This is a genomic window from Lentzea sp. NEAU-D7, from assembly GCF_026242055.1.
Lineage (GTDB): Bacteria > Actinomycetota > Actinomycetes > Mycobacteriales > Pseudonocardiaceae > Lentzea.
Window position 1 is genome coordinate 57,256 of record NZ_JAPJDL010000011.1, and the last position, 56,316, is coordinate 113,571.

The following is a 56,316-nucleotide window of genomic DNA, read 5'->3' on the forward strand; positions in this document are numbered from 1 at the left end:
GGAGGCGGCAGGCCTCCGGACGAGCTGGAACCGCGATCCCGGCCGGTCCATCAGCGTCACGCCTCTGGACTGGCGACGGCGTCTGGTGGGGTAGCGAAGCGGGTGGTCAGCTCGGCCGAGATCTCGTAGTGGCGCACCAGGAACGTGCGCTCGTCGAGCTTCTTGCGCCGCAGCCAGCCCGTCACCTCGGCGTTGCACTTGCTGGCGTTGCACGATCCGCACGCGGGCACGACGTTGCCCAGCGTGTAGCGGCCGCCGCGCGAGATGGCCTGCACGCAGTCCTTCTGCAGCGACCCGGCCGGAGCCGCGCAGTACGCGCAGCCGCCCCACGACGTCTTGAGGGCGTCCCACTGCGCGTCGGTGAGGTCGTGGACGACGCGAGCCATGCGCTTCTTGCGCTTGCGCGCGGCGCGAACCTGTTTGCTACCGCCGGTCGGCACGGTGGGTGAGAGTACGCGTCGCGATGGTCAACAGGTCGGAGGCGGGCCCCCGGGGTGTCCGGCCGGACGGCCAGACCGCCCGCAACGCGCGGTGCAGGTCCACCTCGCCGACCTCGACGCGGACGAGCGTGCGGGCGGCGATGTCCGCTGCCACGGTGTGGAGGCTGAGCACGGCCGGGCCGATGCCGCCGATCGCGGCCGCCTTGATCGCGGTGGTCGACGACATCTCCAGCAACGGGACCGCGGACTCGGTGATGCCCGCGACCCGCAGCGCGTGCTCCCAGGCCTGCCGGGTGCCCGAACCGGACTCCCTGCTGACCATCGGCGTCGCGGCGGCCTTCGCGGCGGCGACCCGGCGGCGCCTGGCCCAGGGATGGGCGGGCGCGACGACGAGGACGAGCTCGTCCGTGGCGACGACGCGGCTGGCGAGACCCGCCGGCACGTCGGTGCTCTCGACGAACCCCAGGTCGGCCTTCCCTGCCAGCACCTGCTCGGCGACGTGCACCGAGTTGCCCGCCGACAGCACGGTCGCGGTGTCCGGGCTGACGGACCGCAGCGCGATCAGCCACGCGGGCAGCAGGTATTCGGCCACGGTGAGGCTCGCGGCGATCCTGAGGTGGCTCTGCCGGTCCGCGCGCAGGCTGGTGATGCCGGCGTCGAGGTCCGCCGCGCGGACGATCACCTGCGCCGCCCAGCCGGCCACCAGCTGACCCGCCGTGGTGAGCCGCGCACCGCGCGGGGTGCGTTCCAGCAACGCGACGCCGACGCGGGCCTCGAGGGTCCGCAGCCGCTCGCTGGCGCTGGGCTGCGACATGCCGTGCGCCTTGGCCGCCCGGCCGATGCTGCCCAGCTCGGCGACGCTCAGCAGGAGGTCGAAGCTGGTCAGGTCGGTGACCCTGGACGGAAGAGGCATAGGGCCAGCCTATGTCCACATCGGCGATCGGTGTCTACCGAGGCGGGCCCCGCCCGAGGATTGTCATGTCGTGACCGCTCTCGCACCTCGACCACACCGTGCCCCAGAGGTGCGACGAGCGGCGCCCTTCGGCCCGAACCTCTTCGCGTCCGTGATGGGGACGGGGATCGTCGCCACGGCCGGTGCCTCGATGCCCGGCCTGCACACCGCCGCCACGTACGTGTGGGCGCTGGACGCCGCCCTGCTGGCCTTCCTCGTGGCCGCCGCCCTGCGCCGCTGGACGTGGGCGACGGTGCGCGCTCAGCTCGCCGACCCCGTGATGGCCCAGTTCTGGGGCGCGCCGCCGATGGCGTTGATGACCGTCGGCACCGGGGCGTTGCTGCTCGGGAAGGACTGGATCGGGCTGCCCGCCGCGCTGGCCGTCGACTGGACGCTGTGGGTCGCCGGCACGGTGCTCGGGCTCGCGACGTCGGTGCTGGTGCCGCTGCGGATGATAGGCAGCGGCGAACGCGCGTTTGCCGGGTGGCTGATGCCCGTGGTGCCGCCGATGGTGTCCGCCGCCTCCGGTGCCCTGCTGGCGCAGCACCTGCCCGAAGGCTCGTCGCGGCAGGCGATGGTGCTCGGCTGCTACGCGCTGTTCGGCGTCAGCCTGTTCGCGACGATGGTCGCTCTCGCGGCGGCCGTCACCGTGCGGACCGCGCGGCGCGGGCTGCCGTTCGCGTTGACGTGGTGGAGTTTCGTGTTCCCGCTCGGCACGTTGGTGACCGGCACGAGCGCGCTCGCGGTCCGGGTGCCGTCGGTGTTGTTCTCCGCGGTGGCCGTGGTGTTGTACGGCGCGCTGGTGGCCGCGTGGACCACGGTGGCCGTTCGCACGCTCCTGCAGCGGTAGAGTGTCCCCGCTATGGGGGACCACCACGCGAGCGAAGCAGGCCCGGACATCCGCTACGTCGTCATCCACGTTGAGGGGCAACGGCTTCCGTTCGCCGTCGTGCGGCTGACGGGTGCCGTCGAGGAAGCCTTCACGCACGACCTGCGCTGGGAGCCGTCGGACCTGCTGAGCCGCGTTCCGTCCGAACCGGACTGGCGGGCCCGTGACGCGGACGTCCGCCACGCCAACGGGTTGCTGGTCGAGATGACCAAGGCGATCCGCGCGCGGAGGCACGAGTCGGAGCTGACCGACTACACCTACTACGCCTCGTTCAAGCAGGCCCTCGGTGTGCTCGATCTGACCACTGTGGACCGGTTGATCCGCCGGCCGGAGGGCCGGGTCGAGGAGGAGTACGCCGGGCACGAGACGTGGGAACCCAGCGACAAGCTCCGCCGCATCGACCTCGGCCACGACGCGAACGAGGAGTACGTCGCGCTGAGCCTCACCGAGGCCGCGCACGTCAAGCGGCTGGTGGACGCGCAGTGGGACCGCGGCTGCTCCCACCACGTCGTCCTCGTGGACGGCCTGCCGGTGGCTGCGGTCACCAGGGTGGTGGACAACCCGGACGGCGAGCTCGCCGAGCTGGCCTTCACCGGCGAGCCGGAGCCGCAGCCGTCGAGACTGCTCGCCCAGGCCACCCGCGAACCGCGCATGACCGCCGTCCAGACGTCCATGGCGCGCGTCGTCGAGACGATGGCGCGCCTCACCGTGCGCTGGCGGACCGCGGCACGGGCGCAGGACACCGCCGGGTACGCGGTCTTCCACCGGCTGACCGACGTCCTCGACCTCGACTCGGCGTACGACGTCGTGCCGAAGCTCCAGCGCCGGCACGAGTTCTCCGTTCCGCTCGACAGCTCCGAGCGGGACGACCTCGCCGCGCGCCTGCGCGTCCGCGCCGCCCGCCGGGCCGCCCGGCCTGTCGGCGGCCACTTCTACTTCGCCGCCTTCCGGCGGCTGCGCGAGGTCGCGAACCTCGACAACGCGTACTCGCTCGTCCGCGTCCCCGCTGACGGCTCCGAGCGGTGGGAGATGTTCCTGCGCGAAGGCCAGTGGCTGCCCACGGGCAAGCCGCGCACGCTGATCACCCTGCCGCTCACCGGCTCCGGCCTGAAGCGCGTCACGCGCAGGATCGCCTCGACGGAGCCCCGCTTCCTCGAGATCCACGACGAGCAGGGCCGGGTCGCGCCGGAGGCGTCGAGGAGACCTCGCAGGGCTCCGGCTGGGTGCCGTCCGAGTCGCTGGACCGGTGGCGGGACGAACCCGAATGGGTGATCTCCGACGCGGCGGAGGCGGACGCGGTCATGGCTCTGCACTGAGCCGTCCCCTCGTCAGGGCGAGCGTGCGCGCCGTGCGCGCGAATCCCGCCTCACCGTACGAACGTTCTGAGAAGCGTTTGGCCTACACCCCGCGTGGGTATTCGACCTGCGCAGCACTGGGTGTGTACGGCTGACGGAGGCACGGCTCGCATGGACCGCGACATGACGATCGACTTCGGCTTCGACTTTCCCTTCGACATCGACTTCGACGACTCGGCGGCGCTCGAGGTCCAGCGCTACGTCCGCGACGTCGTCTCCAAGCTCGGACTGAGCGGCGACAGCTCGTGCGTCGAGATGACGCCGCGGGTGAACGCGTACGTGGCGCTGGACGGGCGCCTGACCAACTTCCCCGAGCACTACGTGGCGCTGGTGTGGCACGAGCAGAGCGGCTGGTCGGTCGCGGTCGAGGACCGGCTGGGCGAGCTGGTGGAGGTGGCCCGGCTCGACGGTGACCCGCGCCCGGCGCCGGCCGTGGTGGCCGCGTGGGTCGAGCGGGTGCTGCACGAGGAGCAGGTGCGGGAGCAGGTCAACCGCGACTTCGCCGCGTTCGTGCCCGCGCAGCGCGCCAACGTCCTGTCGTAGGCGCGGAGAAAAATTCAAGTTCGGTGGTTTGGCCGCCGGACGGCGCGGGTAGCCGGTGGCGCGTCAAGCAGTCGGCGCGCCCCGATCCCGACTGTCTGCAAGGCGGAGCACATGAACACCAACGCGTTCGACCGGGCTATCTGCGACGCGCTCGTCCACCTGCGCACCACGGCCGGAGCGGATCTCGCCGAGCAGGCGGAGCAGGCGCGCAAGTGCCTGGCGCAAGCCGTGATGGACGCACCGGACGTGCCCGCGAGGGCGTTGGAGCACGTCGCCGCGGCCGACGAGCACCTGGAGTACGGGGAGCTCATGGAGGCCCGGATGCTGCTGACCGCGGCGCGCGGGTTCCTGCCCGGCAGGCGGGCCGTCGTGCCGGCCCGCGCGTGACGCCGCTACTGGTCCATTCCGCCCTCGTCGTGGGGCTCTGACTCGTCGCGTCCCCGGTGCGGGCCACCGGGGTTCTCGTCGGCGTAGGTCGGCCTGGTGTGCTCGCCGCCGATGTCGGCGTCCTCCAGCTCGCTCTCCGCTGTCGCGCGGTCGGGTTCCGGCGTGCTCATCGCCATTCCTCCTGCCAGTCGTGGTGGGTGTCGTAGGCCTCGGCGAGCAGTCGCAGCAACGCCTCGTCGTCGCCGCGTTCGACCTCGGTGCGGAGCTGGGTGAGCTTCTCGGGGAACGGCACGGGGTGGCGTTCCTCCGCGGCCTGGATCGGACCGGGCAGCAGGAGCAGGCCGGCGCCGTCGTCGGAACGCGTGATGCGCAGCCTGCCCCGGCCCTCGGCCTCGTCGAGCAGCGGCAACTCTCCTCGCGCCAGGCGCTGTTCGTCCTCGGTCAGCCGATCGAGGACGAAGCGCCGGAGTTCCTCGGTGTCCATGGTGCGGGGGTATCCACTGGACGGCCGGCCATGCTCAGTCCGGCGGCTCGCTCTCGTCCTCGGTCGTCTCCTGCGTGACTTCGGGTTCCTCGACGTCCAGGTCGTCGAGGCTCGGCGTGCCCGGCGAGTGCGGTGCTTCAGGGTTGACGGGATCGGTCATGTCCAGCGGTTACCCACGCCGCCTGGCCTCAAGCGCCGGAACGGGAAGACCGGTGTCTGCGGACACCGGTCTTCCGCTCAACCTACGCGGGCACCGTCCACCGCTGGTTGGCCCCGCCGGTGCAGGACCAGATCTGCAGCTTCGCACCGTCCGCGGTGTTGCCGCCGATGACGTCCAGGCACTTGTTGCTGCCCACGTTCACCAGCGTGCCGCCGGACGCCGTCCACCTCTGGTTGGGCCCGCCGAAGCAGTCCCAGAGCTGGACCGCCGCACCGTCCGCCGTGCCGTTCGCGGTCACGTCGAGGCACTTGCCCAGGCCGCGCACCGTGCCGTCCGACTGCAGGGTCCACGTCTGGTTCGGGCCGCCGAAGCAGGTCCACAGCTGCGGCAGGGTGCCGTTCGCGGTCGAGCCGTCGGTGACGTCGAGGCACTTGCCGCCCAGGCCCGTGATGGCACCCGTGCGCCCGCCGGGCTGGCCTGGGTCGAGCGTGCCGGGCCAGGTGAACGTCGCCATCGCCCCCGCCGGGAGGGTGTAGCCGAACGTCTGGCCGCTGTAGGAGACGCGGAAGTCCTGCTGACCGCCGGTGTTCAGGGCGACGAGCACGATCTGGCCGTTCGGGTTGCGGAACGCGACGTTCTGCACGCCACCCTCGCCGAAGCCGGTCGAGTCGATGCGGACCGCGCCGGGCTGCACGAACTTGGACAGGTGGCCGAGGACGTAGTACTCGGCGTTGTAGGTGACGTTGCCGCCGTTGGTCGTGACGACACCCGTGCAGTTGGTGCAGCTGCCGATCACCGGACCGTTGTTCTGGTCCAGCGCCATGTTCCAGATGGCGACGGTCCGCGCGTGGTTGCGCGTGGCGCCGATCGCCAGGTTCATGCCCTGCCAGCGCAACGTGTCGCGGAACGTCGCGGCGTCGTCGGCCGACCTCGTGCCGGAGCACTCGGTGAAGAAGACGTCCTTGCCGGGCTGGTTGTTCTTCACGATGGACTGCCGGCTGGGGTCACCGCCGTAGCAGTGCCACGCGGACCCGATCACGTTGCCGCCCGCGCCGTTGTTGACGGTCTGCGCGTAGTCGACGTTGTCCCAGTTGTGGTCGTAGCCCAGCAGGCGGGCCTGCTCACCGGCGGCGCGCAGCTTCGGCACCAGGGTGTTGATGACGTTGACCTGCTGCTGCGGCGACATGTACATGCCGGGGTAGCCCGGCGGCTCGAAGAGCGGCTCGTTCTGCACGCTCAGGTAGTCGATCGGGATGCCCGCGGCCCTGTACGCCTGGGCGAACTTGACCAGGTAGTCGACGTAGACCCCGATGCGGCTGTCGTTGAGCGAGCCCCGGATGAGGTTGTTGTTGTTCTTCATCCACGCCGGCGCGCTCCACGGCGTCGCCATCACGGCGAGCTGCGGGTTGATCTGCTTGGCCTGCTGCAACAGCGGCAGGATGTACGGCCTGTCGTGGTCGATGGAGAACCGCGAGAGCGACGGATCCGCCGCGCCGTCGTTGTAGGTGTAGAAGCTCCTGGAGAAGTCGCTCGCGCCGATCGGTTGGCGGAGGAAGCTCAGGCCGATGCCGGTGTTCTTGTCGAACAGGTTGCTCATGATCTCGTTGCGGCGCGGCGAGTTGAAGATGTTCCACGCCGCCGCGTCCGTGAACGACGCGCCGAAGCCCACCATCGACTGGTAGGTGGAGTTCGGGTTCACCGTGATCGTCGACCCGGTGCCACCCGAGCCGAACGTCACGTCCGCCTTCCTGGTCAGTGCGTTCGACTTGTCAGCGGTGGTCAGCCACACGCTCGCGTTGGTCGCCGCGGTGGCGGCGGGGGACACCAGCGTGCTCCCCGCCGTCACCACGGCCGCCGCGATCGCGATGCCGCGCCAGCGTTGTGTCGTCTTTGACATAAGCGCTCCTTGCAGGGGTTGGGCGCCCGACAGCAGATGTTCAGTCGTACAAACGGAAGTCGGCGATGCTCCACCAGTTGCTCGCGGAACCCGTGGAGGTGATGCGGAGGTACCGCGCGCTCGTCCGGCGGACGTCGATGGTGGTCAGCTGGCCGACACCCGCGCCGGACGCGATCGAGCGCCAGGTCGTGCCGTCGTCGCTGACCGAGAGCTCCCAGGCGCGGGCGTAGTCGCCGAGGTTGCCGCCGGAGTCCACGGCCACGCGGCGGAAGTCCTCGCGACGCCCCAGGTCGACCTGCAGGAACTGACCGGGAGCCTGGGCCGCGCCGTTGGACCAGCGGGTCGACGCGTCGTCGTCGATCGCGAGCGCGCCGTCGGGGATGGCGGTGGCGCCCTTGAGCGACACGGCGTCGAGCTTGTCGCGGAGCCGGCTGGTCCAGGTGAACGTCGCCAGCGCGCCGCCGGGCAGGGTGTACTCGAACGTGCGGTCACCGGCGTTGACGGCGAACGAGCGCGGGTCGTCGTGCTGGTTGTGCACCACCAGGGCCGTGGATCCGTCCGGGTTGCGGAACGCGGCGTCCATGATCTGGCCGTTCCAGCCGGTGGTGCCGAACGACGTGCTGGCGACGCGGCGCGCGCCGGGCTTCACGAACTTCGAGAGGTGGCCGATCGTGTAGTACTCGGCGTCGGTGACAACCGACCCGTCCGGCTGCACGGTGACGAGGCCGGTGCACGTGCCGCAGCCGCCGTTGTGCGGGCCGCCGGTGCTGTCCAGGGCGATGTTCCAGTTCACCGCGCTGCGGGCCCAGTTGCGGGTGGTGCCGAGGACGACGTTGCGGGCGTGCCAGCGCAGGGTGTCGCTGAAGACCTTGGCGGGCGGGTCGGTGGCGCCCTTGGAGCCTGAGCACTCGGTGAACCAGATCCCCTTGTCCGGGAAGGCGTCGCGCAACTCGGTCTGCGCGCTCGGGTCGCCGTAGTAGCAGTGGTACGCGGTGCCGGCCAGCCACTTCGCGGCCTTGCTCTTCAGGATCTGGTACGGGTAGTCGGCTTCCGCCGTGCCGTCGTTGGGGTGCGTGGCCCAGTTGTGGTCGTAGCCCAGGATCTTGGTGCGCGGGCTGGCGAGCCTGAGCTTCGGGCCGAGCGCCTCGACCACCTCGATCTGCGCCGCGACGGGCATGTCCGTGCCGGGGTAGGCGTCGGGCGTGCGGTTCTGCGGCTCGTTCTGCACGGACAGGAAGTCGACCGGCACACCGGCCTTCGCGTACGCCTGCACGAACTTCACGAGGTAGCGCGCGTAGGCGTCGTAGATCTTCGGGTCGTCCTTGAGCCTGCCGCCGACGAGCGAGTCGTTGTCCTTCATCCACGCCGGTGGGCTCCACGGCGTGGCCATGACCTTCAGGCGCGGGTTGAGGCGCTTCGCCTCCCGCAGCAACGGGAGGATCTTCGCCTCGTCGTGGCGGACGCTGAAGTGCCGCAGCGGGAAGTCGGTCTGCCCGGCCGGCACGTCGTCGTAGGTGTAGTGCTCGGCGGCGGCCGTGAAGTCGGACGAGCCGATGGGCTGGCGCAGGAAGCTGACCCCGATGCCGTGCACCGGGTCGAAGAGCTTGCGCATGGTCTCGGCGCGGACGGCCGGGGCGAGACCCGCGAGCAGTTCGGCGGACGAGTCCGTGATGGACGCGCCGAAGCCGTCGATCTCCTGGTACTGGCGGCCGGAGTAGACCACGATCGTCGGATGCGCCGACGTGCCGGTGCCGAAGGTGACGCGCGGCCGTTCGTGCATCAGTTCCGCGCGATCAGGCGTGGTCACCCACACCCGCACCTCAGGCGCGCCGGACGCCTCCGCCGCCGGTGCAGCGGTGAGCCCGAGCACCAGGGCCACGATCGCGGTTCGTCTCATGTAACACCCAATCGTCACTGTGAAACATCAGCTTCCAGGATGAAACACCCGGTCGTGGCAAGGGTCAATGGTCTGGAGGAGTTCCGGTACATTGACCTGGTGGAACGCAAGATCGAGCACGTGAAACAGCGCGCTAGTCTCCGTGACATCGCGGCGGAGACGGGTGTGTCGGTCGCGACCGTGTCCCGCGTGCTGAACGATCACGTCAACGTGGCGCCGCGCACCCGTGACCTGGTGCTCCAGGCCGTGGAACGGCGCCGGCAGGAGACGCCCGCGAGGCTGCGGACCGTCTACGTCCGGTGCCCGTACGTGCTCACCGACTACTTCGGCCTGATCGTCTCCTCGATCGCCGAGACGCTGAAGCTGCACGGCCTGCGCGTGCTGCTGGACGCGGGGGAGTCGGGTCAGCGCAGCGACGCGCTCAAGGCGCTGCCGCGCGAGGCCGGTGTCGACGCCGCGATCCTCATCCTGCCTCCGGAGGAGGGGGACGAGCTGGTCGCCCTGTCCGAGTCGGGATTCCCGTTCGTCGTGGTCGACCCCCGCACCCCGCCACCGCCGGACATCGCCGCGGTCTCGGCCGCCCACTCGTCCGGCGCGCGGGCCGTCGCGGACCACCTGATCGGCCTCGGCCACCGCGACATCGCCGTGATCGCCGGACCGGAGGAGTGGCTCGCGGGGGACGCTCGACTGGCGGGCCACCGCGCGGCGCTGGCCAAGGCGGGGGTGCTGCTGACGCCGGAGCGGCTGCGGCACGTGGAGGCCACGACGGCGCACGGCAAGCGCGCCGCGGCGGAGCTGCTCGACCTGGACCCCCGCCCCACCGCCATCGTCTGCTTCAACGACAAGGTCGCCGTCGGCACGTTGCAGGCCGCACGGGAACGAGGGTTGCGCGTGCCCCAGGACCTGTCGGTGGCCGGGTTCGACGACATCGACCTGGCCGAGGCCACGAGCCCGCGGCTGACGACGGTGCGGCAACCGTTGCAGGAGATGGGAAGGATCGCCGTCACGCAGCTGATGCGGGTGCTGGACGGGCACCGGCCGGAGGCGTTGCACCTGGAGCTGGCGACGACGCTGGTCCTGCGGGAGTCGACGGCGGGCGTCGTGTCGTCCGAGGTGCGGGGTCAGGGCACCACGAGAACCGGCCAGTGACCTGACCTGATCAGCCGCGTCGCCACCGACCCGGCGAACCGGTGCCCGGCCTGCTGCGACGCCCCGACGACGACCATGTCGGCCTGGCACTGGTCGGCCGAGTCGCGCAGCACCGTGTACGGGTCGCCGAACGCCTTCGCGAACGTCACCGGCACGTCGAGCTCCTCGGCGAACTCCCGGACCTGGTCGCACAGCTCGGCGTGCAGCCGTGCCGTCGCCTCGTGCTCGAACACGGAGGCGACGGCAGGGCTCAGCGCCGCCAGGGACGAGTGGCACGCCACGAACGTGACGACCAGACGGGCTCCCTGGCGGCGGGCCAGGCCGAACGCGGCCGCTGCCGCGCGCATGGCGGTGTCGGTGCCGTCCATCCCGACCATGATGGTCCTCGACGACGGCAGGGGAGCGGGACCGAAGCAGTCCACTGTGGACTCGAAGGCGTTGTTCAGGCCGGCGCTCATGGGTGCTCCTCGGTTATCGTGCGACCGCTGAGTCTGCTTCCTTCTTCTCGAGATCGATCGTCGTGCGCAACGTGATCGGCTTGAGCAGCAGTGCCGCGACGATGCCCACGACGCCGACGGCGGCGGAGATCAGGAAGATGTGCGCGGTCGCGTCGCCGTAGACGGTGTGCACGATCGTCTGCACCTGGGGCGGCAGGGCGGAGAGGTTCAGCGCGCTGGTGCTGCCGGTCGACTGACCCGCCGGCACGTGCAGCGCGGCGGAGAGGTCCGCCGTCACGCGGTTGGCGAGGACGGCGCCGAGCACCGACACGCCGATCGTGCCGCCCAGCGAGCGGAAGAACGTGACGGACGCGCTCGCGGCGCCCAGCTCGCTCAGCGGCACGCTGTTCTGCACGGCCAGCACGAGGTTCTGCATCGTCATGCCGACGCCGATGCCCACGACGGCCATCGCGACGCCGACGATCCACAGCGCGGTGGCGTGGTCGACGAAGCCCAGGCCGAGGAAGCCGAGCACCAGGATGATCGTGCCCGCGACGATGTACGGCTTGATCCTGCCGGACCGGCTGATCAGGCGGCCGGAGATCGTGGACGACACCAGCACGCCCGCCATCAGCGGGATGGTCAGCAGGCCGGCCTCGGTCGGGCTGTAGCCACGGCCGATCTGGAAGTACTGGCCGAGGAACACCGCGCCGCCGAACATCGCCATGCCCACCGAGAGGCTCGCGATGATGGCCAGCGCCGGGGTGCGCTGGACGACGATGTGCAGCGGCACGACGGGCTGCTCGACCCGGAGCTCGACGGCGATCGCCGCGCCCAGCAGCACGAGACCGCCGCCGACCATGGCCCCGGTCTGCCACGAGATCCAGTCGAACGAGTTGCCGACGAACGAGACCCAGACCAGCAGCACGCTCACGCCCGCGGCGATCAGGCCGGCACCCAGGTAGTCGATCTTCACGTTCTCCCGGCGCACGGTCTCCAGCTTGAGCGTCGCCTGCAGCACGACGAACGCCAGCGCGGCGATCGGCACGGCGACCCAGAAGCACCAGCGCCAGCCGAGCCACGACACGTCGACGATGAGGCCGCCGAGCAGCGGGCCGCCGACCGTCGCCACGGCCATGACCGCGCCGAGGTAACCGTTGTAGCGGCCGCGTTCGCGCGGCGGGATGATCGCGGCGATCACGACCTGCACCAGTGCCTGCAGACCGCCGACGCCGAGGCCCTGGAACGCGCGGGCGGCGATGAGCTGGCCCGTGTCCTGGGCGAAGCCGGCGAGCAGCGAGCCGATCACGAAGATCACGATCGCGGCCTGGACCAGCGTCTTCTTGTTGAACAGGTCGGCGAGCCTGCCCCAGAGCGGGGTGGTGGCCGTCGCCGTGAGCAGGGTGGCCGTGACCACCCAGGTGTACTGCGTCTGCGTGCCGTTCAGCGAGCCGATGATCCGCGGCAGCGCGGTGGAGACCACCGTGGAGCTGACCATGGCCACGAACAGCGCGAGCAGCAGTCCGGACAGCGACTCCAGCACCTGCCGGTGCCCCATCGCCCGAGTTTCGATCTTCACGTCCCGCCCCTTCGTCACCACAATTCTTGCGCGTTGTGCAAGTTTGCGCAATGAGCAACTTACACCGCTACGCTGGAAGGCATGGAGACCCTCACCACGCGGCGGGAGCACAACAAGGCGGTGACCAGGCGGTCGCTGGCCGCGGCGGCGTTGAGGCTCGCGATGGAGCACGGGCTGGACGGGGTGACCGTCGAGGACATCGCGGACGCGGCGGGTGTCTCGCGCAGGACGTTCTCCAACTACTTCACCAGCAAGGAGGACGCCGTCCTGGACGCCGACCGCGAGCGGCTCAGGGCGCTGGTGGCCATGGTGGAGGCGCGTCCGGCCGGCGAAGGCGCCTGGCAGGCCCTGCGCGCGTCCACCGCCGAGCTCTACCGCGTCCGGCCCCTGCCGGACGTCGAGTGGATGGCCCAGCTCCGGCTGCTGCGCCGACACCCGTCGCTGCTCGCACGTCAAGCAGGGGACCAGGTCGCGCTCGAACGCGACCTGGCCGCCGTTCTCGTCCGCCGCGAACCGGACGAGGAGGCCGCCCGGCTGATGGCGGCGACCTTCCTCACGACGATCCGCACGGGCATCGCGCTGTGGCTGGAGGGAGCCGGCGCGCAGGAGCTGCCCGACCTCGTGGACCGCCTCCTCGGACGGGTCCAGGTTCAGGGCACGTAGACCTGCCCGGTCTGCCGTCCCTCGATCGACCGCACGTAGGCCTGCGCCACGTCGGCCAGCGGCACGGGCTTCATGCCGGGGAAGTAGTCGCCGTAGCGTTCCAGCGCCTCGGTGAAGACGGTGGGGCTGACGGCGTTGACGCGCCGCGGGGCGATCTCGACGGCGGCGGCGCGCACGAACGCCTCGACCGCGCCGTTGACCAGGGACGCGGCGGCACCGGTGACGATCGGCTCGCGCGCCAGCACGCCCGTGATCAGCGTGAACGAGTCCGTCACGTGGGCGAGCCCCTCCCGGACCAGCGCGACCTGGGAGAGCACCTTCCCGGTCACCCCGGCCTGGTAGTCCGCGATCGTCAGCTCACCGAACGGCTTGAACGGCACGTGCCCGGCCGCCGACGCGACGGCGTCGACCTGGCCGACGGTCTGGTAGAGATCGGCCACCTGGGCCGGGTCGGTCACGTCGTACTGCAGGTCGCCTCCAGTGCGTGAGACGGTCACGACGTCGTGCTTGCGTTCGACGAGCACCTCGTGCACCGCGGTGCCCAGCAACCCTGTCGCTCCAACGAGCAGAATCCTCATGCCGCCGACGCTAGGTGCGGTCCCGCGAGGTGGGAAATGCCGTTCGTGCAGCACTTATGATCGGTGGTCATGAATGTCGAGCTGCGTCATCTGAGGGCACTCGCGGCAATCGGCGACCACCGGTCGATCACCGCGGCCGCCCAGGCGCTGCACGTCACGCAGCCCGCGCTCTCCCGCACGCTCGACCAACTGGAACGACGCCTGGGCGTGCGGCTGGTCGAACGCACGACCAGGCACGTCGCCCTGACCGAGCCCGGCCTGCGCCTGTGGGAGCACAGCCACCGCATCCTCACGTCCCTGGACGCGGCCCTGGCCGACGCCGCCCAGCCGCAGCCGATCCGGCTGACCTTCGCCTGGGCCGCGCTCGGCCGGTTCACGATCCCGTTCCTGCGCGAGTGGCGGGCCGAACACCCCGACGTCCTCGTGCGCATCCGCCAGGCCGACGACCCGGAGGCGGCACTGCGCCGAGGTGAGGCGGACGTGGCCGTCCTGCGCACCGAACCCGCCGGGACCGGCCTGGCGCACGTCGCGCTCGTCGAGGAACCCCGGATCGCGGCGGTGGCGGACGACCACCCGCTCGCGACCCGCGACGCCCTCGTGCTCGACGACCTCGTGGGCGAGTGCGTCGCGGTGTGCGAGACGGCGGCGACCACCGGCGCCGACCTCTGGCCGGCCGGAGCGCGCCCGCGCACGGTGGACGTCCCCGGCGTGGTCGAGTGGCTCACGTCGATCGCGACCGGCACGGCGGTCGGGGTGACGGCGGCCGGCACCAGTCACCACCACCCCCATCCCGGCGTGACCTACCTGCCTTTGACCGATGCCGAGCCCATCGTGGTGCACCTGGCGTGGCCGGAGGTGGCGGCGCATCCGTTGACGGAGGTGTTCGTTGAGCTGGCGCAGCGTCATCTCAGCCTCGGGCCGGTCGTGTAGTTCGGGGTCACGGCGGCCTGGAAGGTGAACGTGGTGTGGTCTCCGGAGTTGGTTCGTGTGCGTCACGAGGGCACTCTGGTGCAACGAGCGCCTCGAGAGGACGCAAGGTGGTGCGCTTGGAGGACCGGGAACTCGCTCGCGTCGCCCACGACGCAACTGCAACGCTTTGGACGTGAACGACCAGAGTCCTGAGAAATGCGTCTTCTGCGCCATCGTCGCCGGAGAGGCCGAGGCGAGCGTGGCATATGCAGATGATCGAGTCGTTGCGTTCATGGACCTCGGCGCGGTGACGCCGGGGCACGTCCTCGTAGTGCCACGGCTGCATGCCATCGGGCTGGAAGACCTGGACGAGGAGACGAGCACACACGTCTGGAGGATCGGCCACCGCGTCGCCCGCGCCCTTCGACGCTCAGGCCTGCGCTGCGAGGGCGTCAACGTGTTCCTCGCCGACGGAGAAGCCGCCTTCCAGGAGATCTTCCACTTCCACCTGCACGTCTTTCCACGCTTCCGCGGCGACAGCTTCCGCATCGACGCGGACTGGGCCACCCGTGCTCGCCATTTGCTCGACGAAGAAGCTGGAGCCGTTCGCCAGGGGCTGGACGTCATCAACGCCGACCCATCACCAGCAGCGCCCGCCAACACGGAGAACTAGCGCACTGCGCTTGACTCGATCACCCACATGAGTGCCGCTGACCGACGCCGACCCGATCGTCGTGCACCTGGCATGGCCGCCACCGGCGACGCACCCGTCGACCGAAGCGTTCATCGCGCCGGCGCGGCGCCGCCTGGCCGCCACAGCCGGAGCTGCAGCATCGCCGCGAACCGCGCGTCCGGATCGCTGAGATCGATCTCCCCGACCTCCGACAGCCGCCGCAGCCGATAGCGGAAGGTGTTGGGGTGTACGAAAACGGCGGCGGACGCGGCGGCCACGTCGCCGAAGGCGTCTAGCCACGCGCTGAGCGTCTCGACCAGGCACGCGCTGTGCTTGCGGTCGTACTCGATCAGCCGCGCGACGGGCCCGGTGAGCGTGTCGCCGCGTTCGGCGATCAGGTCCGACAGCTCCAGCAACAAGCCCTCGCTGTGCACATCGGACACCCGCGCGACCGACCGGGACGCGCGCCCGGCCCGCAACACCCGCAGCACCAGGTCGGCACCGGCCCGCGACCGCGACAGCGTGAGGCCGTCGGACACCTCGCCGACGCCCACCAGCACGTGGTTGCCGATGCGGTTGCGGAAGTCCGTGGCGATCCGCAGGGCCCGGTCGTCCGACTCCGCGGGCAGGATCGCGTAGGCGACGTCGCCGATCAACGCGGCGGCGGCGCGGGGGTGCACGGCCGTCAGGTGCATGGCGAGCGCGTCGGCGATCTGCTGGCGTTCGGCCAGCAGCCGGGCGTGCGCGGCCGGGTCGTCGCCGTGCGAGTGGGCGAGCGCCAGCGCCAGCACCACGCACGCCTGGTCGGCCAGACCCAGGCGCCGCACCGCCTCCGCCGCGCCCGCGCCTCCCTCGATCGCGGTCGAGACGAGGTCCGCGCGCAGCCGCCGTTCGACGTCGGCACCCGCGCGCTGGCGCATCATGTGCAACGCCACGAGCTTCGCCGCGTCGCCGAAGGCGGTGGAGTCGTCCGGGGACAGCGGCGCACGGACGGCGGCCCAGATCGAGCCGAGGAACTCGTCGCCCGCGCGCACCGCCACGGCGAGGCGGGGCAGGCACAGCGACCCGTCGTCGGCGGGCAGGCCCTCGATGTAGACGGGCTGGTCGCTGCGGTAGAGCCGCTGGAACACCCCGCGCGCCTCCAGCATCTGCGTGTAGCGCGCGGGCACCTTCCTGCCCAGGATCGTCTCGACGCGCGAGGAGTCGGCCTCGTCCTGGCGCCCCGAGAACGCGAGCACGCGCGAGCTGCGGTCCTCGATCGTCACCGGAGCGCTGATCAGCGACGCCACCGCGTTGGCCAGAGCGAACAGGTCCCCGGCCGGCACGCCGCCGAGGGTTTCCGACGGGTCGACCTCGCCCTCGGCCAGCAGCGACCGCAGCATCGCGGCGAGCTGGGTCCACGACGCGCCCGGCGCCAGGCCGAGCAGGGTCACCCCGGAGCGGTCGACGGCCTCGGAGAGCTCCGCGGTGAGGGCGATCGGCCCGCGCACGACCAGCGCGGCCGCCCCCTCCTCGCCCAGCAGGGCCAGCAGCGGTGCGGGTTCGCGCACGCCGACGCCCAGCACCAGCGCGCACGGCGGCAGCACCTGGTCGTCCTCCGGATCGTGGATCACCACGCCGCCGATGTCGGTGGCACGGCCCGGATCACCACGCACGAGGTCGATCAGCGTGGTGCCCAGGTCGTCCAGCACGCGGGTGAGGCCTGTTCGCGGGCTCATGCCACCACCTTGCCAACCGTCTACACAGGAACTTGTCCAATGATTGAAGCCTACTGGCGCACCAGCATGTTCAGGCTGGTCAGGTGCCCTCCACGTAGGTCTCGTTCGGATCGGGCATGAGGTTGCCGAGGAACACGCCGACCCCGACGATCCGGCGCACCGACGCGGGGATCGGACGCGGGGCACCTCGATCCGGTATGCCTGCCGCGCACTCTTCGGGAGCTTCAGCTGCATGCGATGGCAGGCCGATGATAAGTATGTCTCATTTGAGTCTATGAAATCACCTGAGGCGATCGGTTGGGCTGTACCTAGGGGTAAAGCCCAGTCCAGAAAAGCAACGTAAGGCAGACGGCATGCAGGTGTGATGATAGATCGCTATCAAGTGATACAGTTGCCTCAGATAAGTATGTACACACTCTCACCTCGTCAGGGGGACACCTTGTTGTCCGACACCCATCCGAACGCCGTGTGGCTGGCCGAGATGTACCGAGGCGGCGCGAAGATCACGGCCGATCCGAACCTCAGCGAGGAGGAACGGTTGCGGCGACTGCAGGAGCACACCAACGAAGTGATGGGGCGGATGTCCCCGGACTTGGTGATCCACACCGGGGGCGTGCGCCTGGCGGCGACCGGCGGGATGGACTTCCTGCGCCGCTACACGAAGCGGCGGGCGAGCCTCGCCGACGCCAACGTCGAACCCGTCGAGTTCGACCAGATCCTCGCCGACGACCACTACGGGATCGTCCACGGGACGTTCCGCACGACTCGCGGCGACTGGAAGTGGACCCGCGTGGGCATGGGCGCGTGGCGCTTCAAGGACGGTCTGGCCGTCGAGCACTGGGAGCTCTCCGACGGGCCCACGTGGGACGAGTTCTTCCTCGCCGGCGACCCGGAGTCGTTCACCGGATCCGCGCAGGAGTTCTGGACGCGCGGCGTCTGACCGCGCCGCCTCGCCGGTTTCGCCGCGGAGCGGAGGTCGCGCCTTCAGCCCTGCGGCGGAACCGGCCCCTCGGAACGGCACCTTGTCGACGCCTCGCAGGAAGGCTATGGTGACTAATTGATAGAGACATCTCATTTAGGAATGGACTACCGCCGTGTACATAGTCGCAGCGACCGACAGGGTGTCGCTTGCCCAGGGCTGGCCCAGAACAGCGACGGCGGAGATCCGCCGGCTGGGGGAGGTGCCGGCCGCCAACGTCGGTGATGCGCTGGAGCGGATGACCGTCATGGACGGCGGCATCCGGCTGCTCGCCGGACGGGGGAAGCTGCTGGGCAACGCGCTGACCGTGGACGTGCGGTCGGGTGACAACCTGGCCGTTCACCGCGCGCTCGACGAGGCCCTGCCGGGAGACGTCCTGGTCGTCAACGGGCACGGCGACCTGACGCGCGCGTTGGTCGGCGATCTCATCGGCGAGATCATGGTCAACACCGGCGTCGTGGGTGCCGTGGTCGACGGTGCGGTGCGCGACGTCCAGGCGCTGTCCGAGATGGGACTGGCCGTGTACGCACGGGCTGTCACCCCCGCGGGGCCGTTCAAGGACGGGCCCGGAGGCATCGGTGTGCCGGTGGCGGTCGGCGGTGTGGTGGTGGCGTCGGGCGACGTGCTCGTCGGCGACGCCGACGGCGTCGTGGTCGTGCCGCGGCACCGGGTGCGGGAGGTCGTCGACGCCGTCGACGGGATCGGTGAGAAGGAGGACGCGCTGCGCAAGCGCATCCTCGCAGCGCGTCCCGTCCGTGCGGTGGTGACTCGATGACCGCCGTGCTGCCCGCGCGCCGGGTCGAGGAGCTGCGGCGGTTCTCGCGGCGCCCGGCGCTGACCCCCGCGCCGCCGGGTGCGGTCTCCCTGGCCATGGGCGAGCCGGACTTCCCGACCCCGCGGCCCGTGGTCGAGGCCGCCGTGGCCGCCCTGCGCGCCGGGGACCACCACTACGCCGACCAGCAGGGCCTGCCGGAACTGCGCGCGGCTCTCGCGCAGCGGTTGCCCGTGCACCCCGGCCGTCCGTGGAGCGCTGACGACCTCCTCGTCACCCACGGTGCCACCGGTGCGCTGGCGGCGGCGGTGCTCGCGCTGGTCGGGCCCGGTGACCGCGTGGTCATCCCGGAGCCCGCCTACTCGTTGTACGCCGACCTGGTCGTCCTGGCCGGTGGCACGGTGGACTTCGTCCCGCTCGGCCAGGACCTGCACTGGGACCTCGACGCGCTGGCCGCCGCGCTTCCCGGCGCCGCCGTGGTGATCTTCTCGAACCCGTCGAACCCCACCGGCATCGTGCACCGCGAGCAGGAGCTGAAGGCCCTCGGAGACCTCCTCGACGGCTCGGACACCCTGGTCGTGAGCGATGAGGCGTACCACCGCCTGGTCTACCCGGGGCACGAGGCGATCTCGGCGCTGGCGGTCGAATCGCTGCGGGACCGGACGGTCTACGTGCAGACGTTCTCGAAGACGTACGCGATGACGGGCTGGCGGGTGGGGTACCTGACCGGGCCCCGCGCGGTGGTGGACGCGGCGGCCCAGGTGCACAGGACCCTCAAGGGGTCCGTCAACACGGCGGTCCAGCGCGCCGCCCTCGCCGCCCTCGCTCTGCCGGACGACGTCGTGAGCACCATGGTCGACGCCTACCGGCGGCGTCGTGAGCTGGTGACGGCGCAGCTGTCGGGCGTTCCCGGCCTGCACCTGGTCCCGCCGGAGGGCGCGTTCTACGGGTTCCTCCGCTACGAGGCCCGCCGCTCCTCGCACCAGGTCGTCCGCGAACTCGCGGAGCGGAAGGTGCTGGTCAGGGCAGGTGCGGAGTACGGACCCTCCGGCGAGGGACACATCAGGATCTCGTTCGCGGCGTCCGAGGACGACCTGAGGACCGGACTGGACCGCATCGTCGGCCACCTCGGCGTCCCCGGCCCGTGACCGACCGCAGCGGTGAACGGCGCGATGATCGAACGCGTTACCCTTTGCCGGCACTTCTACGAGGCGGAGGAGACCGTGTCCGATCAGCAGCCCGCCCCGAGTGGGGGGCGCAAGTTGCGCAGCGACACCCGCCGCAACCGCCGGCGTCTCCTCGAAGCCGTCGGTGAGCTCGCCAGGGAGGCACCCGACGAGCTGACCATGCAGGCGGTCGCGTCGCGTGCGGAGATCGGGCCGGCCACGGCCTACCGCTACTTCTCCTCGATGGACGAGGTGCTCGCGGCCTACGTGCTCAGCGTCGTCGAAGAGCTCAGCGACTTCACCGCGGCCTCCACCGCGCAGGGGCGGCCGCTCTTCGAGGCCGTCGTGGACAAGTGGGTGGACCTCCTCCGCGACCACGGCCCGGCGCTGGTCCAGCTGCGGTCCCGCCGCGGGTACCTCGAGCGGCTCCACGACGGCAACGAGATCATCGCGACCATGCGGGACGCCTGGAGCGAACCCGTGCTGGGACTTCTGAGGGACCTGGGCCTCTCCGAGGACCTGATCGAGGACGCCCTGTTCCTCAACAACATGATGTTCGACCCGCGTGAGGTCCAGGACCTGTTGCAGGGCAAGCGCCTGTCGCGCCGGCAGGTCATCACCAGGCTGACCGAGGCGTACTGCGGTGCGCTGCGCGGCTGGGCGCGGGTCGGCTGACCCGCGCGCCGCTCGCGTGACGACGTCCGCCGAGCCGCACCGGTAACCCGCGTTCCAGTCGCCGTCCTCCGCCACTCGGCGGGCCCGGCAGGTTCACCGCGTCCGTTCGCGGTTCACCCGCATGCCGCGGCGACTTCCACTTCAGACGACCTTCGTTCAGCCGTTCCGCAGTGCCCATAATCTGGTAGAGTTCTCTCAAATCATACGATAGTTACACTTCGCGTCGGCGAGGAGCGGTGTTGTCACCAGGACCAGGGAAGCCCGGACTCGAGGAAACGGCCGCTCGGACCGGGGTCGCGACGCGGATGGCGGAGGCGGCCGGTGCCTGGCTCGACTCCCTAGACCCCGGTCAGCGCGAGGTGGCGGTCGGACCGCCACCTGCCGCCGGCGGTGAGTCCGAAGTGGAACGCACCCGGTGGTACTACACGCCCACCGACCACGGCGGCCTGACCTTCCACGAACAGCGCCCGGCCCAGCACCGGTCGGTCATGCGACTGGTCGCGAGTGGACTGTCCGAAGCCGGCTACACCACCGTTGCCACCGTCCTCGGCCTGGAGAACGTCCTCGACCGCGTCGAGGGCTTCTCGGTGAACTGGGGGAGGGAGCGCACCCGCGATCCCGGCGAGTACTACCTGCGCGTCTTCGGTGAGCCCGGTGGACCGCGGCCGTGGGGGTGGCGCTTCGGCGGCCACCACGTCTCCCTCAACTACCTCGTGGTGGACGGGCGGATCGCCGCGTCCACCCCGAACTTCCTGGGTGCCGATCCAGCTGCGGCACCGCTGCTGGGCGGTGCGGCGCTGCGTCCGCTGGGGGTCGCGGAAGACCTGGCAGGGGAACTGGTCCGGTCCCTGCACCCCGAGCTGGCCGCCCGCGCGGTGCTGCTGCCCCGCCCGCCGAACGACGTCGTGGCGGGCAACAGCGCCAGGGTCGAGGACCGCGTGGTGAAGCGCGCCGAGCTGTGGCGTCCCGGGCACCACGTCCCCGACCGCGCCGAGCAGCCGGTCACCGGCCTCGACGGCGCCGACCGGAGTGCGCTGGCCATCACCCCGGCTCCCAGGGGCGTTGCGGGCAGCGAGCTCAACGCCGCGCAGCGGGAGCTGCTCCGCGGCCTGCTGGGCACCTACCTCGACCGTGCTCCCGAGGGGGTGTCCCCGCTGCCCCGTTACGACGATCCGGCGGCGCTGGACGCCGTGCACCTCGCCTGGGCCGGCTCCACCACGGCGGGCGAACCGCACTACTACCGGCTGCAAGGCCCCCGGTTGCTCATCGAGTGGACGAACGTCCACCGCGGTGCCAACCACGCGCACGCCGTGTGGCGGGACCCGGAGACCGACTTCGGCGGCGATGTGCTGGCCGACCACCACGCCGCGCACCACCAAGCCACCACGTACCGCTCTTGAACGGAGTCCGACGTCCATGGCCGGTTCACCACCGCCACCGATCGACGCCCTGCCCCGCACAACGCGTCCCACGCTCCGCGGATCCTTCGGCATGTGCGCGTCGACGCACTGGCTCGCCTCCGCGACCGCCCAGTCCGTCCTGGAGCGCGGTGGCAACGCGTTCGACGCGGCCACGGCGGGCGCCTTCGTGCTGCACGTGGCCGAACCCCACCTGAACGGTCCGGGAGGTGACCTCGTCGCCGTCCTCGCGACCGCGGCGGACCCGTCCCCGCGCGTGCTGGCGGGTCAGGGCCACGCCCCGCGACGGGCCACGATCGACCACTTCCTGGCCGAGGGGCTCGACCACGTCCCCGGCACCGGCGCGCTGGCCGCCGCCGTCCCCGGCGCCGTCGACTCGTGGCTGTGGCTGCTCGCCGAGCTCGGCACCTGGGAGCTCACCGACGTCCTCGCCTACGCGATCGACTACGCGGAGCGCGGCGTTCCGGTCGTGCCCCGGCTGGCGCACGTCCTGTCCACTGTGGAGGACCTCTTCCGCGACCACTGGCCGACGTCGTACGCGTTGTGGATGCCGGAAGGCAGCGTTCCGCAGCCGTACAGCACGCTGGTGAACCCGACCTACGCCCGGACGTTGCGCAGGCTGTGCGCCGCGGCCACCGGCGAGACGAGAACGGGCAGGATCCAGTCCGCCCGCGACACCTGGCGAACCGGGTTCGTGGCGGCGGAGGTGGCCGAGTTCGCGCAGGTGCCGCACCGGCACTCCTCCGGCCGCGACCACGCCGGGGTGATCACCGCGGCCGACTTCGCCGACTTCACCCCGTCGCTCGAACCCGCGGTGACCGCGGAGTTCCGCGGGACCACGGTGGCGAAGCCCGGTCTGTGGTCCCAAGGGCCCGTGCTGCTGCAGGCCCTCACCGTGCTCGACCACTTCGACGACGAGCAGATCGATCCGTCGACCGCCAGGGGGATCCACACGATCACCGAGGTCGTGAAGCTCGCCATGGCGGACCGGGAGGCGTACTACGGACAGCTGGACCCGGTGGACGCGGAGCCCGTGGTGCGCCGGCTGCTGTCCCGCCGCTACAGCGAGGAACGCGCCGCCCTCGTCGGTGAGGTCGCGTCGACCGAGTTCCGGCCCGGCGACATCGGCGTCGCGCCGTACACACCCGCCCTGGTCACCCGGCGACCCGCCGACCTGGCCGACGGCGTCGGGGAACCCACCGTGCAGCAGACCGGGGAAACGCGGGGCGACACCTGCCACATCGACGTCGTCGACCGCTGGGGGAACATCATCTCCGCCACCCCGTCGGGAGGCTGGCTCCAGTCGTCCCCCGCGGTGCCGGGACTCGGTTTCGCACTGGGCACGCGGCTCCAGATGACCTGGCTCGACCCCGCCGCCCCGGCACGCCTGGCGCCGGGACGACGACCTCGCACGACGCTGAGCCCGACCCTGCTGCTGCGCGACGGCAGACCGGTGGCGGCGCTGGGCACCCCGGGAGGTGACCAGCAGGACCAGTGGCAGCTGCCGTACCTGCTGCGCACGCTCGTGTTCGGCCTCGACCCGCAGGAGGCGATCGACGCGCCCACGTTCCACACCACCGCGGTGGTCAGCTCGTTCTGGCCGCGGACCTGGACGCCGGGCGGGCTGGTGGTCGAGGAACGAGCGGGTGAGGCGGTGGTCGCCGAATTGGTCGCCCGCGGCCACGACGTCACCGTCTCCGGACCGTGGAGCCAGGGCCGGTTGTCGGTCGTCACCCGTGATCCGGACACCGGTGTCCTGCGCGCGGCGGCGAACCCGCGTGGCGCCCAGGGTTACGCGGTGGGGCGATGACGGGCTCCGCGACCCGCACCGCGCGCCGGCTCGTGCGGTGGCAGGTGACCCCGGTGCACCTGATGCTCGCGCTCACCTTCACGACCGGTGTCGTCGACGCCGTCGGGTACCTGCGCCTGGACCAGGTGTTCGCGGGCAACATGACGGGCAACGTGGTCATCCTCGGGATGGCGGCGGTGGGAGATACGGGGCTGCCGGTGCTCGGTCCGGCCGTGGCGCTCGTGTCCTTCCTCGCCGGCGCGGCCGCAGCCGGACGGGCGCTGCGGACCGCCGCCCCCGGTTGGAGCCGCCTGCACACCGCGTTGCTGGGCGGCGTCGACCTGCTGCTGGCCGCCACGGCGCTCGGCGTGGCTGTCATCGGGACCGGCGCCGCCGCGACCCGTGCGGTGCTCGCGGCGGCGCTCGCGCTGGCCATGGGAGTGCAGGCGGCGACGGCCCGCCACCTGGCGGTCAAGGACGTGACCACCGTCGTCGTCACCTCCACGCTGACCGGACTCGCGGCGGACTCCCGGCTGGGAGCCGGCCGCCGCCAGGGGGCGAAGCGGCGGGTCGCGGTCGTCGCCCTCCTCGTCGTCGGAGCGGTCGCCGGTGCGGCGTTGTGCCAGGCGCACGCGGGCATCGCGGTGGCGGCAGCGGCGGTGGTCGTACTGGTGGTGAGCGGTCTGGGCCACGCGTCCGTCCGTTCCGCCGACGACAGCACCACGCGCACGGCAGGCGTTTCACACACCAGGAACCGACCAGAAGGACCGTCATGACCGCAGCTGCGTCACCTCCGGTGACCATGGGCAAGCCCGCTCTCGTAGCGCTCAGCGTGCTGGCGCTCGCCACCGGCGCCCTCGAGTCGGTGGTGACGCCGACCCTCCCGCTCCTGCAACGCGAGCTCGGCATGAGCCCCGCCGAAGGGGCGCTGCTCAGCATCGTGCTCCTCATCACCGGCGCGCTCATCACCCCGATCGCCGGCAAGCTCGGTGACCGCTACGGCGGGAAACCGGTCCTGATCAAGCTGATGTCCGTGGTGAGCGTCGGTGGCCTGGTGTCGGCCCTCGCCCCGAACCTGCCCGTGCTGCTGTTCGGCCAGGTGCTGCAGGGCGCGATGGTGGGTGCGCTGCCCCTGTCGTTCATCCTCGTGCGCAAGCACCTGCCCGTCGGCGGTGCGAAGGTCGCCATCGGGTGGGTCAGCGGGCTCTTCGTCGGCGGCGGGATGGTGGGAACGCTGACCGCCGGTCCCGTGGCCGAGCAGCTGTCCCGACACTGGATGTTCGCGCTGCCCACGATCGCAGTGATCGCGTCGACCATGGCGATGAACCGGCTGATGCCGCACGATTCCCCCGGCCGCTCCGAAGGCGCCGGGATCGACTGGCCCGGCTTCGCCCTCCTGAGCGCAACGCTGGTCACGCTCATGGGCGTGCTCGCGGTGGCACCCGACATCGCCTCGAAGCCGCTCGTGCTCGTCGGCCTCGTCGTGCTGCTGGCGGCGTTCGCAACCGGATGGGTGGCCGTCGAACGCCGTGCGGCCGCGCCCATGGTCGACCTGCGCATGCTGGCCCAGCCCGCCGTGTGGAAGTCGTGCCTGCTGACGTTCGTCATCTGCCTCGGCACCGCGGGCGCGGTTTACCTGGTCCCACAGCTCTTCGCCGTCTCGGGCGACGGCTACGGCTTCGGTGCCAATGCCACCCAGATCGGGTTCTACCTCCTGCCGGGAGCCGTGGCCGCGTCACTGGCCGGCCCGCTCGGCGGGATGGGGGCGCGCCGGTTCGGCTCGCGTGCCGTGGTCACCGCCGGCGCCGTCATGATGGCCGTGGCCCTGCTCGCCCTGGCCGCCGTGCACACCGAGGTCTGGCACCTCGTCGTCGCCAAGGCGCTGATCGCGCTCGCCAACGGTCTGTGCGTCACGGCGATGGTCACCAGCACCGCCACGTCCGTCGACCAGGGTGACACCGGCATCGCCACCGGCCTGGTCCTGGTGACGCGTGTGCTCGGCTTCGCGGTGGGTGTGCAGGTCAGCGGCGCCGTCCTCACCGCGGGAATCCCCGCAGGTTCCGAAGTCCCCGCCGAATCGGCCTTCGTCATCGGCCTCGTCATCGCCGGCGCCGTCACCGCGCTGGCCCTGCTGATCACCCGCACCATGCGCAAAGGAGTCACGCAATGACCCGCACCGACCGAGCAGGCCTGTCCACCGCGCCGGGGCGCACGGTCCTGATCTCCGGGGCGAGCGTCGCGGGTCCGGTGCTCGCGTTCTGGCTGCACCGCTACGGGTACGAGGTGACGGTGGTCGAGAAGGCGAGCGCACCGCGCAGCGGTGGCTACCCCATCGACATCCGCGGCACCGCGCTCGAGGTCATCCGGAGGATGGGAGTCCTCCCGCAGTTGCAGGACGCGCACATCGACCTGCGCCGGCTCACCTTCCTCCACGGCGACGGCAGCGAGGTGACCTCGCTGCACCCCCACGCCGTCACCGGCGGCGTGGAGGGACGCGACCTGGAGGTCCGGCGCGGCGACCTGACCGAGGCGCTCTACGCGGCGGTCCGCGACGACGTGGAGTTCCTGTTCGACGACTCGATCCGCACCCTCGACCAGCACGACCACGGGGTCGACGTCCTCTTCCACGGTGGCGGCGCCCGCACGTTCGACCTGGTGCTCGGCGCTGACGGCACCCACTCGCAGACCCGCGAGATGCTCTTCGGCCCTGAGGAGCAGTTTCACCGCTACCTCGGCTACTGCTTCGCCGTGTTCACCATGCCCAACACCTTCGGGCTCTCCCACGAGACCGTCATGTGGAACACCCCTGGCAGGGCCGCGGCGCTGTACGCCGTCGGAGACGAGGACGAGGTGCACGCGTTCCTGAACTTCGCCCAGCCGGAACCGCCGTTCCACGCGTTCGGCGACCCGGCGGCCCAGCGCGACCTGCTCGCCGCGGTCTTCGCCGACGCAGGCTGGGAGGTCCCCGGCATGCTCGCCGCCGCACGCGACACGAGCGACCTGTTCTTCGACGCGGTCAGCCAGATCCGCATGCCCCACTGGTCGAACGGCAGGGTCGCACTGGCGGGCGATGCCGCGTACGCACCCTCGTTCCTCACCGGCCAGGGCACCAGCCTCGCGCTCGTCGGCGCCTACATGCTCGCCGGATCCCTCGCCGGCCGCTCCCACAGCGAGGGCTTCGCCGCCTACGAGGAGAGCACCCGTGAGTTCGTGACCATGAACCAGGACCTGGTCGGCCGGGGCAGCGCCACGCTCTTCCCGGTCACCGCCGAAGCGTTGCAGCAGCGCAACGACAGGCTGCGCAGCCTCACCGCCATGCCGGCCAGGGAGGGACGACCGGCCCACTCGGCACTCACCCTGCCCGAGTTCGCGCTCACGACCTGAGCCCGGCACGTGGTGTGGCTCCGAGAGTGGTGGCGTCGACGAAGATCCCGGCTCCGCCGGCGTTTCCGGCATCGCCCTGCGCGGATCAAGTCCGCGGTTGCCGCCGTGGCGGTGTCGTCACGCCCTGACGGACTCCCGCACGAGGGTGCGCAGCCATCGGTGGGCCGGGTCGGCGTCGAGCCTGGCGTGCCAGAGCGAGGACACCGTCACCTCGGGCGTGGGGAACGGCAGCGCGAAGGAGTGCATGTCCTGGCTCAGGGGCGCGGCGTGGAGTTCGGCGACGGTGGCCACCAGGTCCGACGCCCTCGCAAGCGCCAGGGCTGCGCCGAAGCCGTCCACGACGGTGACGATGTCACGTCGCCGGCCGGTCGGGCGCAGGGCCTCGTCCACCAGGCCCTCCTCGGCGCCGCGCCGGGCGACGTGGACGTGCCGCGCGGAGGCGTAGCGCGCCACGGTGATCTTCCCGGTGGTCAGCGGGTGCCCGGCGCGCACGACTCCGATGAACCGGTCGGTCAGCAGCGGCTCGCTGAGCACGTCCGGTGTCAGCGGCCGGTCGATCACGCCGGTCTCCAGGTCGACGTCGCCGGCGCGCAACGGGCCGGTGTTCTTCGTGGTCCTCCGCAGGAACCGCAGCCGCACGCCAGGCGCCTGCAGGCCGACTGCCGCGACCAAGCCGGGTCCGAACCGCTCGACGAACCCGTCGCCCACGCGCAAGGTGAACGTCCGGTCGAGCGTGGCCGGGTCCAGTTCCCCGACCGGCCGCAGGACTTCCTCCGCTTCCCGCACCAGGCGGTGCACGCGATCGCGCAACTCGATCGCGCGCGGGGTGGGCACGAGTCCGCGACCAGACCGCACCAGCAGCGGGTCGCCCGTGGCGCGGCGCAGGCGGGCGAGTGCGCGGCTCATCGCCGAAGGGCTCAGGGCAAGCCTTTCGCCGGCTCGGGTGACGCTGCCCTCCTCCAGCAGCACGTCGAGCGTCACCAGGAGGTTGAGGTCGCGGGGCATGCGAACAGAGTCCCACGTGACCTGGCGTCGCGTGCACAAATGCCTTTCCAACTTTGCGCCTTCCGCCAGATCAGGCACGAACCTAGCGTCGATGGCACCTCCCCGACTCACGAAGGTGCCATCCCTTGAAATCACTGCAAGAGAAGAAACAACCGGCTCTCACGTGGTCGCTGACCGCCTTGTCGCTGTCAATGTTGTTGCCGTCGCTGAGCACCAGCATCGCCAACGTCGGCCTGCCGAGCATCGCCACTGCGGTCGACGCGCCGTTCGGCGCCGTCCAGTGGGTCGTGATCGCCTACCTGCTGGCCACCACGACGCTGATCGTCGGCGCCGGACGGCTGGGCGACACCATGGGCCGCCGCCGCGTCCTGCTCGGTGGCATCGTCGTGTTCACCGCCGCCACGCTGCTGTGCGGCCTAGCCCCGAACCTGCCGTTGCTGATCGCCGCCCGGGCGGTTCAGGGAGCGGGTGCCGCGTGCATGATGGCGCTGACCATGGCGATGTCGGCCGACGCCATGCCCGAGGGGCGCACCGGCGCGGCAATGGGCCTGCTGGGAACCACGTCCGCGGTCGGAACCGCGTCGGGGCCGGCACTGGGCGGCGTCCTCGTCGAGGCCTTCGGGTGGCGTGCGATCTTCCTCGTCGTCGTGCCGCTGGGTGTCCTCGCCTTCGCTCTCACCCGTCACGCCCTGCCCGGATCCCTGCCGTCGTCCAGCAAGTCCCGCTTCGACGCCACAGGCACCGCACTGCTGGCGATCGCCCTGGGCGCCTACGCGATGGCCGTGACCGTCGGAAACGCTTCTCTCACAGTCGGACTGCTCGTCACCGCGGCGGCCGTTCTCGTGGCGTTCGTGCTCATCGAGCGCCGAGTCGCGGTCCCGTTGGTCGATGTCGCGATGGTCCGTGACCCGCTCCTGGCCGCGAGCCTGATCACCAGTGCGCTCGTGTCGACCATCGTCATGACGACCCTGGTGGTGGGCCCCTTCCACTTGGCGGGCACGCTCGACCTGGCACCGGCCCTCGTCGGCCTGGTGATGTCGGCCGGCCCTGCGGTGTCCGCTCTCACCGGTGTCCCGGCCGGGCGTGCCGCGGACCGCTTCGGCACCGGAGCGGTGGTCGTGGCAGGACTCGGCGGTGTCCTTTGCGGCACGGTGGCGTTGTTCGTGATGCCCGCGGGAGCTGGTGTTCTGGGTTACCTCCTCCCACTGGTCACCACGACCTCCGGCTACGCGTTGTTCCAAGCGGGCAACAACACGGCAGTCATGGGACACGTGCCCGCTCACGAGCGGGGCGTGGTGTCCGGCATGCTGAACCTGTCGCGGAACCTGGGCCTCATCACCGGGGCCTCGGTCATGGGAGCGGTGTTCGCCTTCGCCGCCGGCACAACAGATGTCACCGCGGCGACACCGCTCGAGGTGGCCCGCGCGACGCACTGGACCTTCGGTGTCGCCGCGATGCTCGCCGTCCTGGGGCTCGGAGTGACCCTCGGCGCGCGACGTCACACGCGCTAGGCGTTCATCTGCCGAGACACCCGACACTCCACATCGGACTGCAGTTCGACCGTGCTAGTCGGTGTGCGCGGCATGCTCAGCCCGGGATGTCACGCGGGTCGCGGCTCCGCGGGTAGGTGTTCTTCTCGCCGATCGTGCCGTCCAGGTTGCGGATGACGTGCTCCACGCCGCGGTCGACAGCCATCTCGCGGCCCCTGGCGACTGCTTCGTCCTTGGTGTCGTGGGTACTGGACGCCTGGGAGTTGCCTTCGACCTTGTTCTTCCACGTTCCGTTCTCGTGGTACGTCTCGACGTCACCCTGCATCGCGGTCTCCTCAATCCGTCAGGTTTCTTCAGGGGTGCCCAGATCGACGATCTCCGACACCGGGATCGAACACGACGCAGTCGAGAGGTCGAATATCATGAATTGGAAGCTCATCGAAGGCGAACCCGGCATCACCTCCACCCACAGGGATGACAGTGGACAAATCGTCTGAAGCCGCCGAGGTGTTCCCTGAGCGTGCTCCGAGACGCGATCAAGGAGCTTTCCGGGTGCATCGCCGAAGGTGATCTCGACGAGGCCAGGCATCCGCTCGCGGAGATCGAGTCCGTCGTTTCGGCGATGATGTCCACGTACGAGGACGCGTCTCGGGCACGCGGGTTCAAGCTGCCCTACGCCACCTGATCGCGGTGAGCGATCGGTTGTGATGTGGCGGGGTGGTGCTCATGGTGAGCGCTGCCCTGGTACTTCGGTGCGGTGGCCGCCTTCGTAGCGTCAGTGGCGTGACGGACAACAAGATCTTCTTCCCGAGGTTCGTGCTGTGCAGAGCGAGGATTGCTCCGACACAGCACGGCGACCTCTTACCGCAGCACCAGCAGTTCGACATCCTTGGCCGCCGATGAGCGGCCGAGGAGAACCATCAGCCGCAGAGCCAGACGAAGGTCAGGTACAGCAGTAGTAACGCCACACCTCACGATCATGCCCCTGCACCCTGGTCCACGATCGCCGCAGATCCGCGGGTCAGTGCGGCGTCGACGACAGAGGAACCCACTCCGTCTTCACCGTGACCGCGTCCAGGGCGTCCGGCAACGGCGTCACGCCCAGGCCCGGACCGGTCGGCACGGTCAGGTGCCCGTCCTCCAGCACGAACGGCTCGGTGACGTCCATCTGGTAGTAGCGGTCCGACGCCGAGGTGTCGCCGGGCAGCGTGCAGCCGGGCAACGCCGCCAGCGCCACGTTCGCGGCACGGCCGATGCCGGTCTCCAGCATTCCGCCGCACCACACCGCGATCCCGTGCGCCGCGCAGACGTCGTGGATGCGCCGGGCCTCCAGATAGCCGCCGACCCGGCCGGGCTTGATGTTGACGATCTGGCAGGCGCCGAGCTTGATCGCGTCGGCGGCCGAGGACGCCGAGGTGATCGACTCGTCGAGGCAGATCGGTGTCCGGACGACCTTGGCGAGTTCGGCGTGCGCGAGCAGTTCCTCCTCGTCCAGCGGCTGTTCGATCAGCAGCAGGTCGAACGGGTCGAGCTTCGCGAGGTGCCGGGCGTCGCCGAGCGTGTAGGCGGTGTTCGCGTCGACCTGCAGCAGCACGTCGTCGCCGAAACGCTCGCGCACGGCCCGCACGGGCTCGACGTCCCAGCCCGGTTCGATCTTCAGCTTGATCCGCGCGTAGCCCTCGTCGACGTAGCCGCCGACCGCGTCCAGGAGTTCCGGGACGGAGTTCATGATCCCTACGGACACCCCGCACGGCACGCGGTCGCGGACGGCGCCCAGCTCGCGGCCGAACGATACCCCGCGCGCCCGCAGTTCGGCGTCCAGGACGGCCATCTCCAGCGCTGCCTTGGCCATCCGGTGCCCGCGGAACCTCGCCAGCCGCGGGGCCACCGAGATGCCGTCGATCGGCCCGGTCAGCGCCGGGATCAGGAACCGCCGCAGCACGTCCGCGCAGCCCTCCATGTACTCGTTGGAGTACACCGGGTCGGCCATCGCGACGCATTCGCCCCAGCCCTCGCCCTCGTCCGTGACTGCGCGCAGCAGCAGCAACTGCCGCACGGTCTGCGTGCCGAACGAGGTGCGGAACGGCGACTTCAGCGGCATCTCGATCCAGCGGATCTCCACCCCGGTCAACTTCACGAACTGCTCCTGTCCACGACGTACCAGCCTGACCTGTCGAACCCGGTGACGCGGGCGCCGCTCGCGAGCAGCCCGCCGAGCACCTCCCGCACGGCGTGACGCCACTCGGTGGCCGCGGCCGGGTTCGCGACCCGCAGCGCCTCGATGTCCGGAGGAACGGCGACCAGCGCGGTGGCGCCCGTGCACGTGCCTCGCACCGGCAGCCCGTCGTCGGAGATCCCCAGGGCGACCGCGCCCGTGGCGCTGACGACCTTCGGCTGACCGGCGCAGGCGGCGACGACCTCCGGGGCCTGGACCCGCCAGCTGACCAGCAGCCTGTCGCTCTCGCCGCCGGCGTTGATGTCGTCGTGCATCAGGCCGTAGAAGTCCGGCAGGTACTCGGTCGCGTCCGCGCCGAGCTTGCCGAGGTTGAAGTAGGCGTTGCGGCGCACCAGCGGGTCGAACGTCCAGGTGACCTCGCGCAGCCCTCGTTCCAGCGCCCACGTCCGCTGGTGCAGCTTCAACGCGTACCCCACGTTGCGCCCTCGCGCGCCCGCCGCCACGCCGGCGATGTGGCTGTGCAGGGAGCCCGCGTCCGGCGGCGAGCAGAAGCCGATGCACGCGCCGATCAGATCGTCACCGGCGAACGCGCCCGCGACGTAGCTGCCCGCCTTGGTCATCGCCCGCAGCAGCTCGGCGGTGACCGGGGGAGTGTTGCCGTTCGACCGCCAGATCGACTCGTAGAGCCGTTGGGTGGCAACGAGTTCGGTGAACTCGGTGAGCTGGCGGACGACGACGTTCTGTGCCACCAGCGTCATGTCAGCTCCCTCACGAGGGCCGCGAGCAGCCGGGTGCGCGGGACGAGCTCCGACACCAGCACGTGCTCGTGCTCGGCATGCGCCCCACCGCCGACCGCGCCGAGCCCGTCGAGCGTCGGGACCCCGGCGCCCGCGGTGAAGTTGCCGTCGGACGCACCGCCGACCGCCGCCTGCGTGATCCCCGGGAGGAACCCCGAAGCCAGCTCGAACAGGGCCGAGGACGCGGAGAGCTCCATCGGCGGGCGGTTCGGGCCACCGGCCACCTCGACCTTCGCGCCGTCGAGCACGGGCCGCAGCGCCTTCATGTCCTCGTCGACCCGCAACTGCTCGGCGAGGTTCCGCACGCGCACGTCCACCATGAACTTCCCTTGCGCGGGAACGGTGTTCGTCGTCGTGCCGGAGGACAGCACGGTCGGCACCACGGTGGTGCCGGTCGCCGGGTCGGCCAGCTGCGAGACCGCGAGGATCTGGTGCGCCGCCTCGATCGTGGCGTTCACACCGCGTTCGGGTTCGAGCCCGGCGTGCGAGGCACGGCCGTGCAACGTCACCTCGTACATCGACGTGCCCTTGCGCTCGGTCTTCAGCGCGCCGCCGTCCGCCGAGCCCTCGCAGACCAGTACGGCCGCGTGCTCCACGGCCTCGGTCTCGATCAGGCCGCGCGACGACGGCGAGCCGACCTCCTCGTCGCCGGTCACGAGAACCGTGACGCCGTCGGGAGAACCCAGCGACGCGACCGCGTGGAAGATCATCGCCACGCCGGTCTTCATGTCGAAGCAGCCGGGCCCGCGCAGGACGCCGTCCTGCACGCTGAACGGAATCCGTTCCAGCGTCCCGATCGGCCACACCGTGTCGTGGTGGCCGAGCAGCAACACCCTGCGCGGCCCCGATCCCAGCCGCCACCGCAGATGCGTGCGGCCGTCGAGCACGATCCGCTCCGGTGCCGCGCCGAGCAGTGCGGCGCCCACCTCGGCGGTGACCTCCGCGCTGCGGGCCACCGCCGCCAGGTCGGTGGACGGCGACTCGCAGGACACGAGCCGCCCGATGTCGTCGATCAGGTTCATCAGGACACCTTCGGGGTGGCGCGGACACCCATGTGCACGTACTGCTCCCCGGTGGGCAGCGAGTAGAACACCAGGGAGGACCAGCTCTTGGAGTCCGGCCACAGGTAGAGGAAACGCCCGTCACCGGCGGGGACGAGATCGACCGCGGGCGGTTTGGGGAACATGCCCGCCAGCGGACCGGTGGGTGTCACGTCCAGCTGCAGCCCGCTTTCCCCCTCGACGACGTCGAGCCTCATGGAGGCGCGCTCGTACCTGCCGAGGTAGGGGGAGTTGTCGACGACGGGCGGCTCGGCGGCCGGCACCCTGGGCATCGGCATGTCGAGGTCCGCCAGTTCGGCGAAGATCTCCTCGTACAGTTCCAGGTACACCTCGCGGGCGGTGTCGCCGTTGGTCAGCAACGTGACCGCGAGGTCGTGCTCCGGCAGGATGCGCAGGAACGCGGACTGCCCGATGGTGTTGCCGTCGTGGCCGACCAGCCGCTGCCCGTCCCAGCCGAACCGGATCCAGCCGATGCCCCAGGAGTCGCCCAGTGCCTCCGGGTCGGGGACGTCGGTCTGCTTCTCGGTCATCGCGGCCACCGACGCCTCGGACAGCACCCGCGTGCCGTCCTCGGCCACGCCGCCGTTGAGGTGCATGCGCGCGAACTTCAGCACGTCCTCCGCACAGGCGAAGATCGTCCCGGCGGGGCCGAGCGAGCGCGGCAGCATCCACACCGGCGCCGTTTCGAGCTTCTCGTCCTTGGTGACGTGGCCGACCGCGGCGCGGTGCAGCAGCGCTTCCTCGGGCAACGTGCCCGCGCGGGTGAGTCCGAGAGGGGCGTAGAGCTTCTCGCGCATCGCCACGTCCCACGTCTTGCCGGTGAGCTTCTCGATCACCCGGCCGGCGAGGACGAAACCGGCGTTGCTGTAGGAGAAGGTCGCGCCGAGCGGGTGGTTCTGGGCGGCGTCGGCGAGCAGTTCGGTGTAGCGCTCCAGGCAGTCGTCACCGCGGCCGGTGTCGGTGAAGTTGTCGCCGTCGATGCCGCTGGTGTGCGTGAGCAGGTGCCGCATGGTCACCTTCTGCTCGACCACCGGGTCGGAGAGCTTCAGCTCGGGCAGCACGTCGGTGATCGGCGCGTCGAGGTCGAGCAGACCCTCGTCGACGAGCCGCATGACGACCGTCGTCGTCCACACCTTGCCCATCGAGCCGATCTGGAAGATCGTGTCGTCGGTGACCTCGACGCCGGTCGACAGGTTCAGCACGCCGTGGTGCGCGAGGATCGTCTCGCCCTTGTAGAAGATGCCGAGCGCTGCGCCAGGCAGGTCGTGCTTCTTCGAGAGCGCGGAAAGCCTGCGCTGCCAGTGCTTCTGGTCGAGCGGCTTGCGGTTCTCCGCGTGCTCGCGCACCCAGTCGACCACGCGGCGGTTGAAGTCCTCGCGGTGCGACGGCTTGCCGTTCAGGATGAACAGGTGCGACTCGTCCGGGTAGAGCACCAGTTCGGCCGGCACGCCGTTGCGGCGCAGCGCGGTGAACCACTGCTCGGCCTGGCCCACGGGACACCGGTCGTCGGCGGCGCCGTGGTAGATCAGGGTGGGCGTGCGGACGTCGTCGACGCGGGTCAGCGGGGAGAGTTCCGCGAGGTGCGCGCCCTCGCCGCCCAGTTCGAGCTCGGTCACGTAGTGGCCGCCGTCGGACGTGCCCGCCATGCTGGTCAGGTCGCTGACGACACCGCCCGCGACGGCGGCGGCGAACCGGGTGTCGCGGCTGGTGAGGTAGCAGGTCATGTAGCCGCCGTAGCTGTAGCCGGTGACGGTGAGCCTGGCCGGAGCGGCGAGGCCTTCCGCGACGAGCTGGTCGAGCGGTTCCAGGAAGTCCTTGGCGTCCGCCTTGCCCCACGCGCCGAGGGCCGCCTGGTAGAAGGCCTCGCCGTAGCCGTCGCTGCCGCGCGGGTTGAGCAGCAGCACCGTCCAGCCCTGCTGTGCCAGCACCTGGTGGTAGAGGTGGATCGGGTCGGCCGTGCCGTTCCACGCGTTGTGCGGGCCGCCGTGGATGTCGAGCAGCAGCGGCGACGGGCCCGTGAGCTCGGGGTCGCGGACCAGCCAGCCGTGCACGACCGTGCCGTCCGAGATCGTGAACTCGCGTTCCTCGCGCACGATCGGCGTGATCTCGTTGTGTCCGGTGTGGACGGTGACCTCGCCCGTCTTCAGGTCGACGGTGGCGATCTCGCCGTAGGAGGACGGCGTGCCCAGGACGACGGCGGCGACGTCGCCGGCGACGGAGAGCCCTGACACGACTCGGGAATCGCCGCCCAGCACCAGACGCGGCACCTCACCGTCTTCCAGGCCGACGGCGTAGAGCTGGGTGCAGCCCCGGTCGCGGGCGCAGAACAGCACCGTGTTCCCGTGCTGCACGGGCAGACCGCCGGGATAGCCCGACATGCCGGGCATGAGGTTGCGGTCGAGCGATGCCGACAGGGCGCGCACCTCGCCGTCCAGCGGCAGGTGCAGGAGGTCGAGGTGGCCGGCGCTCGTGGTGGTGCGCCCGACGACGAGCAGACCTGCCCCGGTCCACGTGACCGTCGCGGCCTGCCCTTCGGCCAGTCCGGCGACCCGCGGTTCGGCGTGACCGTCGACCTCGACGACGTGCACCGCCGAGCGGAACGTCAGGTCGGAGTCGTCGTCCCGCGAGGCCGTGAAGGCGAGCTTCGTGCCGTCCGGGGACCACGCGGGCGTGCCCGCGTGCCAGTCGCCGCTGGTCACCTGCCGGACCTCGCGGGTCTCCAGGTCGAGGACGTGCAGGTGGGCGCGGATGCTGCGCAGGTAGCCGGACCCGTCGGCCTTGTGGGACAGGCGGCTCGTGACGATCGGCGCGGAGGCGTCCGCGATGTCGACGGGCGCGGAGAACGCGAGCTTCGTGCCGTCCTCGCTCCACACCGGTGTGCCGGCGCCGAGGGGGAGGGTCGTCAGCTGTTCGGGCTCGCCGTCGAGCAGCCAGATCTGGGCAGGTCCGTCCTGGGCGCGCAGGAACGCGATCCTGCCGTCCGGTGACCAGGCGGGTGCCGTGTCGGACTTGCCCCTGGTGAGCTGCTTCGTCCTGCCGTTCGACACCTTCCAGAGCGCGCGGTCGTCGCGGTCGTTCTCGCGGTCGGTGGTGCGCAGGACGTAGACGACCTCGGTTCCGTCGGGCGAGATCGCGGGCTGTTCCGGCAGCGCGTGGCCGTACAGGTCCTCGATGGTGGTCACGATGCGGATCCCCTCAGTTCGGAACGGAACAGGTCGAGCACGTTCTGGCCCAGGACGCGGACGATGTCGGCCTCGGGCCATCCCCTCTTCTGCAGTGCCTCGGTCACCAGCGGCAGTCCCGCCGGCCCTTCCAACCCTGGCAGGAACCGGTCCGTCGGGACGCCTTCGATGAACTGGGCCTCGCAGCACGGCGGTGTGACGTCCTCGAGGACCTCCTTGACGAAGTCCGGGCCCAGGCCGACGTGGCGCACGCCCATGACGCCCGCGATGTGCTCGATGTGGTCGACCAGGCGGCCGATCGTGAAGTCGGACTCGTGCAGGAACGGCGCGAAGAAGTTCACGCACACCACGCCGCCGTTGTCCGCGATGCCCTTGAGCTGGGCGTCGGTCAGGTTGCGGTGGTGGTCGCGCAACGCCCGCGCCGACGAGTGCGTCGCCATCACCGGACGGGTCGAGAGCTCCAGCACGTGGTCGACGCCCGCCGCGCTCAGGTGGCTGACGTCGAAGATCATGCCGAGGCGTTCCATCTCGGCGTGCGCGGCGACGCCGGCCCTGGTCAGCCTGCTGCCGGTGGCGTCCTCGCCGCTGCCGTCGGCCAGCGCGGTGCGGCCGAAGTGCGCAAGGGACGCGATCCGCACGCCCAGCCGGTACAGGGTCTCCAGCAGCTCGACGTCCTCACCGACGCCCGGCGCGCTCTCCAGCGCGAGCACGAGCGCGATCTGGTCGTTCGCCAGCGCCTGGTCGATGTCGGTGCCGTCGAAGCAGAGCCTGGTCTCCGGGCTCGCCTCGGCGATGCGGTGGGCCGCCTCGACCATCCGCAGCGTCTGCCTGAGGGCGCCCTCCGGCCGGAACACGTCGTCGATGAACACCGGCAGCACCTGCAGGTCGACGCCGCCCGCGTGCAACTGCGGCAGCCAGCGTTCGCGGAAGTGCGGCACCCACCGCTCGACCGGGCGGTGGACGATGGCGTCCAACAGGTCGTTGTGGGTGTCCGCGACGACGCTGCGCCCGTGCAGATCGTCGATCATGAAGCCTCCAGCCTCGTGTGCCGTCTGGGCGCGGCCGCGAGCAGCTCGCGCGTGTACTCGTGCCGCGGGTCTTCGAGCACCCGCGCGGCGGGCCCCTCCTCGACGATCCGGCCCGCCTTCATCACCGCGATGCGGTCGCTCACGTACCGCACGACCGCGAGGTTGTGCGAGATGAACAGCATGGAGAGGCCGAGCTGTCGTTGCAGGTCCCGCACGAGGTTCAGCACGGCGCCCTGCACGGACACGTCGAGCGCGGACGTGATCTCGTCGGCGATGACGACCCTGGGACGTCCGGCCAGCGCCCTGGCGAGCGCGACGCGTTGCCGTTGCCCGCCGGAGAGCCTCGCCGGCAGTGCCGTGGCCCGGCCGGGGTCGAGGTTCACCAGGTCGAGCAGCCGCGCGACCTCCGCCTTCTTGTCGGTGCCTCTCGGCATGGCCTCGGCGATCGAGTTGCCGATGCTCATCCTCGGGTCGAGCGAGGAGTACGGGTCCTGGAAGACCATCTGGACCTTGCCGTCCGCGCTGATGTGGCCCGAGGTGGGCTTGCGCAGACCGACCGCGGTGGCGGCGAGCGTCGACTTGCCCGACCCCGACTCGCCGACGAGGCCCATGACCTGCCCGGCCGGCACGGTGAGGCTGACGTCGTCGACGGCCGTGTGGTGGCCGAAGCGGACGGTGACGTTGGTGAAGACGAGTTCGCTCATCGCACCCCTGCCAGTTCGGTCTCCGACTTCCAGCACGCGACCCGGTGGTCCTGCCGGAGGGTCCTGAGTTCGGGTTCTTCGGTGCGGCACTGGTCGTCGGCGAGCGGGCAGCGGGGCGCGAACGGGCACCCCCGGCCGATCTCGCCGGGCTCCGGTGGCCGTCCGGGGATGACCGCGAGCGGCGCGTCCCGGTCGGTGTCGAGGTCCGGCACCGCCTTCAGCAACGCCGTCGTGTACGGGTGCCGCGCGGCCGTGAAGAGCTCGTCCGTGGGCAGTTCCTCGACGATCCGGCCCGCGTACATCACGAGCACGCGATCGCAGGTCTGCGCCACGACGGTGATGTCGTGGCTGATGAGCAGCACCGCGGCACTGCGGACCTCCCTGATCCTGGCGAGCAGCTTGAGCACCTCGCGCTGCACCGTGACGTCGAGCGCGGTGGTGGGTTCGTCGGCGATCACCAGCTGCGGTTCGCCCATCAGCCCCATCGCGATCATCGCCCGCTGCCGCATCCCGCCGGAGAACTCGTGCGGGTACTGCTTCGCCCGGCGCTCCGGCTCCGGGATCCGCACGGCGTCGAGCCGGTCGACGGCCTTGGCCGCCGCGGCCTTGCGGTCGAACCCCTGGTGCACCTCGGACACCTCGGCGAGTTGGCGGCCGATGCGCTTGGTGGGGTTGAACGACGTCGTCGGATCCTGGAACACCATGGCCAGGCGCGTGCCCAGCTCCCGGTCCGGAGTGCTGTCGAGCGGCTTCCCGTTGAACTCCAACGTGTCCGCGGTGACCGAACCGGGGTGCTCCACGAGCCGCGACACGGCCAGCGCGGTGAGGCTCTTGCCGGAGCCGGACTCGCCGACCACCCCGATCATCTCTCCGTTGTGGACGCTGAACGACACGCCGCGCACCGGCGTGATGCCACCGGGGAAGGTGACGTGCAGGTTCCGCACGGTCAGCAACCCGCCGTCAGCGGGCGAGCCGACGGTCTTCGGCTGCGGGGTGGCGGCGCGGTGCGACCGCTGGCGGTGACCCGCCGCGGCCGCCTCGCCGAACAGGTTGAACGCGAGCCCCGCGAGCACCACCGCCACCGCGGGCCCGAGCGCGGGAGCGGGGGAGATGTAGATGCGGTTGAGGCCCTCGCCGAGCAGCCGGCCCCAGTCGTAGGAGGGCGCCTGCACGCCGATGCCCAGGAACGACAGCCCGGCGAACGCGGTCAGCGCCGACCCCGCCGCGAGCGTGGCGTTGATGACGAGCGGCTCGGCGATGTTGGGCAGGACGTGCCGGGTCAGCAGCCGGAACCGCCCCACCCCGCACACCCGCGCGGCCGCGATGAAGTCACGTCCGCTGACCGAGGCCGTCAGCGTCTGGGTGAGACGGGCGAACGACGGCGTGATCGCGAACGCGATGGCCAGCACCGCCCCGATCGTCCCGGTGCCGAAGATGACGGCGAAGAACAACGCCAGCAACAGCCCGGGGAACGCGACCGCGATGTTCACCGCGGACGTGACGATCCGCCCCGCCCACCTCGGGAGCACCGACGGCACCGAGCCGAGCACCAGGCCCGTGACGACGCCGATCATCGTCGCGAGCAGCGCGAGGCCGATCGTGAGCCGGGTGGCCACGAGGACCCGGAAGAAGATGTCGCGCCCGAGCTGGTCGGTGCCCAGCAGGTGGTCCGCGGACGGGCCCTGCTGGAGCGCGTCGGTGTCGATGGCGGCGGCGCGGTCGCCCCAGAGGATCGGGGCGAAGACGGCCAGGGCGAGCAGGACGGTGAGCAGGACGGCGGAGGCGGCGCCGACGGGAGAGCGGAGGACGGTCAGGCGACGCATGCTGCCTCCCCGGCGGCCGGTGGTGCGGGCTTCGTGTGAGCGGCGGCGCACGCCTGCGTGGTCTTGGGCTGCGGTGGGGCGAGCGGGTGGAGAACGGCGTGCGCCTCCCTGGTCGTGGGCTGCGGTGTGCTGGGGGTGCGAGAGGTGTTGCGCGCCTTCCTGTCGGCCGGCTGCAGCCGGAGCCGAGCAGCGCACGCACTTCCGGCAGCCGGGTGCGGACGGGTGGGCCGGAGCTGAGCGGCGAGCGCCGGGTGCGGGTGGGTGAGGCTGGGAGCGCTGTGCGTCTCTCCCTGCGTGGGCTGGGGCGGGGTGGGCGTGCGAGGGGCGCCGCACGCCTTTCCTTCCGCCGGCTGCGGCCGGAGCCGAGCTGCGAAGGCATTTCCGGCAGCCGGGAGGGGGCGGGGGACGCTGTCCGCCTCTCTGCGCGAGGGCTGCCGCGAGGTGAGCGTGCGAGGAGCGCCGCACGCCTCCCCGTCCGCCGACCGCGGCGGACTGGGCCGGAGCCGAGCGGCGAACGCGTCTCCGACAGCCGTGTGCGAGCGGAAGGCCGGGCCCATCACGCCTCCCTGATCGTCGAACGCGGATCCAGCAGTGCCAGCACCACGTCCACCACCAGGTTGACCAGCAGCACCCCGGCCCCGTACACCAGCACGATGCCCTGCACGGCCGGGTAGTCCTTCTGCTGGATGGAGCCGACGATGGTCGACCCCAGTCCCGGCCACGCGAACACGTTCTCCACCAGCACGGTCCCCGCGACGAGGGCGGCGAGCATCATGCCGCCCAGGGTCAGGGTCGCGGTGACGGCGTTGGGCAGCGCGTGCCGCACGTACACCAGCCGCGCCGGCAGGCGCTTCGCCCGTGCGGTTCGCACGTAGTCGTTGCCCAGCACGGAAAGCAGCTCCACCCGGACGATCCGGGCGAGCACCGCGGCAGGGCCGGTCGCGAGGGCCAGCACCGGCAGCACCCACGAGCCGGCGGCGTCGTTGCCCGCCACGGGGAACAGGCCGAGCTGCACGGCGAAGAGGCTCACGAGTCCCACGGCGAGCAGGAACTCCGGGATCGCGGCCAGCACGACGCTCGTCGACGTGAACGCCAGCTCGCCGCCGCGCCGGCGGCCGCCCTTCGTCAGGACGGCCATCACGACGCCCACCGGCACCGCCACGGCGATGACCACCAGGAAGGCGAGCACCGCCAGCTGCACGGTGGCGGGCAGCCGGTCGCCGATCAGCGACGCGACCGGCGTGCCGCTGATCAGCGACGTGCCGAACTCGCCGCGGAACAGGCCTCCGAGGTAGTGCCAGTACTGCACGAGCAACGGGTCGTCGAGACCCAGGGAGGCGCGGCGGGAGGCGACGAGGTCCGGTGGTGCGGTCATGCCCAGTGACTCGCGGACCGGGTCGCCCGGGATCAGGTGGATCATCAGGAAGGCCGCGGTCACCAGCACCCACAGCGAGGTCAGGAAGCGCAGCGCCCGCCGCCGCGCGAACGGGACCCAGCCAGTGGTCATGAGCTGAGCATCCGGATCGAGGCCGGGTCGACGCTGTCGCTGATGGTGAACTTCGCGCCCTTGACGAACGTCGGCACGACGGCGTCGAAGTACGGCACGAGTCCGGCGTCGCGGACCAGGGCGGCCTCGGCCTTGCCCCAGTGCTCGCACCCCTGCGCGCCGGCCAGTGACGCGGCCTGCTTCGACTCGGCGGCGAACTCCGCGTTGGTGACGTGGGCGAAGTTCACGCCCTGCGGCGGCACCGGGCCGGACGAGAACGGGACGAGCTGGCTCGGCAGCGACAACGTCACCGGCGCCATCGACACGTCCCACGCGCCGGTGCCGAACAACGTCTGGTTGATGCCGGCCGCGTCGACGGGCTGGATCTCCACCCGCACACCGATCGCCTGCCACGCCTGCTGGATCAGCTCGGCGGCCGAGGTCAGCGTCGGGCCGAGGACGGTCGGCTGTAGCAGCTTGACCGACAGCTGTGTGCCGTCCTTCGACCGCACGCCGTCCGATCCGGCACGCCACCCCGCCGAGTCCAGCGCACCGGCGGCGGCCGCCTTGTCGAACTTCGGCAGGTGCGGCGTGACGTTGTCGCCGGTGCAGGGACGCGGTTCCACGGTCACGAGGCTCTTGGACGGCCTGCCCTTGCCGTTGGTCAGCACCTTGCCGACCTGGGCGAGGTCGAGCGACTGGACCAGCGCGCGCCGGACGGCGGGGTCCTGGCCGGGATGGCCTGCCGCCTGGTTGAACCACAGCGTGCCCAGCGGGGTCGCGGTGTCGACGTGGTCGAGCTTCTGGCCGAACAGGCGTTCCTGGTCGGGGCCGGCCACGGTCGCGGCGCTGAGCTGACCGGACAGCAGCAGGTTCACGGCGGTCGTCTCGTTGGCGATCACCCGGACGACGACCTTGTCCGGCAGGCCCTGCTGGTCCTTCTGCCAGTCGCCGGGGCCCCACGCGAAGTCCTTGCGGCGCGTCAGGGTGTAGTGGTCGTTGGGCACGATCTCCGAGATCGTGAACATGCCGGTGCCCTGCTCGCCCTTGGCGAGCAACGCGCGGTCGCTCAGGCCCTTGGCGCACACGATCGGCAGCGTGCCGACGTTGGTCAGCAGGAACGCGTCGGGCGCGCCGCTGGTCACGGTGACGGTGCGCGTCGCCTCGTCCGCCGTGGCCGACGTGCCGGGGGCGACCTGGAGCCCGGCCAGCGGCGAGTTGTTCTTCGGGTCGCCGACGAAGGTGATGTTCGCGGCGACGTCCGCGGCGGTCAGCGGCGCGCCGTCGGCGCACGTGATGCCTTGGCGCAGCGTGAAGGTCGCCGTGGTGACGGTGGCGTCCCACTTCTCGGCGAGACCGGCCACGATCTCGCCGCTGGACGTGCGTTCGACCAGCCTGCCGTAGAGGAACCGCCCAACCTGCCGTGCCACCGACAGGACGGTCAGCGCGGGATCGAGCGAGCCCGGATCCGCACCGACGGACATCGTGAAAGTCCCGCCCTCGGCCAGGTTCTGGCCACCGGAGTTCGCCGAGGTTCCGCACCCGGCCAGGGCAACGGCCGCCAACAGGGCCACCGCACGCTTCATGAGGTCCTCCGGACTTGGTCGACGGCGAGGCGCCCGGCGCGGCCGATCACCGCGTCGGCGCTGGGGTTGCGCAGGTCGAGCGACTGCGAGCGGGTGAACACCGCGACGGCGTAGCTGCGGCCGTCGGGGTAGGTGACGACGCCGGCTTCGTTGCGGACGCTCGGCAGCGTGCCGGTCTTGGCGGCGACGCGGACGTCGGCGGGGAAGCCCGACGCGAGCCGGTGCGGCCAGATCTGCTGGGCCATGATCGCCCGGACTCGTTCGCACGCCTCGGGTGCGGCGGCGCGGTCGGTCCAGATCGCGTCGAGCAACGTCGTGATCTCCCGCGGCGTCGAGGAGGTGGTGCGCTCCGGGTCCACAATGGACAGCTTCGGGACCACGGCGGGGTCCGTCATCGCCTCCTCGACGTCCTCGGTGCCGAGGTCCGCGACCACCGAGGCGAAGAGGTCCTCGCAGCAGCCCAGGATCCGGGTCCGCGGCAGCCCTGCCACCACGGCGTCGACGGCGGCCTGCCCGACGCGGTGGAAGATGACGTCCGTCGCGGCGTTGTCGCTCATGGTCATCATGAACAGCGCCAGGTCGCGCCAGCTCATCTCGGCGTCGTCGCGGCACCCGGCCGTGCCGATCCCGCCGATGCGGTAGCGGGGCGTGACGCGCGTCCGCGCGGTCTCGTCGAGCCGTCCCGCCGCCACCTCGGCCGCGTAGGCCACGGCGACCGGGATCTTGAACACCGACGCCAGCACGACCTGCTCGTCGGCGCCGTGCCCGGCCTCCGGGCCGTTCACCCCGATCTCGCGGGCGTGGACGAAACCCTCCACGCCCGCTTCGGCGAAGGCCTCGGCGATCACCGGACGACCCGGCGGTCCGCGCGGCCGGTGTGCAGGAACAGCGCCCGCCCGTTCCCGTCGTCACCGACGAACGCGTGCGGCATGTGGATGCCCATGACGGGTTCGGCGGCGACGAGCGTGTCGTCGCGCCACGGCACCAGCTCCGTCTTGCCGGCGGACTCCGGGCTCAGCTCGGCCATGATCCCCTTCGGGATGACCTCCATCCAGATCCGGCCGTCCTCGTCCTGGGTGACCACGCGCTCGCCGACCGCCGAGACGTACACGCCGGTGAACCGCTCACCGTCGACCTCCGGGGGTTCCGCGGCGGGCTCGGGCATCGCGGGCAGCTCGACGCCGGTGAGCTCGCGCAGCACGTGCCGGAAGATCGCCTGGTACAGGTCGATCGTCTTGCCGCCGTTGGTCAGCAACGCGACGGCGACGCCGTGCTCGGGAACCAGGCGCAGGAAGGCGTTCTGCCCGATCGTGCCGCCGTCGTGCCCGATGACCGTCGCCTGCGGATAGTGGAACAGCTCCCAGCCCAGACCCCAGGCGTCCCCCATCAACGCGAGGTCGGGCACCTGCACCTGGACCTGCCGCATGGCCGCGACGCTGTCCGGCGACAGCACCCCGGCACCGTCGTTCATGTGCATGCGCGCGAACTTCAGCAGGTCGCGAGGACTCATCGCGAGCATCGACCCGGCCGGGGCGTTCGACCGCACCAGTGCCCAGACCGGCGCCGTCTGCGGCCCGGCGGCCTCGTCGTGGGTGAGGTGCCCGGCGGCGGCGCGGTGCAGGATCGCCTCGTAGGCGTCGGCGGCGGCGTGGGTCAGGCCGAGCGGGGCGAACAGGTGCTCGCGCAGGCAGTCGTCGTAGGACTTGCCGCGCATCACCTCCACGATCCGGCCGAGCACGCAGTAGCCCGCGTTGTTGTAGCTGAACATCTCGCCGGGAGCGAAGAGTTGAGGCGTGTCGTGCAACGTGGCGACGTACTTCTCCACGCAGTCGTCACCGCGGCCGGTGTCGGTGAAGAGGTCGCCTTCGAAGCCGGACGTGTGGTTCATCAGCTGCCGCACCGTGATCCGCGCGGCGGCGTCCTCGTCGGCGATCCGGAACTCCGGCAGGTAGTCGCGGACGGGCGCGTCGAGGTCCAGCAGGTCCTCGTCGACCAGCTGCATCGCGAGCGTCGTCGTCCAGACCTTGGTGATCGACCCGATCTGGAACAGCGAGTCGGTCGTCGTCTCGACCCCGGTGTTCTTGTTGAGCACCCCCGCCGCAGCCTCGGCCACCTCGTCGCCGACGGTGACGGCCACCGCCGCCCCGGGCACCCCGTGCTCGGCCACCAGCCGCGGGAGGTTCTCCTGCAGCCAGTCGTTGATCTCGTTGAGCTTGGACATCCGCGCCCCATCCAGGTCGACGTGACTCCGGTCACGGCCAACGCTAGGTTCGGCGCCCTCACCGCCACCTCGTCGGAGCCGACGAATCTGACCTCCCCGATCTGTCCGCGCCGACGAACCGGTGCGGGGGTGGAGCCTGCTCCACCTCGTTCCCGGCAGCCTGCGTGATCGTTCCGCCCCGCCTCGCAGAACTACGTTCTTGCTCAGAAGTCGTTGAGAGCCAAGGAGAACGTGATGAGTGCAGACGCGCTGTCGCTGCAGGCGGTGCGGAAGGTGTACGGCTCCGGGGGTGGTGCCGTCACCGCGCTGGACGAGGTCACCGTCGGCATCCGGCGGGGCACGTTCACCGCCGTGATGGGACCGTCCGGCTCGGGCAAGAGCACCTTCCTGCACTGCGCGTCGGGCATGGACCGGCCGACGTCCGGGCGTGTGCTGCTCGGTGACACCGACCTCGGCGGCCTGAAGGAGGCCGCGCTGACGAAGGTGCGGCGGGACCGGATCGGGTTCGTCTTCCAGGCCTACAACCTGCTGCCGTCGCTGACCGTCGAGCAGAACGTCACCCTGCCGCTGCGCCTCGCCGGACGCACGGCGGACCGCGGGTGGCTGCGGGAGGTCGTCGGCAGGGTCGGGCTCGACGGACGGCTCGACCGGCTCCCGGCCGAGCTGTCCGGAGGCCAGCAGCAACGTGTCGCGATCGCCCGCGCGCTGGTGGCCCGGCCCGAGGTGGTGCTGGCCGACGAACCGACCGGCGCGCTGGACTCCAGGACCGCGCACCAGGTGCTGACGCTGCTCCGGTCCATTGTGGACGAGATGGGGCAGACGGTCCTGATGGTGACGCACGACCCGGTCGCCGCTTCGGCCGCGCACAGCGTGCTGTTCCTGGCGGACGGACGGCTCGCGGGCGAGCTCGTCGGCCCGACGCCGGAGCGCGTGGCGGAGCGCATGACGCACCTGGGGGAGTGGTGAGCGTGAACCAGTTCGGACAGGTCCTGAGCGTGGAACTGCTGGTCGTCGTGCTGGCGATCGCGTCACGAGTCGTGGGGAGTGATCGGCGGTGCTGAGCCTGGCCTGGCAGACCGTGAAGGCGCGCACGGGCGGGTTCATCGGCGCGTTCGTCGCCATCCTGTGCGGCACCGCGCTCGTCGCGGCCTGCGGGATCCTGATGGAGTCGGGCCTGCGCGGCGGCGTGCCGACCCAGCGTTACGCGGCCGCCGACGTGGTCGTCACCGGTGACCGGATCGTGCGGCCTCCCGGCGGCGACGTCATGGCGTTCGAACACGCCGCCGAGCAGCCTGCCCTTCCCGCGGCGCTGGTCGCCAAGATCGCCGCGGTGCCGGGTGCGCGGGCCGTCGCCGAGCAGACCTTCCCCGCCGTGGTGGTGGGCCAGGACGGGCAGCCGCTCGCGAGCAAGCCGTCGTTCGGCCACAACTGGGACTCCGCCGTGCTGGCGCCGTTCACGCTGAAGGAGGGCACGGCGCCGAAGCGGGGCGAGGTGGTCCTGGACTCGGCACTGGCGGCCGAGGCCGGTGTCGGCGCGGGTGGCGAGGTCAGGATCATGACCCGTTCCGTGCCCGAGACCTACCGCGTGGCCGGGGTCGCCGAGGCGGCGGGACGGGCGCGCCAGGCCTCGGTGTTCTTCAGCGAGACCGAGGCGGCCGCGCTGTTCGGGCGCTCCGGCCAGGTGAGCGCCATCGGCGTGCTGGGCGCCGACGCCCGGCAGGTCGAGAAGGTCCTCGCGAACGACCACGTCACGGTGTCGTCCGGCGCCGACCGCAGCGCCGCCGAGTTCGACGACGTCAGCCGGACCAAGTCGATCCTCACGATCCTGGCCGGCTCGTTCGGCGGGTACGCGATCCTGGTCGCGATCTTCGTCGTGGCCAGCACCCTCGCCCTGACCGTCGAGCAACGCCGCCGCGAGTTCGCCCTGCTGCGGGCCGTCGGCGCGACGCCGCGGCAGGTCCGCAAGCTCATCGGCGTCGAGACGACGGTCGTCTCGGTGATCGCCGGCGTGATCGGCAGCCTGCTCGGCATCGTGGTCAGCCAGGGGCTCCGGGCCGCGTTCGCGCGGATCGGCGTGGTGCCGGACGACTTCGCCCTCTCGATCAGCCCGATCCCGCTGGTGGCGGCGCTGCTGATCGGCGTGGGCGCGGCACGCCTCGCCGCCTGGAGCGCGTCGCGCAGGCCGTCGTCGATCAACCCCGTCGAGGCGCTGGGCGAGGCCGCGGTGCAGAAGCGGGACGTCGGCAGGATCCGGCTGGCCATCGGGTGGGTCCTGACCGTGGCCGGCCTCGGCGCAACGGTCGTGCCGGTCGTCGTCGGCGGGCAGATCGGCGCGGCGATCGCGGTGTCGGCGGCTCTCGTGCTGATCATCGGGCTGGCGCTCACCGGACCGAGGGTGATCGGTGCGGCGGTCCGGGTGATCGCGCCGGTGCTCGCCAGGTCGTCCGGTGTGAGCGGTTACCTGGCCTCGGCGAACGTGCTGAAGAACTCGCGCAGGCTCGCGGCCGCGGTGACGCCGCTGATGCTCGCCATCGGGTTCGCGGTGGTGAACTACTACAGCCAGACGACGCTCACGGCCGCCGTGCACCAGCAGACCGAGCGGTCCATCACCGCCGACCACGTGATCAGCGGTGGCACGGGCGTGCCCGCCGAGGTCGTCCGGCAGATCCCGGGCGGGACGGCCACGTCGCTGGTGCGCACGCAGGTGATCACCGCGAGCAGGACGGGTGACGGCGTCGAGGTGCAGAGCCGTCAGGCCAACGGCCTCGACGCCACCGCGAGCGGCATGGTCGACCTCGGCGTCGTGTCCGGCAGCCTGGACGACCTCCGGACGGGCACGGTCGCGCTGAGCGACGCGCACGCCTCGTGGGAGGACAAGAAGATCGGCGACACCGTGGAGTTCTGGTTCGCGGACGGTCAGCAGGCGAACCTGAAGGTCGTCGCGACCTACGAGCACGACCTCGCGTTCGGCGACTACGTGCTCTCGGCCGCCGACGCCCGCGCCCACACCACGGCCGGCGTGGACAGCGCAGTGCTCGTCAAGGGCGCGGACGTCACCGCTCTCAAGGACCTGACCAGCCGCTACCCGGGCCTGCGGGTGACCGAGCGGGTGGCCGCGCAGGACCGGAGCACCGAGCGGACCCAGTTCCTGCTCAACCTGGTCGCGGTCGGCGTGATCCTCGGCTACGTCGCGATCTCCGTGTCGAACACGCTGGTGATGTCCACGGCCGCACGCCGCCGCGAGTTCGCCCTGCTGCGGCTGGTCGGCACCGGACGCCGTCAGATCGTCCGGATGATGCGCACCGAGGCGCTGCTGACGGTCGGACTGGCCGCCGTGCTGGGGTCGCTGGTGGCGGCGGTGCCGCTGGCCGTGCTCTCCCTCGGCCTCACCGGCAGCCCGGTGCCCGCCGGGTCGGTCCTGGTCTACCTGGGCACGCTCGCCGGTGCCGCGCTGCTCGGCCTGGTGTCGATCGCGGTGTCCACCCGGTTGTCGCTGCGGGCGAAACCCATCGACACGATCGGCATGCGGGAGTGAACGCGAGAAAAGGCCACCCGGTCCGGGTGGCCTTTTCTCGCGTCGTCATCAGCCCACGGGCGGAGCCATGTCGAACCAGTTGAAGCCCTCGACCAGCACCGTGGTGGTCGGCGTGGAGGTCGGCGTGGTGAGCTGCCAGCGGGTCACCGTGCGGTAGGTGCCCGGCGTGAGGCTCTCGTCGGTGTCGGTGTCCGGGTTGTCGGTCACCGGGATGTACTCGTAGACGGACCTCTTCGTCAGCGTCGCGGTGACCGTCGCGTAGGTGGACTGCGTCTTCAGGTAGTCGCCCACGCCGTGGTCGGCCGCCTTGGCCGGGTCCATGTAGCGCACCTGCACGGTGTTGCCGCCGAACGACCCCTCGACCGCCGTCACCGTGACGAGGTGGCCGCCGCCGCGCTGCAGGCTGCTCTGCGGACCGGCCGTGTAGCGGCCGTAGAGCATCTGCAACGGCCCGCGGGCCAGCTTCTTCGCCATGTCCCCGCCGAAGTCCGCGTTCCCGTGCGGGCTGATGCCCTCGGTGGCGGTGCTCCAGCCGGCGTCACGGGCGGGCTTGGTCGCGATGGTCCACGCGGTCCGCAGGTTGCTGAGCTTCGTGCCCTTGCTCGTGTACTGCGCGTCGACGCCGATCCGGCCGACGGAGTTGGTGATGACGTTGTGGTCGGCCGGGTCCTTCGGGTCGAGGTTCTTGACCTTCGTGGTCAGCCACCCGACCGGCGCGTTCCGCTCGTGCGCCCAGTGGTGCAGCACGTTGTAGAGCGAGCTGGGGCCGCAGTAGGAGCCACCGTTGTTCTCCAGGCCCGCGCGGTACTGGTCGACGTCGCTGATCCCGCACTGCTTCACCGAGAAGTCCGCGCCCGCCAGGTCGGCGATCTTCACGCACGGCGCGGGCTGGCCGATGACCGGGTCCGCGGCGGCGACGGCCGGGAGGGCGATGGTCGAGAGGGTGGCGGCGGCGATGATGGCCTGGCGGATCATGGTCTCTACCTTCCGTTCGCGGAATGCGTTGGCAGGTGAAGACTGTTCGAACGCGATCCGGAAGGCATGAGGGATGGCCCCTCAACCCCAACCGGGGAAATGTTGGGTGTATCAGGCCATCCCCCACCCGACTCCGTTAAAGAACCTGCTGGATCGGACTGGGCTGCGCGCCGAGGTGCATGGGCATCGAGTGCAGCCCGTAGACGATCGAGAGCTTGCGGAACGACAGGTCGCCCGGCGCGACCGCGAGGCGCATCTCCGGGAACCGCTTGACGAGCGCCGGGTAGGCGATGCGCAGCTCCATCTTCGCGAGCTCGGCGCCGATGCAGCGGTGCGCGCCGTAGCCGAACGCGAGGTGCTGACCCGCGGCGCGCTCCGGCACGATGACGTCGGGGCTCGGGTACGCGCTCGGGTCGCGGTTCGCCTGCGACAGCGAGCACGCCACGATGTCGCCCGCCTTGATCTTCGTGCCGGCGACCTCGATGTCGTGGCGCGCGATCCGCAGGAACGCCACCGACACGACGCTCAGGTGCCGCAGCAGCTCGTCGACCAGCCCGTTCACGGCCTTCTCGTCGCCGAGCGCCTGTTCGCGCAGGGCGGGGTCGCGCAGCAGCGCGAGGGTGCCGAGCGAGATCATGCTCGCCGTCGTCTCGAACCCGCCGGTGAGCAGGCCGTCCGCGAGACCCGCGAGCTCGTCGTCGTCCAGCTCGTCGCCGTGCTTGCGGACGAGTTCGCCGAGCAGCCCGTCGGTCGGGTCCAGCCGCTGGGCCCGCACGAGCTCCCGGAAGTAGACGATCGACTCGGACACGGCCGACAGCGACGTCGTGGCCGCGCCGCCGAGGTCGAACCGCGAGACGCTGCGGCGCTGGAACTCCTCGCGCTGACTCGCGGGCACGCCCAGCAGCTCGCAGATGGTGAGCGCCGGCACGGTCATCGCGAAGTGCTCGACGAGGTCGACGGGACCGTCCTTCATGGACATGAGGTCGAGCTGGTCGGCCACGATCGCCTCGATCCGCGGCACGAGCCGGGAGAGGCGGCGCATGGTGAACTCCGGCGTCAGCACCTTGCGCAGCCGCGTGTGCTCGGGCGGGTCGCTGAACCCCAGTCCGCCCGGCGCCTCGTCCGAGAACAGGCCGAGCTCGCGCAGGTGCCCGAAGTCGTTGCTGAACGCCTCGGAGTCCACGAGCACCTGCTTGGACGCCTCGTAGCCCGTCACCAGCCACACCGTCACCGGCAGCGGCAGCCGCGTCACCGGACCGTGGGCCTGCATCCGCGCCAGCTCGGGCACGGGGTCCAGGCCGTTGCGCCGCAGCGGGGCGAGCACGCGCGACGGCACGAACCAGGACGACTCGAGGTCGAACCCGGTCTTGCTGAGGTGCGCGAGGAACCGCTTCCCCATCCACTCGGTGACGCGCGACCGGACGTCGGTCGCTGACTGCAGAACTTCCCACATGACGCGGCTGTCCCTCCGGCGGAAAGGGGTTACGGGTTGATGATGACCAACGGAACGGACAATAACGACGTGACCGCCCGCACGCGTCATACCTGGGCCTAACGCGCCGTCATACTTTGGTCCAGACGTCGATCAGAACCAGCGCGGACAAATGCGCAGGGCGTTCGGAACGGAACAGAGCGTCAGCATTGACGACGAATCCGCGTGCCTGGACCTGCCCGACGCGGACGAGCGTACTTGGCGCGATTCTTCCCGGGCGGATCGAGCCCTGGTCCCGGACGTCCGCCAGGCGGTGCGGCCTCGGCAGCACGCCACAGTGGACCGGGCGAAAGCGGCCGGGCGCGCACGCGCTCTCTGGCAGGGTCTGCGCGGTGACGAGTGCAGAGGACTTCGACCGCTGGTACGCCGATCGGGCCGCCTCACCGCTGGCCGACGACCTGGTGCGGCGGACGCTCGGCCTCCCGCCGGGCCTCGAGTCGACCAGCCTGCTGGGCGGCGCGGGCCTCGACGAGGTCGTGCCGGCGCTGCGCCTCGCGGAGGGCCGGGTGCTGCTGGACCTCGCGTGCGGCCGGGGCGGGTACGGACTGGAGATCGCGCGCCGCACCGGGTGCCGGCTGGTCGGCGTGGACTTCTCCGCCGTGGCCGTCGGGCAGGCCAGGCAGCGCAGCGACGGCGGCGACTTCCGGCTCGGCACGCTGACCGCCACCGGCCTGAGTGCGGGCTCCGTGGACGCGGTGCTGGTCGTCGACTCCCTGCAGTTCGCGGAGTCCAAGCCGGACGCGCTGCGCGAGTGCCTGCGCGTCCTGCGGCCAGGCGGACGGCTCGTCGTCACCTGCTGGCAGGCGGCCGAGCCCGGGGACGAGCGCGTCTGGCGCCGCATCCGCGAGATCGACCTCGCCCGCCAGCTCCCCGAGGCCGGGTTCACCGACGTCGAGGTGGCCGACCGGCCGGAGTGGCGGGAGCGGGAGAGGCGGATGTGGGAGGGGGCCCTCGCCACCGACGCACCCGGCGACCCCGCGGTGGAGTCCCTGCGGAAGGAGGCGCGGAGCGTCCTGGAGACCTTCGACCACAAGCGCCGCGTCCTCGCGACCGCGACCCGGCCCCGCTGATCAGTGGCAGTGGCCCTGCCGCCCCAGGGTCCGCACGGGCGTCGCGCCCGGCCGGGTCCACTGCGGCACGGGCCTGCTGTCCTCGCCCCAGCTGGAGTCGCCGTCGGCGTTCGTCCGCCAGAACCACCCCGCCGGACGTGGCTCGGGCCAGCCCTCCGGGTGCTGCTCCCAGACCTCGCCGCGCCCGCGGACGGTCATGTCGAGCAGCGCCAGCGACCCGTTGACCCGCTCGCAGCCGCGCGCGGTCGTGGAGTAGGTGAGGAACGTGCGGTCGCCGTCGCGCAGGTAGCTGGTCAGGTATCCCATGTCGCCACCGGCGGGACCGTCCACTCCGCGCACGGAGTACCACGGCTGGGTGTAGCCCATGAACTCCACGAACGGCGCCACCTCGTCCCACGCGCCGGTGGTCAGCATCGCGAACGACACCCCGCGCGCGTTGAGGTAGGCGGCGTTGTCGAAGTGCCACGGCACGTGGGTGCAGCCCTCGCACTGGCCCTGGTGCGGTGCGCCGTCCCACCACATGTGCTTGTAGACGACGAGCTCGTCGCGTCCCTGGAACAGCTCCACGAACGGCACCGGCCCCTCGGCGCCGACGACCTCGACCTTGCCGTCGAACTCGACCATCGGCAGCTTCCGGCGTTCGGCCGCGATGGCGTCGCCCTCGCGGGTGTGGGCCTTCTCGCGGACCAGCAGCGCGTCGCGGGCCTGCTGCCAGGTGGCGAGGTCGGCGACGGGCGGGCGTCCGGTCATGATCAGTCCTCCGTGGTGTGCGGTGAGTCCTTGCACAACCACGTCGAAGCTAGTTCCGCGGGTTCGACATCACACGCCGCGTGACGTTGTCGTCCAGCCAGAGTTCTCCCGGACGGCACGGCAGCGGGTCGTGGCGGAAGTAGCGCTCCCACTGCCCGCCCGTCCTCGGCAGGTACGGCGGCTTGTCGTTCGCCAGCCAGAGCCACAGCTCGGCCGAGATCGGCACGCGCGTGCCCGGCACGGGCCAGGGCTCGCCGGTCTGCGGATGCCGGGGCACCATCAGAAGATCGGCCTGAGCGCGAAGGCCCGGCCCGGCCAGCGCCAGGGTCCGGGGAGGTGGCCCCGGCGGCCGCCACGCGTCGAGATGGCTCTGGAACAGGTCGTGGACAGGTCCTTCCGCGGCGAGCACGGGCGCGTTCCGCGCCGCGAGGAGCACGCCCGCGAGCGCGGCCCCGGCCGCGATCCCCACCCGTCTGGGCCACCACAGCTCGCCCTCGGTCAGCGGCACGCTGTCCCAGCCGAACGCCTCCCACGGCCGCACCGGATCCGGCTCACCAGTGGCCCGGACCGCGCCGGGTTCGAACCGCACCACCTGCCACCACGAACAGTCGTCGACCCGTGTCGCGACCGGCTGCCCGCACGCGCAGGCGAGGTTCGGGTCAGAGCCGTTCACGCCACAGCACCAGCCCTCGGGGTGTTCGTCCACCCAGAACAGGCCTCGCACGTCCCCAGGCCCGACGAGGAAGTCGCCCTGTGCGGCGTAGGTGCCCGGCGGGAGGAGCGACGGCGTGAATTCGGTGCTGTTCGCCCACGCGTGGTGCTCGTGGTCGGGCCGGTCGACCTGGCTGAGCGGAACGGTCAGCGCCGCACCGCACGCCACGCACTCGAACACCACCATGACAACCCCCGGACCATCATCCGGAGCCTGTCCAGCGAGTTAGGCCGATCTGCGCACCTCGCCAGCGGTGCCGCAGCCACCGGTCGTGGCTCGCGAGCACGATCGCGCCCGGACCCGGCCCCAGCGCGTCCTCCAGCTCGTCGCACAGCGTCGGCGACAGGTGGTTGGTCGGCTCGTCGAGGAGCAGCAGGTGCGGTGGGTCCGCCACGAGCAGCGCCAGCGCGAGGCGCCGCCGCTGGCCCACCGACAACGCGCCGACCGGCTTGCCCAGGTCCCACTTGTGCAGCAGTCCCAACGACTCCAGCGGCACCTGCGCGATGCGTTCGGCACCGAGCGCGCGGCCATAGGTGGCTCGTGCGGTGAGCCGGGGGTTCGCGAACGACGTGTCCTGGTCGAGCAGTCCAGCGCGGACGCCGGCCTGCCGCCGCACGCCCCCGGACGGGAGGCGGCCGGCCAGCACGTGCAGCAACGTCGACTTGCCCGCGCCGTTCGGGCCGGTCACGAGCAGGCGGTCGCCGTCGCGCACGTCGAGGAGGTCGAGCGCGAGGCGGCCGGGCACCCGGACCTTCCGCAACGACACCAGGTCCTCGGCCGGCAGCGCCACCGTGTCCGGCGCGAACCGCAGCGGGCGCGGGGGAGCGGGCACGGCGTGGCGTTCCAGGTCCTCCAGGCGCCGGGTGGCGTTGCGGACGCGGCGGGAGATCTGGCTCTGCACGCGGTTCGCCCGCACGCCGTAGCCCATCTTGTCGCTGTCGCGCATGGCCCGGTTCGGCGCGACGCGGCCCGCGATCAGGCCGAGCGAGTCGCGGACGGCGGCCAGCTCCTCCTGCTCCTCGGCGTAGCGGCGTTCCCAGCGGTCGCGGTCGGCGCGTTTCTGCCGCAGGTACTCGCTGTAGGTGCCGCCGAACCGCACCGGCCCGTCCACCGCCGGATCGAGGTCGATCAGGTCGGTGCACACCGCGTCGAGGAACGCCCTGTCGTGGCTCGCCAGCACGACTATGCCGGGCAGTGCTCGCAGCTGCTCCTCCAGGAACGCGGCCGCGGCGTCGTCCAGGTGGTTCGTGGGCTCGTCCAGCAGCAACGCCGCCGGCCGCCGGATCACCAGCGCGGCCAGGTCGAGACGGCGCCGCTGACCGCCGGACAACGACCCGAGCGCGCGGTCGTGAGCCACCTCGCCGAGCCCGAGTCCGTCGAGGACGACGGCGGCCCGGCGGTCCGCGTCCCAGGCCTCGTGCCGCTGCGCGAGCTCCAGCCGTTCCGAGTACTCCTCCAGGTACGCGGGATCGGCGACCAGCGCGCCCAGCCGTTCCAGCTCGGCCAGGTCCTCCCGTGCCTCGGCGAGCGCGTCGTCGAGGACCTGGGCGACGGTCGCCGAGTCCGGGAACGGCATCTCCTGGTGCAGGAAACCCAGGTCCGCCGGCCGGGTGACGGAGCCGCCGTCGGGCTGGTCGGCGCCCGCCAGCAGCCGCAGCAACGTCGACTTGCCCGCGCCGTTCTCGCCGATCAGCCCGATGCGCCGGCCGGGCGCCGCGGTCAGCGACACCCCGTCGAGCACGCGCCGGCCACCGAACCCGCGCACCAGCTCGGTGGCGACCAGTGCCTCAGCCACCTGCGACCTCCAGCAGCCTGCCGCCCTCCAGGCGCAGCCGGCGGTCGATCCTCACCTCGCTCAGGAACCGTTCGTCGTGGCTGACGACGACGAACGCGCCCCGGTACGCGTTCAGCGCGCTCTCCAGCTGGCCGGCGCTGACCAGGTCGAGGTTGTTCGTCGGTTCGTCCAGCAACAGCAGCTGCGGCGCGGGTTCGGCGAACAGGACGCACGCCAGCGTGGCGCGCAGCCGCTCGCCGCCCGACAGCACCCCGACCGGCAGGTGCGCGCGGGCACCGCGGAACAGGAAGCGCGCCAGCAGGTTCATCCGCTCGGCAGGGGGCATCGCCGGGGCGAACGCGGCCAGGTTCTCCGCCACCGTGCGGGAGTCGTCGAGCAGGTCGAGCCGCTGGGACAGGTAGGCGACCCGGCCGTCGGCCCGCTTCACCTCACCGCTGTCCGGCGTCAGCGAACCGTGGACCACCCGCAGCAGCGTGGACTTGCCGGCGCCGTTCGGGGCGGCGAGCGCGATGCGTTCCGGTCCCCGGACGGCGAA

52 protein-coding genes and 1 pseudogene (2 of these 53 cut by a window edge) are annotated in these 56,316 nt (G+C 71.3%); 23 read left to right on the top strand and 30 right to left on the bottom strand.

Annotated features, from left to right (window positions below):
* Window positions 1-94: the end of a DUF6891 domain-containing protein gene (locus ORI60_RS22690; RefSeq protein WP_266039863.1), read on the top strand. The gene continues 821 nt to the left of window position 1, outside the view; the window shows 94 of its 915 coding nt (coding positions 822-915); the start codon falls outside the window, past its left edge; its stop codon occupies window positions 92-94.
* Here the strand turns inward: ORI60_RS22690 and ORI60_RS22695 are convergent.
* On the bottom strand, window positions 57-440 hold the full coding sequence (locus ORI60_RS22695; RefSeq protein ID WP_266039864.1) for an HNH endonuclease: 384 nt from the start codon (window positions 438-440) through the stop codon (window positions 57-59). The genes ORI60_RS22690 and ORI60_RS22695 overlap by 38 nt on opposite strands.
* Window positions 424-1,353, bottom strand: coding sequence for a LysR family transcriptional regulator (locus ORI60_RS22700; RefSeq protein ID WP_266039865.1), 930 nt, complete (start codon window positions 1,351-1,353; stop codon window positions 424-426). Before ORI60_RS22700 ends, ORI60_RS22695 begins: the two co-directional genes overlap by 17 nt.
* A gap of 109 nt (window positions 1,354-1,462) precedes the next feature.
* Between ORI60_RS22700 and ORI60_RS22705 the strand changes: the two genes are divergently transcribed.
* The 4 genes from ORI60_RS22705 to ORI60_RS22720 all read left to right on the top strand — a co-directional run bounded on the left by ORI60_RS22705 (window position 1,463) and on the right by ORI60_RS22720 (window position 4,566).
* Entirely contained in the window at window positions 1,463-2,242 is a 780-nt protein-coding gene (locus tag ORI60_RS22705; protein ID WP_266039866.1) for a hypothetical protein, read from the top strand.
* A gap of 12 nt (window positions 2,243-2,254) precedes the next feature.
* Window positions 2,255-3,553: a hypothetical protein gene (locus tag ORI60_RS22710; protein WP_266039867.1), complete on the top strand. Its 1,299-nt coding sequence runs from the start codon at window positions 2,255-2,257 to the stop codon at window positions 3,551-3,553.
* Window positions 3,554-3,759: 206 nt separating this feature from the next.
* Window positions 3,760-4,179 carry a DUF6292 family protein gene (locus ORI60_RS22715; protein ID WP_266039868.1) on the top strand — a complete coding sequence of 140 codons (420 nt, stop codon included), beginning with the start codon at window positions 3,760-3,762 and terminating at the stop codon, window positions 4,177-4,179.
* Window positions 4,180-4,290: 111 nt separating this feature from the next.
* Entirely contained in the window at window positions 4,291-4,566 is a 276-nt protein-coding gene (locus ORI60_RS22720) for a hypothetical protein (protein WP_266039869.1), read from the top strand.
* Window positions 4,567-4,571: 5 nt separating this feature from the next.
* Here ORI60_RS22720 and ORI60_RS22725 read toward each other — a convergent pair whose 3' ends face one another.
* The 5 genes from ORI60_RS22725 to ORI60_RS22745 all read right to left on the bottom strand — a co-directional run bounded on the left by ORI60_RS22725 (window position 4,572) and on the right by ORI60_RS22745 (window position 9,004).
* Window positions 4,572-4,736: a hypothetical protein gene (locus ORI60_RS22725; RefSeq protein ID WP_266039870.1), complete on the bottom strand. Its 165-nt coding sequence runs from the start codon at window positions 4,734-4,736 to the stop codon at window positions 4,572-4,574.
* Window positions 4,733-5,050, bottom strand: coding sequence for a hypothetical protein (locus ORI60_RS22730; protein ID WP_266039872.1), 318 nt, complete (start codon window positions 5,048-5,050; stop codon window positions 4,733-4,735). Before ORI60_RS22730 ends, ORI60_RS22725 begins: the two co-directional genes overlap by 4 nt.
* Window positions 5,051-5,084: 34 nt before the next feature.
* On the bottom strand, window positions 5,085-5,210 hold the full coding sequence (locus tag ORI60_RS22735; RefSeq protein WP_266039873.1) for a hypothetical protein: 126 nt from the start codon (window positions 5,208-5,210) through the stop codon (window positions 5,085-5,087).
* An 82-nt stretch (window positions 5,211-5,292) separates the two neighbouring features.
* Complete coding sequence (locus tag ORI60_RS22740) at window positions 5,293-7,107, bottom strand: lectin (protein WP_266039875.1); 1,815 nt, start codon at window positions 7,105-7,107, stop codon at window positions 5,293-5,295.
* Window positions 7,108-7,147: 40 nt separating this feature from the next.
* A complete protein-coding gene (locus ORI60_RS22745; RefSeq protein ID WP_266039876.1) occupies window positions 7,148-9,004 on the bottom strand; it encodes a discoidin domain-containing protein in 1,857 nt (618 codons plus the stop codon).
* Window positions 9,005-9,103: 99 nt separating this feature from the next.
* Here ORI60_RS22745 and ORI60_RS22750 point away from each other — a divergent pair, with 99 nt between their 5' ends.
* Window positions 9,104-10,153 (top strand): LacI family DNA-binding transcriptional regulator, encoded by a 1,050-nt coding sequence (locus ORI60_RS22750; protein ID WP_266039877.1) that lies wholly within the window; start codon window positions 9,104-9,106, stop codon window positions 10,151-10,153.
* Here ORI60_RS22750 and ORI60_RS22755 read toward each other — a convergent pair.
* Both ORI60_RS22755 and ORI60_RS22760 read right to left on the bottom strand, forming a co-directional pair.
* Entirely contained in the window at window positions 10,126-10,611 is a 486-nt protein-coding gene (locus tag ORI60_RS22755; protein WP_266039878.1) for a universal stress protein, read from the bottom strand. The two genes, ORI60_RS22750 and ORI60_RS22755, sit on opposite strands and share 28 nt — an antisense overlap.
* A gap of 13 nt (window positions 10,612-10,624) precedes the next feature.
* Window positions 10,625-12,148 carry an MDR family MFS transporter gene (locus ORI60_RS22760; protein WP_266039931.1) on the bottom strand — a complete coding sequence of 508 codons (1,524 nt, stop codon included), beginning with the start codon at window positions 12,146-12,148 and terminating at the stop codon, window positions 10,625-10,627.
* Window positions 12,149-12,250: 102 nt separating this feature from the next.
* Here ORI60_RS22760 and ORI60_RS22765 point away from each other — a divergent pair, with 102 nt between their 5' ends.
* Window positions 12,251-12,832 (top strand): TetR/AcrR family transcriptional regulator, encoded by a 582-nt coding sequence (locus tag ORI60_RS22765; protein WP_266039879.1) that lies wholly within the window; start codon window positions 12,251-12,253, stop codon window positions 12,830-12,832.
* Here ORI60_RS22765 and ORI60_RS22770 read toward each other — a convergent pair.
* Window positions 12,820-13,410 (bottom strand): short chain dehydrogenase, encoded by a 591-nt coding sequence (locus tag ORI60_RS22770; protein WP_266039880.1) that lies wholly within the window; start codon window positions 13,408-13,410, stop codon window positions 12,820-12,822. The two genes, ORI60_RS22765 and ORI60_RS22770, sit on opposite strands and share 13 nt — an antisense overlap.
* Window positions 13,411-13,479: 69 nt before the next feature.
* Between ORI60_RS22770 and ORI60_RS22775 the strand changes: the two genes are divergently transcribed.
* Complete coding sequence (locus tag ORI60_RS22775; protein WP_266039881.1) at window positions 13,480-14,340, top strand: LysR family transcriptional regulator; 861 nt, start codon at window positions 13,480-13,482, stop codon at window positions 14,338-14,340.
* Window positions 14,341-14,512: 172 nt separating this feature from the next.
* Entirely contained in the window at window positions 14,513-14,992 is a 480-nt protein-coding gene (locus tag ORI60_RS22780; RefSeq protein WP_266039882.1) for an HIT family protein, read from the top strand.
* Window positions 14,993-15,102: 110 nt separating this feature from the next.
* Here ORI60_RS22780 and ORI60_RS22785 read toward each other — a convergent pair whose 3' ends face one another.
* Window positions 15,103-16,710, bottom strand: a complete 1,608-nt coding sequence (locus tag ORI60_RS22785) for a PucR family transcriptional regulator (RefSeq protein WP_266039883.1) — start codon at window positions 16,708-16,710, stop codon at window positions 15,103-15,105.
* Window positions 16,711-17,152: 442 nt separating this feature from the next.
* On the opposite strand from ORI60_RS22785, the gene ORI60_RS22790 reads away from it, so the two are divergent.
* The 9 genes from ORI60_RS22790 (at window position 17,153) to ORI60_RS22830 (ending at window position 26,893) form a co-directional block, all read left to right on the top strand.
* Window positions 17,153-17,650 (top strand): hypothetical protein, encoded by a 498-nt coding sequence (locus ORI60_RS22790; protein ID WP_266039884.1) that lies wholly within the window; start codon window positions 17,153-17,155, stop codon window positions 17,648-17,650.
* A gap of 154 nt (window positions 17,651-17,804) precedes the next feature.
* Window positions 17,805-18,464, top strand: coding sequence for an RraA family protein (locus tag ORI60_RS22795; RefSeq protein WP_266039885.1), 660 nt, complete (start codon window positions 17,805-17,807; stop codon window positions 18,462-18,464).
* Window positions 18,461-19,609 carry a pyridoxal phosphate-dependent aminotransferase gene (locus ORI60_RS22800; protein ID WP_266039887.1) on the top strand — a complete coding sequence of 383 codons (1,149 nt, stop codon included), beginning with the start codon at window positions 18,461-18,463 and terminating at the stop codon, window positions 19,607-19,609. Before ORI60_RS22795 ends, ORI60_RS22800 begins: the two co-directional genes overlap by 4 nt.
* A gap of 24 nt (window positions 19,610-19,633) precedes the next feature.
* Window positions 19,634-20,302 carry a TetR/AcrR family transcriptional regulator gene (locus tag ORI60_RS22805; protein ID WP_266039889.1) on the top strand — a complete coding sequence of 223 codons (669 nt, stop codon included), beginning with the start codon at window positions 19,634-19,636 and terminating at the stop codon, window positions 20,300-20,302.
* Window positions 20,303-20,541: 239 nt separating this feature from the next.
* Window positions 20,542-21,702 carry a DUF3500 domain-containing protein gene (locus tag ORI60_RS22810; RefSeq protein WP_266039891.1) on the top strand — a complete coding sequence of 387 codons (1,161 nt, stop codon included), beginning with the start codon at window positions 20,542-20,544 and terminating at the stop codon, window positions 21,700-21,702.
* A gap of 16 nt (window positions 21,703-21,718) precedes the next feature.
* A complete protein-coding gene (locus tag ORI60_RS22815; protein ID WP_266039892.1) occupies window positions 21,719-23,530 on the top strand; it encodes a gamma-glutamyltransferase family protein in 1,812 nt (603 codons plus the stop codon).
* Entirely contained in the window at window positions 23,527-24,285 is a 759-nt protein-coding gene (locus ORI60_RS22820; RefSeq protein ID WP_266039893.1) for a YoaK family protein, read from the top strand. The genes ORI60_RS22815 and ORI60_RS22820 overlap by 4 nt, the downstream gene beginning before the upstream one ends.
* On the top strand, window positions 24,282-25,679 hold the full coding sequence (locus ORI60_RS22825; RefSeq protein ID WP_266039894.1) for an MFS transporter: 1,398 nt from the start codon (window positions 24,282-24,284) through the stop codon (window positions 25,677-25,679). The genes ORI60_RS22820 and ORI60_RS22825 overlap by 4 nt, the downstream gene beginning before the upstream one ends.
* Window positions 25,676-26,893 (top strand): FAD-dependent monooxygenase, encoded by a 1,218-nt coding sequence (locus ORI60_RS22830; RefSeq protein WP_266039895.1) that lies wholly within the window; start codon window positions 25,676-25,678, stop codon window positions 26,891-26,893. Before ORI60_RS22825 ends, ORI60_RS22830 begins: the two co-directional genes overlap by 4 nt.
* Before the next feature lie 117 nt (window positions 26,894-27,010).
* Here ORI60_RS22830 and ORI60_RS22835 read toward each other — a convergent pair whose 3' ends face one another.
* Window positions 27,011-27,898, bottom strand: a complete 888-nt coding sequence (locus ORI60_RS22835; RefSeq protein ID WP_266039896.1) for a LysR family transcriptional regulator — start codon at window positions 27,896-27,898, stop codon at window positions 27,011-27,013.
* Window positions 27,899-28,023: 125 nt separating this feature from the next.
* Here ORI60_RS22835 and ORI60_RS22840 point away from each other — a divergent pair, with 125 nt between their 5' ends.
* A complete protein-coding gene (locus tag ORI60_RS22840) occupies window positions 28,024-29,409 on the top strand; it encodes an MFS transporter (protein WP_266039898.1) in 1,386 nt (461 codons plus the stop codon).
* Between the two features lie 76 nt (window positions 29,410-29,485).
* On the opposite strand, the gene ORI60_RS22845 is transcribed toward ORI60_RS22840, so the two are convergent.
* Window positions 29,486-29,713, bottom strand: coding sequence for a DUF2188 domain-containing protein (locus ORI60_RS22845; RefSeq protein WP_266039900.1), 228 nt, complete (start codon window positions 29,711-29,713; stop codon window positions 29,486-29,488).
* A 195-nt stretch (window positions 29,714-29,908) separates the two neighbouring features.
* Between ORI60_RS22845 and ORI60_RS22850 the strand changes: the two genes are divergently transcribed.
* On the top strand, window positions 29,909-30,073 hold the full coding sequence (locus ORI60_RS22850) for a hypothetical protein (RefSeq protein ID WP_266039901.1): 165 nt from the start codon (window positions 29,909-29,911) through the stop codon (window positions 30,071-30,073).
* 336 nt (window positions 30,074-30,409) lie between these two features.
* Here ORI60_RS22850 and menC read toward each other — a convergent pair whose 3' ends face one another.
* The 11 genes and pseudogenes from menC to ORI60_RS22905 form a co-directional block, all read right to left on the bottom strand.
* The gene (gene menC / locus ORI60_RS22855) at window positions 30,410-31,525 is read right to left on the bottom strand and encodes an o-succinylbenzoate synthase (protein WP_266039902.1); all 1,116 of its coding nucleotides are present in this window, start codon (window positions 31,523-31,525) and stop codon (window positions 30,410-30,412) included.
* Window positions 31,522-32,322, bottom strand: a complete 801-nt coding sequence (locus ORI60_RS22860) for a GNAT family N-acetyltransferase (RefSeq protein WP_266039903.1) — start codon at window positions 32,320-32,322, stop codon at window positions 31,522-31,524. Before ORI60_RS22860 ends, menC begins: the two co-directional genes overlap by 4 nt.
* The gene (locus ORI60_RS22865) at window positions 32,319-33,383 is read right to left on the bottom strand and encodes a M20 family metallopeptidase (RefSeq protein WP_266039904.1); all 1,065 of its coding nucleotides are present in this window, start codon (window positions 33,381-33,383) and stop codon (window positions 32,319-32,321) included. The genes ORI60_RS22860 and ORI60_RS22865 overlap by 4 nt, the downstream gene beginning before the upstream one ends.
* Window positions 33,383-36,604: a serine hydrolase gene (locus ORI60_RS22870; RefSeq protein WP_266039905.1), complete on the bottom strand. Its 3,222-nt coding sequence runs from the start codon at window positions 36,602-36,604 to the stop codon at window positions 33,383-33,385. Before ORI60_RS22870 ends, ORI60_RS22865 begins: the two co-directional genes overlap by 1 nt.
* Entirely contained in the window at window positions 36,601-37,632 is a 1,032-nt protein-coding gene (locus tag ORI60_RS22875; protein WP_266039907.1) for a dipeptidase, read from the bottom strand. Before ORI60_RS22875 ends, ORI60_RS22870 begins: the two co-directional genes overlap by 4 nt.
* Before the next feature lie 8 nt (window positions 37,633-37,640).
* A pseudogene (locus tag ORI60_RS22880) lies at window positions 37,641-38,336 on the bottom strand (ABC transporter ATP-binding protein); the annotation flags it as partial.
* Window positions 38,333-40,159 carry a dipeptide/oligopeptide/nickel ABC transporter permease/ATP-binding protein gene (locus ORI60_RS22885; RefSeq protein ID WP_266039908.1) on the bottom strand — a complete coding sequence of 609 codons (1,827 nt, stop codon included), beginning with the start codon at window positions 40,157-40,159 and terminating at the stop codon, window positions 38,333-38,335. The pseudogene ORI60_RS22880 and the gene ORI60_RS22885, both read right to left, overlap by 4 nt.
* A 556-nt stretch (window positions 40,160-40,715) precedes the next feature.
* Entirely contained in the window at window positions 40,716-41,666 is a 951-nt protein-coding gene (locus ORI60_RS22890) for an ABC transporter permease (protein WP_266039909.1), read from the bottom strand.
* The gene (locus ORI60_RS22895) at window positions 41,663-43,231 is read right to left on the bottom strand and encodes an ABC transporter substrate-binding protein (protein WP_266039911.1); all 1,569 of its coding nucleotides are present in this window, start codon (window positions 43,229-43,231) and stop codon (window positions 41,663-41,665) included. Before ORI60_RS22895 ends, ORI60_RS22890 begins: the two co-directional genes overlap by 4 nt.
* Window positions 43,228-44,079, bottom strand: coding sequence for a serine hydrolase (locus tag ORI60_RS22900; protein ID WP_266039912.1), 852 nt, complete (start codon window positions 44,077-44,079; stop codon window positions 43,228-43,230). Before ORI60_RS22900 ends, ORI60_RS22895 begins: the two co-directional genes overlap by 4 nt.
* Window positions 44,076-45,452, bottom strand: a complete 1,377-nt coding sequence (locus ORI60_RS22905; protein WP_266039913.1) for a serine hydrolase domain-containing protein — start codon at window positions 45,450-45,452, stop codon at window positions 44,076-44,078. The genes ORI60_RS22900 and ORI60_RS22905 overlap by 4 nt, the downstream gene beginning before the upstream one ends.
* 234 nt (window positions 45,453-45,686) lie before the next feature.
* On the opposite strand from ORI60_RS22905, the gene ORI60_RS22910 reads away from it, so the two are divergent.
* Window positions 45,687-46,418 carry an ABC transporter ATP-binding protein gene (locus ORI60_RS22910; RefSeq protein WP_266039914.1) on the top strand — a complete coding sequence of 244 codons (732 nt, stop codon included), beginning with the start codon at window positions 45,687-45,689 and terminating at the stop codon, window positions 46,416-46,418.
* A gap of 88 nt (window positions 46,419-46,506) precedes the next feature.
* On the top strand, window positions 46,507-48,987 hold the full coding sequence (locus ORI60_RS22915) for an FtsX-like permease family protein (RefSeq protein ID WP_266039915.1): 2,481 nt from the start codon (window positions 46,507-46,509) through the stop codon (window positions 48,985-48,987).
* A gap of 48 nt (window positions 48,988-49,035) precedes the next feature.
* Here ORI60_RS22915 and ORI60_RS22920 read toward each other — a convergent pair whose 3' ends face one another.
* Both ORI60_RS22920 and ORI60_RS22925 read right to left on the bottom strand, forming a co-directional pair.
* Window positions 49,036-49,962 (bottom strand): hypothetical protein, encoded by a 927-nt coding sequence (locus ORI60_RS22920; RefSeq protein WP_266039916.1) that lies wholly within the window; start codon window positions 49,960-49,962, stop codon window positions 49,036-49,038.
* 136 nt (window positions 49,963-50,098) lie between these two features.
* Window positions 50,099-51,415, bottom strand: a complete 1,317-nt coding sequence (locus tag ORI60_RS22925) for a cytochrome P450 (protein WP_266039917.1) — start codon at window positions 51,413-51,415, stop codon at window positions 50,099-50,101.
* Window positions 51,416-51,786: 371 nt separating this feature from the next.
* Here ORI60_RS22925 and ORI60_RS22930 point away from each other — a divergent pair, with 371 nt between their 5' ends.
* Complete coding sequence (locus ORI60_RS22930) at window positions 51,787-52,524, top strand: class I SAM-dependent methyltransferase (RefSeq protein WP_266039918.1); 738 nt, start codon at window positions 51,787-51,789, stop codon at window positions 52,522-52,524.
* Here the strand turns inward: ORI60_RS22930 and ORI60_RS22935 are convergent, their stop codons facing one another.
* The 4 genes in view from ORI60_RS22935 to ORI60_RS22950 are tightly spaced (at most 49 nt apart) and all read right to left on the bottom strand, a layout consistent with a single transcriptional unit that may run on beyond the window.
* The gene (locus ORI60_RS22935; RefSeq protein WP_266039919.1) at window positions 52,525-53,274 is read right to left on the bottom strand and encodes a DUF899 family protein; all 750 of its coding nucleotides are present in this window, start codon (window positions 53,272-53,274) and stop codon (window positions 52,525-52,527) included.
* Window positions 53,275-53,323: 49 nt separating this feature from the next.
* Window positions 53,324-54,172, bottom strand: a complete 849-nt coding sequence (locus ORI60_RS22940; RefSeq protein ID WP_266039920.1) for a hypothetical protein — start codon at window positions 54,170-54,172, stop codon at window positions 53,324-53,326.
* Window positions 54,173-54,188: 16 nt separating this feature from the next.
* Entirely contained in the window at window positions 54,189-55,781 is a 1,593-nt protein-coding gene (locus ORI60_RS22945) for an ABC-F family ATP-binding cassette domain-containing protein (protein WP_266039922.1), read from the bottom strand.
* Window positions 55,774-56,316: the end of an ABC-F family ATP-binding cassette domain-containing protein gene (locus ORI60_RS22950; protein WP_266039923.1), read on the bottom strand. The gene runs 1,068 nt beyond the window's last position; only the last 543 of its 1,611 coding nucleotides appear in the window; the start codon falls outside the window, past its right edge — the gene reads right to left on this strand; its stop codon occupies window positions 55,774-55,776. The genes ORI60_RS22945 and ORI60_RS22950 overlap by 8 nt, the downstream gene beginning before the upstream one ends.

Excerpts from the sequence above, each read along its gene's own strand:
- ORI60_RS22700 (WP_266039865.1), bottom strand. The coding sequence starts at position 1,353 with ATGCCTCTTCCGTCCAGGGTCACCGACCTGACCAGCTTCGACCTCCTG.
- ORI60_RS22710 (WP_266039867.1), top strand. The coding sequence starts at position 2,255 with ATGGGGGACCACCACGCGAGCGAAGCAGGCCCGGACATCCGCTACGTC.
- ORI60_RS22715 (WP_266039868.1), top strand. The coding sequence starts at position 3,760 with ATGACGATCGACTTCGGCTTCGACTTTCCCTTCGACATCGACTTCGAC.
- ORI60_RS22720 (WP_266039869.1), top strand. The coding sequence starts at position 4,291 with ATGAACACCAACGCGTTCGACCGGGCTATCTGCGACGCGCTCGTCCAC.
- ORI60_RS22725 (WP_266039870.1), bottom strand. The coding sequence starts at position 4,736 with ATGAGCACGCCGGAACCCGACCGCGCGACAGCGGAGAGCGAGCTGGAG.
- ORI60_RS22730 (WP_266039872.1), bottom strand. The coding sequence starts at position 5,050 with ATGGACACCGAGGAACTCCGGCGCTTCGTCCTCGATCGGCTGACCGAG.
- ORI60_RS22735 (WP_266039873.1), bottom strand. The coding sequence starts at position 5,210 with ATGACCGATCCCGTCAACCCTGAAGCACCGCACTCGCCGGGCACGCCG.
- ORI60_RS22740 (WP_266039875.1), bottom strand. The coding sequence starts at position 7,107 with ATGTCAAAGACGACACAACGCTGGCGCGGCATCGCGATCGCGGCGGCC.
- ORI60_RS22745 (WP_266039876.1), bottom strand. The coding sequence starts at position 9,004 with ATGAGACGAACCGCGATCGTGGCCCTGGTGCTCGGGCTCACCGCTGCA.
- ORI60_RS22755 (WP_266039878.1), bottom strand. The coding sequence starts at position 10,611 with ATGAGCGCCGGCCTGAACAACGCCTTCGAGTCCACAGTGGACTGCTTC.
- ORI60_RS22760 (WP_266039931.1), bottom strand. The coding sequence starts at position 12,148 with ATGGGGCACCGGCAGGTGCTGGAGTCGCTGTCCGGACTGCTGCTCGCG.
- ORI60_RS22765 (WP_266039879.1), top strand. The coding sequence starts at position 12,251 with ATGGAGACCCTCACCACGCGGCGGGAGCACAACAAGGCGGTGACCAGG.
- ORI60_RS22770 (WP_266039880.1), bottom strand. The coding sequence starts at position 13,410 with ATGAGGATTCTGCTCGTTGGAGCGACAGGGTTGCTGGGCACCGCGGTG.
- ORI60_RS22775 (WP_266039881.1), top strand. The coding sequence starts at position 13,480 with ATGAATGTCGAGCTGCGTCATCTGAGGGCACTCGCGGCAATCGGCGAC.
- ORI60_RS22785 (WP_266039883.1), bottom strand. The coding sequence starts at position 16,710 with ATGAGCCCGCGAACAGGCCTCACCCGCGTGCTGGACGACCTGGGCACC.
- ORI60_RS22800 (WP_266039887.1), top strand. The coding sequence starts at position 18,461 with ATGACCGCCGTGCTGCCCGCGCGCCGGGTCGAGGAGCTGCGGCGGTTC.
- ORI60_RS22805 (WP_266039889.1), top strand. The coding sequence starts at position 19,634 with ATGATCGAACGCGTTACCCTTTGCCGGCACTTCTACGAGGCGGAGGAG.
- ORI60_RS22815 (WP_266039892.1), top strand. The coding sequence starts at position 21,719 with ATGGCCGGTTCACCACCGCCACCGATCGACGCCCTGCCCCGCACAACG.
- ORI60_RS22820 (WP_266039893.1), top strand. The coding sequence starts at position 23,527 with ATGACGGGCTCCGCGACCCGCACCGCGCGCCGGCTCGTGCGGTGGCAG.
- ORI60_RS22825 (WP_266039894.1), top strand. The coding sequence starts at position 24,282 with ATGACCGCAGCTGCGTCACCTCCGGTGACCATGGGCAAGCCCGCTCTC.
- ORI60_RS22830 (WP_266039895.1), top strand. The coding sequence starts at position 25,676 with ATGACCCGCACCGACCGAGCAGGCCTGTCCACCGCGCCGGGGCGCACG.
- ORI60_RS22835 (WP_266039896.1), bottom strand. The coding sequence starts at position 27,898 with ATGCCCCGCGACCTCAACCTCCTGGTGACGCTCGACGTGCTGCTGGAG.
- ORI60_RS22845 (WP_266039900.1), bottom strand. The coding sequence starts at position 29,713 with ATGCAGGGTGACGTCGAGACGTACCACGAGAACGGAACGTGGAAGAAC.
- ORI60_RS22860 (WP_266039903.1), bottom strand. The coding sequence starts at position 32,322 with ATGACGCTGGTGGCACAGAACGTCGTCGTCCGCCAGCTCACCGAGTTC.
- ORI60_RS22865 (WP_266039904.1), bottom strand. The coding sequence starts at position 33,383 with ATGAACCTGATCGACGACATCGGGCGGCTCGTGTCCTGCGAGTCGCCG.
- ORI60_RS22875 (WP_266039907.1), bottom strand. The coding sequence starts at position 37,632 with ATGATCGACGATCTGCACGGGCGCAGCGTCGTCGCGGACACCCACAAC.
- ORI60_RS22885 (WP_266039908.1), bottom strand. The coding sequence starts at position 40,159 with ATGCGTCGCCTGACCGTCCTCCGCTCTCCCGTCGGCGCCGCCTCCGCC.
- ORI60_RS22890 (WP_266039909.1), bottom strand. The coding sequence starts at position 41,666 with ATGACCACTGGCTGGGTCCCGTTCGCGCGGCGGCGGGCGCTGCGCTTC.
- ORI60_RS22895 (WP_266039911.1), bottom strand. The coding sequence starts at position 43,231 with ATGAAGCGTGCGGTGGCCCTGTTGGCGGCCGTTGCCCTGGCCGGGTGC.
- ORI60_RS22905 (WP_266039913.1), bottom strand. The coding sequence starts at position 45,452 with ATGTCCAAGCTCAACGAGATCAACGACTGGCTGCAGGAGAACCTCCCG.
- ORI60_RS22910 (WP_266039914.1), top strand. The coding sequence starts at position 45,687 with ATGAGTGCAGACGCGCTGTCGCTGCAGGCGGTGCGGAAGGTGTACGGC.
- ORI60_RS22920 (WP_266039916.1), bottom strand. The coding sequence starts at position 49,962 with ATGATCCGCCAGGCCATCATCGCCGCCGCCACCCTCTCGACCATCGCC.
- ORI60_RS22925 (WP_266039917.1), bottom strand. The coding sequence starts at position 51,415 with ATGTGGGAAGTTCTGCAGTCAGCGACCGACGTCCGGTCGCGCGTCACC.
- ORI60_RS22935 (WP_266039919.1), bottom strand. The coding sequence starts at position 53,274 with ATGACCGGACGCCCGCCCGTCGCCGACCTCGCCACCTGGCAGCAGGCC.
- ORI60_RS22940 (WP_266039920.1), bottom strand. The coding sequence starts at position 54,172 with ATGGTGGTGTTCGAGTGCGTGGCGTGCGGTGCGGCGCTGACCGTTCCG.